At 49.3% G+C, this 57,671-nt stretch carries 50 protein-coding genes, 2 pseudogenes and 1 riboswitch (1 of these 53 running past the window's edge); of the genes and pseudogenes, 39 read left to right on the forward strand and 13 right to left on the reverse strand.

Going from position 1 to position 57,671, the window contains the following annotated elements:
• The first annotated feature begins 103 nt into the window (after positions 1-103).
• Complete coding sequence (locus OCV59_RS04560; protein WP_147593318.1) at positions 104-304, forward strand: hypothetical protein; 201 nt, start codon at positions 104-106, stop codon at positions 302-304.
• Between the two features lie 25 nt (positions 305-329).
• On the opposite strand, the gene OCV59_RS04565 is transcribed toward OCV59_RS04560, so the two are convergent.
• A complete protein-coding gene (locus tag OCV59_RS04565; RefSeq protein WP_262584114.1) occupies positions 330-1,670 on the reverse strand; it encodes a MerR family transcriptional regulator in 1,341 nt (446 codons plus the stop codon).
• Positions 1,671-1,909: 239 nt separating this feature from the next.
• Here OCV59_RS04565 and OCV59_RS04570 point away from each other — a divergent pair, with 239 nt between their 5' ends.
• The 9 genes from OCV59_RS04570 to OCV59_RS04610 all read left to right on the forward strand — a co-directional run bounded on the left by OCV59_RS04570 (position 1,910) and on the right by OCV59_RS04610 (position 14,416).
• Positions 1,910-3,535, forward strand: coding sequence for an amidohydrolase (locus tag OCV59_RS04570; RefSeq protein WP_262584115.1), 1,626 nt, complete (start codon positions 1,910-1,912; stop codon positions 3,533-3,535).
• 197 nt (positions 3,536-3,732) lie between these two features.
• Positions 3,733-5,373: an APC family permease gene (locus OCV59_RS04575; protein WP_147593321.1), complete on the forward strand. Its 1,641-nt coding sequence runs from the start codon at positions 3,733-3,735 to the stop codon at positions 5,371-5,373.
• A 534-nt stretch (positions 5,374-5,907) separates the two neighbouring features.
• Positions 5,908-7,536, forward strand: a complete 1,629-nt coding sequence (locus OCV59_RS04580; protein WP_147593322.1) for a hypothetical protein — start codon at positions 5,908-5,910, stop codon at positions 7,534-7,536.
• A 132-nt stretch (positions 7,537-7,668) separates the two neighbouring features.
• Positions 7,669-8,838 carry an InlB B-repeat-containing protein gene (locus tag OCV59_RS04585; RefSeq protein WP_147593323.1) on the forward strand — a complete coding sequence of 390 codons (1,170 nt, stop codon included), beginning with the start codon at positions 7,669-7,671 and terminating at the stop codon, positions 8,836-8,838.
• Positions 8,839-9,088: 250 nt separating this feature from the next.
• Positions 9,089-9,257, forward strand: a riboswitch (Lysine riboswitch).
• A 206-nt stretch (positions 9,258-9,463) separates the two neighbouring features.
• On the forward strand, positions 9,464-10,732 hold the full coding sequence (lysA, locus tag OCV59_RS04590) for a diaminopimelate decarboxylase (RefSeq protein WP_147593324.1): 1,269 nt from the start codon (positions 9,464-9,466) through the stop codon (positions 10,730-10,732).
• 64 nt (positions 10,733-10,796) lie between these two features.
• The gene (gene dapF / locus OCV59_RS04595; protein WP_147593325.1) at positions 10,797-11,636 is read left to right on the forward strand and encodes a diaminopimelate epimerase; all 840 of its coding nucleotides are present in this window, start codon (positions 10,797-10,799) and stop codon (positions 11,634-11,636) included.
• A gap of 177 nt (positions 11,637-11,813) precedes the next feature.
• Positions 11,814-12,533 carry a 4-hydroxy-tetrahydrodipicolinate reductase gene (gene dapB, locus OCV59_RS04600; protein ID WP_147593326.1) on the forward strand — a complete coding sequence of 240 codons (720 nt, stop codon included), beginning with the start codon at positions 11,814-11,816 and terminating at the stop codon, positions 12,531-12,533.
• Between the two features lie 78 nt (positions 12,534-12,611).
• Positions 12,612-13,304: a 2,3,4,5-tetrahydropyridine-2,6-dicarboxylate N-acetyltransferase gene (gene dapD / locus OCV59_RS04605; protein WP_147593327.1), complete on the forward strand. Its 693-nt coding sequence runs from the start codon at positions 12,612-12,614 to the stop codon at positions 13,302-13,304.
• 305 nt (positions 13,305-13,609) lie between these two features.
• Positions 13,610-14,416, forward strand: a complete 807-nt coding sequence (locus tag OCV59_RS04610; protein ID WP_147593328.1) for a PDDEXK family nuclease — start codon at positions 13,610-13,612, stop codon at positions 14,414-14,416.
• A 423-nt stretch (positions 14,417-14,839) separates the two neighbouring features.
• Here the strand turns inward: OCV59_RS04610 and OCV59_RS04615 are convergent, their stop codons facing one another.
• On the reverse strand, positions 14,840-15,910 hold the full coding sequence (locus tag OCV59_RS04615; RefSeq protein WP_147593329.1) for a branched-chain amino acid aminotransferase: 1,071 nt from the start codon (positions 15,908-15,910) through the stop codon (positions 14,840-14,842).
• 223 nt (positions 15,911-16,133) lie between these two features.
• Here OCV59_RS04615 and OCV59_RS04620 point away from each other — a divergent pair, with 223 nt between their 5' ends.
• From OCV59_RS04620 to OCV59_RS04645, 6 genes are all read left to right on the forward strand, one after another.
• A complete protein-coding gene (locus OCV59_RS04620; RefSeq protein ID WP_262584116.1) occupies positions 16,134-16,841 on the forward strand; it encodes a SanA/YdcF family protein in 708 nt (235 codons plus the stop codon).
• Positions 16,842-16,966: 125 nt separating this feature from the next.
• Entirely contained in the window at positions 16,967-18,265 is a 1,299-nt protein-coding gene (locus tag OCV59_RS04625; protein WP_147593330.1) for a DUF362 domain-containing protein, read from the forward strand.
• 389 nt (positions 18,266-18,654) lie between these two features.
• Positions 18,655-19,815, forward strand: a complete 1,161-nt coding sequence (locus OCV59_RS04630; protein ID WP_147593331.1) for an aminotransferase class V-fold PLP-dependent enzyme — start codon at positions 18,655-18,657, stop codon at positions 19,813-19,815.
• 38 nt (positions 19,816-19,853) lie between these two features.
• The gene (locus tag OCV59_RS04635; RefSeq protein WP_147593332.1) at positions 19,854-20,228 is read left to right on the forward strand and encodes a hypothetical protein; all 375 of its coding nucleotides are present in this window, start codon (positions 19,854-19,856) and stop codon (positions 20,226-20,228) included.
• A gap of 29 nt (positions 20,229-20,257) precedes the next feature.
• Entirely contained in the window at positions 20,258-23,380 is a 3,123-nt protein-coding gene (locus OCV59_RS04640; protein ID WP_147593333.1) for an FAD-dependent oxidoreductase, read from the forward strand.
• Positions 23,377-24,558 (forward strand): NAD(P)/FAD-dependent oxidoreductase, encoded by a 1,182-nt coding sequence (locus OCV59_RS04645; protein ID WP_147593334.1) that lies wholly within the window; start codon positions 23,377-23,379, stop codon positions 24,556-24,558. The genes OCV59_RS04640 and OCV59_RS04645 overlap by 4 nt, the downstream gene beginning before the upstream one ends.
• A 149-nt stretch (positions 24,559-24,707) precedes the next feature.
• On the opposite strand, the gene rlmH is transcribed toward OCV59_RS04645, so the two are convergent.
• Positions 24,708-25,187, reverse strand: coding sequence for a 23S rRNA (pseudouridine(1915)-N(3))-methyltransferase RlmH (gene rlmH, locus OCV59_RS04650; protein WP_147593335.1), 480 nt, complete (start codon positions 25,185-25,187; stop codon positions 24,708-24,710).
• 2 nt (positions 25,188-25,189) lie between these two features.
• Positions 25,190-25,984 carry an MBL fold metallo-hydrolase gene (locus OCV59_RS04655; RefSeq protein ID WP_147593336.1) on the reverse strand — a complete coding sequence of 265 codons (795 nt, stop codon included), beginning with the start codon at positions 25,982-25,984 and terminating at the stop codon, positions 25,190-25,192.
• 226 nt (positions 25,985-26,210) lie between these two features.
• On the opposite strand from OCV59_RS04655, the gene OCV59_RS04660 reads away from it, so the two are divergent.
• The 11 genes from OCV59_RS04660 (at position 26,211) to OCV59_RS04705 (ending at position 36,413) form a co-directional block, all read left to right on the forward strand.
• Positions 26,211-26,873 (forward strand): DUF1847 domain-containing protein, encoded by a 663-nt coding sequence (locus OCV59_RS04660; RefSeq protein ID WP_394802995.1) that lies wholly within the window; start codon positions 26,211-26,213, stop codon positions 26,871-26,873.
• A 319-nt stretch (positions 26,874-27,192) separates the two neighbouring features.
• Positions 27,193-27,546 carry a His-Xaa-Ser system protein HxsD gene (hxsD, locus tag OCV59_RS04665; RefSeq protein WP_147593338.1) on the forward strand — a complete coding sequence of 118 codons (354 nt, stop codon included), beginning with the start codon at positions 27,193-27,195 and terminating at the stop codon, positions 27,544-27,546.
• Positions 27,539-27,751: an HxsD-like protein gene (locus OCV59_RS12025; protein ID WP_394802996.1), complete on the forward strand. Its 213-nt coding sequence runs from the start codon at positions 27,539-27,541 to the stop codon at positions 27,749-27,751. The genes hxsD and OCV59_RS12025 overlap by 8 nt, the downstream gene beginning before the upstream one ends.
• A complete protein-coding gene (locus tag OCV59_RS04670) occupies positions 27,741-28,775 on the forward strand; it encodes a prepilin peptidase (protein ID WP_147593339.1) in 1,035 nt (344 codons plus the stop codon). Before OCV59_RS12025 ends, OCV59_RS04670 begins: the two co-directional genes overlap by 11 nt.
• Complete coding sequence (gene hxsC / locus OCV59_RS04675) at positions 28,760-29,860, forward strand: His-Xaa-Ser system radical SAM maturase HxsC (protein WP_147593340.1); 1,101 nt, start codon at positions 28,760-28,762, stop codon at positions 29,858-29,860. Before OCV59_RS04670 ends, hxsC begins: the two co-directional genes overlap by 16 nt.
• Positions 29,857-31,239 carry a His-Xaa-Ser system radical SAM maturase HxsB gene (hxsB, locus tag OCV59_RS04680; protein ID WP_147593341.1) on the forward strand — a complete coding sequence of 461 codons (1,383 nt, stop codon included), beginning with the start codon at positions 29,857-29,859 and terminating at the stop codon, positions 31,237-31,239. The genes hxsC and hxsB overlap by 4 nt, the downstream gene beginning before the upstream one ends.
• A complete protein-coding gene (locus OCV59_RS04685) occupies positions 31,236-32,096 on the forward strand; it encodes an MORN repeat-containing protein (RefSeq protein WP_262584117.1) in 861 nt (286 codons plus the stop codon). Before hxsB ends, OCV59_RS04685 begins: the two co-directional genes overlap by 4 nt.
• On the forward strand, positions 32,097-32,582 hold the full coding sequence (gene hxsA3 / locus OCV59_RS04690) for a His-Xaa-Ser repeat protein HxsA3 (RefSeq protein ID WP_147593343.1): 486 nt from the start codon (positions 32,097-32,099) through the stop codon (positions 32,580-32,582). It begins immediately after the preceding gene.
• A gap of 55 nt (positions 32,583-32,637) precedes the next feature.
• A complete protein-coding gene (locus tag OCV59_RS04695; RefSeq protein WP_147593344.1) occupies positions 32,638-33,192 on the forward strand; it encodes a ribonuclease H family protein in 555 nt (184 codons plus the stop codon).
• 130 nt (positions 33,193-33,322) lie between these two features.
• Positions 33,323-34,912 carry a purple acid phosphatase family protein gene (locus tag OCV59_RS04700; RefSeq protein ID WP_147593345.1) on the forward strand — a complete coding sequence of 530 codons (1,590 nt, stop codon included), beginning with the start codon at positions 33,323-33,325 and terminating at the stop codon, positions 34,910-34,912.
• A gap of 205 nt (positions 34,913-35,117) precedes the next feature.
• Positions 35,118-36,413 (forward strand): Na+/H+ antiporter NhaC family protein, encoded by a 1,296-nt coding sequence (locus OCV59_RS04705; protein ID WP_147593346.1) that lies wholly within the window; start codon positions 35,118-35,120, stop codon positions 36,411-36,413.
• Positions 36,414-36,556: 143 nt separating this feature from the next.
• On the opposite strand, the gene OCV59_RS04710 is transcribed toward OCV59_RS04705, so the two are convergent.
• From OCV59_RS04710 to OCV59_RS04725, 4 genes are all read right to left on the reverse strand, one after another.
• Positions 36,557-36,886 (reverse strand): ArsR/SmtB family transcription factor, encoded by a 330-nt coding sequence (locus tag OCV59_RS04710; protein WP_147593347.1) that lies wholly within the window; start codon positions 36,884-36,886, stop codon positions 36,557-36,559.
• A 256-nt stretch (positions 36,887-37,142) separates the two neighbouring features.
• Positions 37,143-37,697, reverse strand: a complete 555-nt coding sequence (locus OCV59_RS04715; protein WP_147593348.1) for a lipoprotein — start codon at positions 37,695-37,697, stop codon at positions 37,143-37,145.
• Positions 37,698-38,191: 494 nt separating this feature from the next.
• Positions 38,192-39,343 carry a glycoside hydrolase family 3 protein gene (locus OCV59_RS04720; RefSeq protein ID WP_147593349.1) on the reverse strand — a complete coding sequence of 384 codons (1,152 nt, stop codon included), beginning with the start codon at positions 39,341-39,343 and terminating at the stop codon, positions 38,192-38,194.
• Positions 39,344-39,528: 185 nt separating this feature from the next.
• Positions 39,529-40,125 carry a biotin transporter BioY gene (locus tag OCV59_RS04725; protein ID WP_262584118.1) on the reverse strand — a complete coding sequence of 199 codons (597 nt, stop codon included), beginning with the start codon at positions 40,123-40,125 and terminating at the stop codon, positions 39,529-39,531.
• A 388-nt stretch (positions 40,126-40,513) separates the two neighbouring features.
• Here OCV59_RS04725 and dapA point away from each other — a divergent pair, with 388 nt between their 5' ends.
• The 5 genes from dapA to OCV59_RS04750 all read left to right on the forward strand — a co-directional run bounded on the left by dapA (position 40,514) and on the right by OCV59_RS04750 (position 46,447).
• The gene (gene dapA, locus OCV59_RS04730) at positions 40,514-41,380 is read left to right on the forward strand and encodes a 4-hydroxy-tetrahydrodipicolinate synthase (protein ID WP_147593350.1); all 867 of its coding nucleotides are present in this window, start codon (positions 40,514-40,516) and stop codon (positions 41,378-41,380) included.
• 283 nt (positions 41,381-41,663) lie between these two features.
• Positions 41,664-42,161, forward strand: coding sequence for a MarR family winged helix-turn-helix transcriptional regulator (locus OCV59_RS04735; RefSeq protein WP_147593351.1), 498 nt, complete (start codon positions 41,664-41,666; stop codon positions 42,159-42,161).
• On the forward strand, positions 42,158-43,897 hold the full coding sequence (locus tag OCV59_RS04740; RefSeq protein WP_147593352.1) for an ABC transporter ATP-binding protein: 1,740 nt from the start codon (positions 42,158-42,160) through the stop codon (positions 43,895-43,897). The genes OCV59_RS04735 and OCV59_RS04740 overlap by 4 nt, the downstream gene beginning before the upstream one ends.
• The gene (locus OCV59_RS04745) at positions 43,897-45,726 is read left to right on the forward strand and encodes an ABC transporter ATP-binding protein (RefSeq protein WP_147593353.1); all 1,830 of its coding nucleotides are present in this window, start codon (positions 43,897-43,899) and stop codon (positions 45,724-45,726) included. Before OCV59_RS04740 ends, OCV59_RS04745 begins: the two co-directional genes overlap by 1 nt.
• Positions 45,727-45,823: 97 nt before the next feature.
• Positions 45,824-46,447: a DUF4825 domain-containing protein gene (locus OCV59_RS04750; RefSeq protein WP_147593354.1), complete on the forward strand. Its 624-nt coding sequence runs from the start codon at positions 45,824-45,826 to the stop codon at positions 46,445-46,447.
• A gap of 189 nt (positions 46,448-46,636) precedes the next feature.
• Here the strand turns inward: OCV59_RS04750 and OCV59_RS04755 are convergent, their stop codons facing one another.
• Positions 46,637-49,369, reverse strand: a complete 2,733-nt coding sequence (locus tag OCV59_RS04755) for an InlB B-repeat-containing protein (protein WP_147593355.1) — start codon at positions 49,367-49,369, stop codon at positions 46,637-46,639.
• A 235-nt stretch (positions 49,370-49,604) separates the two neighbouring features.
• Here OCV59_RS04755 and moaA point away from each other — a divergent pair, with 235 nt between their 5' ends.
• The 7 genes and pseudogenes from moaA (at position 49,605) to OCV59_RS04785 (ending at position 54,347) form a co-directional block, all read left to right on the forward strand.
• On the forward strand, positions 49,605-50,558 hold the full coding sequence (gene moaA / locus OCV59_RS04760; RefSeq protein WP_147593356.1) for a GTP 3',8-cyclase MoaA: 954 nt from the start codon (positions 49,605-49,607) through the stop codon (positions 50,556-50,558).
• 2 nt (positions 50,559-50,560) lie between these two features.
• A complete protein-coding gene (gene moaC / locus OCV59_RS04765) occupies positions 50,561-51,064 on the forward strand; it encodes a cyclic pyranopterin monophosphate synthase MoaC (RefSeq protein WP_147593357.1) in 504 nt (167 codons plus the stop codon).
• A 5-nt stretch (positions 51,065-51,069) separates the two neighbouring features.
• Positions 51,070-51,420, forward strand: a pseudogene (locus OCV59_RS04770) (MogA/MoaB family molybdenum cofactor biosynthesis protein); the annotation flags it as partial.
• A gap of 117 nt (positions 51,421-51,537) precedes the next feature.
• Entirely contained in the window at positions 51,538-51,978 is a 441-nt protein-coding gene (locus tag OCV59_RS04775) for an MOSC domain-containing protein (protein WP_147593446.1), read from the forward strand.
• A 59-nt stretch (positions 51,979-52,037) separates the two neighbouring features.
• Positions 52,038-53,192: pseudogene (locus OCV59_RS04780) on the forward strand (FprA family A-type flavoprotein); the annotation flags it as partial.
• Between the two features lie 102 nt (positions 53,193-53,294).
• Entirely contained in the window at positions 53,295-53,399 is a 105-nt protein-coding gene (locus OCV59_RS12030; protein WP_394802997.1) for a rubredoxin-like domain-containing protein, read from the forward strand.
• A gap of 57 nt (positions 53,400-53,456) precedes the next feature.
• Entirely contained in the window at positions 53,457-54,347 is an 891-nt protein-coding gene (locus OCV59_RS04785; RefSeq protein WP_147593359.1) for a deoxyribonuclease IV, read from the forward strand.
• Positions 54,348-54,494: 147 nt separating this feature from the next.
• On the opposite strand, the gene OCV59_RS04790 is transcribed toward OCV59_RS04785, so the two are convergent.
• From OCV59_RS04790 to OCV59_RS04805, 4 genes are all read right to left on the reverse strand, one after another.
• Positions 54,495-55,670 carry a cation diffusion facilitator family transporter gene (locus OCV59_RS04790; protein ID WP_147593360.1) on the reverse strand — a complete coding sequence of 392 codons (1,176 nt, stop codon included), beginning with the start codon at positions 55,668-55,670 and terminating at the stop codon, positions 54,495-54,497.
• A gap of 27 nt (positions 55,671-55,697) precedes the next feature.
• Positions 55,698-55,988 carry a TIGR03905 family TSCPD domain-containing protein gene (locus OCV59_RS04795; protein ID WP_147593361.1) on the reverse strand — a complete coding sequence of 97 codons (291 nt, stop codon included), beginning with the start codon at positions 55,986-55,988 and terminating at the stop codon, positions 55,698-55,700.
• Between the two features lie 76 nt (positions 55,989-56,064).
• Positions 56,065-57,408 carry a penicillin-binding transpeptidase domain-containing protein gene (locus tag OCV59_RS04800; RefSeq protein ID WP_147593362.1) on the reverse strand — a complete coding sequence of 448 codons (1,344 nt, stop codon included), beginning with the start codon at positions 57,406-57,408 and terminating at the stop codon, positions 56,065-56,067.
• Positions 57,405-57,671: the final stretch of an FtsW/RodA/SpoVE family cell cycle protein gene (locus OCV59_RS04805; RefSeq protein ID WP_262584119.1), read on the reverse strand. The gene runs 1,947 nt beyond the window's last position; only the last 267 of its 2,214 coding nucleotides appear in the window; its start codon lies off the right edge, out of view; its stop codon occupies positions 57,405-57,407. Before OCV59_RS04805 ends, OCV59_RS04800 begins: the two co-directional genes overlap by 4 nt.

Here is a 57,671-nt window from a genome sequence, read left to right on the forward strand (position 1 = left end):
AAAAAAAAACAACAGAGCATACCTTTTTGAGATATACTCTGTCTTGTTGTTTTAAGAAACGCCCGGTCCAATGTCGCTTAACTTAATGACATTGGGGGACATAGTGAGTTTTTTATTTGAAGAGCTTACGAGAGAAGAATGCGAGCAGATCCGTGAAGAGGATGGCTATTATCGCGGTGAAGCGGATACACAGCGTGCGATCGCGAGAAATATGATTTCGATGAAACTTGCTCCGGATGTGGTGGCAGCAGCAACCGGTCTTTCGATCGATGAACTGGAAAAAATACAGCAGGACGGTCAGTGAAGCTGACGTCCCGCTGCATTTCGGTCTATAATTTTTTCATTGCCTTCCCTGCATCGCGTGATGCGATGTAAACTATATTCGTGCGGATATCGCCGGGAACGTGGTATTCGAAGAATCGGCCGGGGTCGTAGCCCTCGCTGATTTTTTTTGACTTTTTCATCAGGAAGCCGTTGCTTCTGAGCGCGGCATTCAGGAATTCCAGTGTGAAAACGTCCGGAGCAGCATCAGGATACAGCTCATGGATACGGCGCAGAGAAACTGTTCCTTTCCTGTAATATTCCGTGGTGCCCGCGATGATCGCTTCATCAGCGACATAAGGCGAGATCATGTCAAAGTAATGCTTCTGTTCAAAAAATCCCAGATTGCAGGAACCCATATAATCTATGACAGCATCGATACATCCGGTCCTGAGCGGCAGCTTGCCGTCCTGGTTGATGATATACGCTATCTTCAGATCCGGCGCAGCGTTCGCGATATGCTGCCGCATCGTCTGTATAGTTCTTTCGCTCGGCGACGTGACGATAAAAATACTGTTGTATGCAAGGTTGTCGTGACAGTGGCTGTAGAGGTACTGCATCGACATTTCAGGGAAAAGTATCACCTTGCTGTTCAGATCGATGCTTTCAAGCTCCTTGTGGATCCAGAGACTGCTCCTGTGCAGGTTTGTCATGTATTCGTTGCTGTGCTCGTCTATCGCCATCAGGAGCAGGCCGTCCTCATTGATCGAGACATTCTCCTCGCCAAAATAGCTGTACAGGAATTTATCGTCATTGTCCAGATCTTTAAGCATATCCGTGAAGATTATACCGTTGCGCAGACCGGCCTGGTATCCGCAGCTGCATGTGAGTTTTCCCTCGGTTATCGAATCGCCGGTGATCTCGACGCCGGACAGGTGAAGCCGGCTCTGGCAGTGAGGGCAGCGCAGCAGATCGACGGCAGACAGCGGGAATCCCGGGAGCTGGCTGAAAGCGCTTTTGTCATCACTGCCTGCATTTTTCCCTGCCGCATAAATGCTGCTGGCTTCGATCTCTTTGATCTTTTTATTGATGTGCCGTATGTAGGTGTTGATCCGGTGCCGCTCGGCATAAAGATCAGCTTTCTTGATGCGCAGGTATTCCAGGAGCTTTTCGTAAAGCAGGTAGTCGTCTTTGTTGTAAAAGCGGAAAATGCTCAGGTACTTGTTCAGCTCGCTTAGCTTGAAGCCCGCGTTTTTCATCGTGGTGATGATCTCCATCTCACGGCAGTCGTCGTCCTCGAAGCAGTACTGGAAGCCGTCCTTTTCCGGGACGAGCAGCCCCAGGTTTATGTAGTGCCTCACTGTTGAGACCGACGTATCGAATTTTTTTGCGAATTCCCCTATTTTCATATCTGCCCCTTTCTTCATATTGAAAATGCACGTGTATTATAACACGAAACCTAAAGTGGCGGTTCATGTTTTGGTGTAAAAAACGAAAAAACTGTGTTGACTTTACCTTAAGGACACGTATTATACTTTGTGCAAAAGCTGAGAATTTTATAAATTCACACAATTCAAAAAGCGCAGTCCGCGGTCTGCAGACCACGCCGGATATCGCGCAGCCTTTACGATATAAAGGAGGAGAAACGATGAGTGCTGACAAGCTTTATGTAAATGGAGATATCTATACTGTGAACAAGGCTCAGGAATGGGTCGAAGCTGTTGCAGTAGAAGGGAAGAAGATCATTTTCGCAGGCGATAGAGCCGATGCCGAAAAGTATTGCGGCGACAGTACCGAGATATGCGATCTTGACGGGAAGATGATGCTGCCGGGATTCATAGACGGGCACTGCCATCCTGTGCTGGCGGCGCATGTGCTGTCAGGGATAGTGTTCGATATAGAGTGGACGCTCGAGGAATGTCTGGCTGAGATCAGGAGATACGTGGACGAGCATCCCGACAATAAGACATATTTCGGACTCGGATATGCTGAATGGATGTTTGACGAGCATGGTCCGAGGAAAGAACTGCTGGATGACATCTGCAGCGACAAGCCGATGTTCATGATGGGAAGCGGCGGGCACGAAGGATGGGGCAACAGCTGCTGCTTCAGAGAAGCCGGGATAACAAAGGACACACCGGATCCGCTGCCGGGACTTCACTATTTCTCCAGAGATGAAGAAGGTGAACCTGCGGGGCATATAGTGGAAGGCAGGAGTGAAGCGCTCATATTGTCAAAGATAAACTTTTTCCATGAGGAGACAGTCACGAACCTGATGCTGGAAAATTCTGCGGAATATGCTGCGATGGGCGTTACGGGCACGGCTGATATGGGGATGTACAGTTACCTTGAAGACCAGTATTACGCTGCGATAGATAAAGTCAGAGCAAGCGGGAAATATCTGCAGCGGTTCGCGGGATGCACGTGCCATGTGGAAGACCCGGGAGCTGTCGACGGCAGGATAGCGGCGCTGCTGAAAGCACGCGAGAAGTATGATGACGATCTGTTCCGTATGAATTTCCTCAAGATCATAAATGACGGGACTATGGAAAGCCGTACTGCTGCTCTCAGCGAGCCGTATCCTGAGGACGGTTCTGTGGTGGAGCCGCTGATGGATGAGGCGGTCGCTGCGGAGGCAGGGTTAAAGGCAGCGAAGGCCGGGCTTGATATCAATATGCATGCCATAGGCGATGTTGCCGTGAAGTCCGTGGTCGCAATGGCAAAAGCTGTGCGAGAGGCGGGATACGATGACTGCCGCATCACTTGCTCACATTCACAGTACATAGCGCCTGACGACATACCGCTGTTCGGCAGATATGATATCGTCGCGAATGCCACCGGAGTGTGGTTTTACGGAAACCCGCTGATGGACAAGGTGCTCGGACATATCAACAACGAGACTTTCCGAATGAGGAGCCTGATCGACGGCGGTGCTAAAATGGCGCTCGGCAGCGATTTTCCTGTCGACGAATACGGCAGAGAACCGCTGAAGAGCATAGAGATGTGTGCGACCAGAAGGATGTACGGGCAGCATGATGCGCCGGTGCTCGAGCCGGCCGACGAAGTGACGACAGTAAAAGAAGCCATCGAGGGCTTTACGATAAATAACGCATATCAGATGCATATGGATGATGTGACCGGATCTATCGAAGCCGGCAAGTACGCCGATTTTGTGATCCTGGAGGAAAACATACTTGAGATCCCGCTGGAAAGGATCCACGAGGTGAAGGTATGCGAGACTGTAATGGACGGAAAAACGACGTACAGGGCATGATGTCGCATCGCGATCCGGAAAATCACAGGAATAGTCCACGGTGGACTATTGAATCCGGTCAGGTGAGGGTGTACATTTTATTCATAATATTTCATAAGTTCACAAACCGTAAGGGGTGTGTATAAAAAGGTCGTCTTTTAGTTGTTTGGGGACGATCAGGAATTATTTACTATTTATTGCTGGAAAGGAGACTGACTATGTCAAAAGCAAACTATACGGGCGGTCAGATACTGACTGACGTAACGCCGGGCTTGAAAAAGACACATTTCACGCTGCCGGCGATGATCTTTTTCCTTTACTGCGCATGCGCAGGAGGTGCATTCGGAGTAGAGTCGATGATCTCTTCATCGGGTCCGGGACTCACTCTTATTTTACTCGTACTTATCCCTATCCTCTGGGCTCTTCCTATCGGACTTTACTGCTCGGAACTCACTAACCTGATACCTGTAGATGCGGGTCCGTATGTATGGACGAGAATGGCTTTCGGAGAATTCTGGGGATTCGCATTCGGTTTCTGGATGGCGCTGGCTATGTACCTGACAGGGGCAGCATACGTGGTGCTTGCCGTTGATTACATAGGAAACATAATCGCGCTGTCACCGGCAGTGGCATTTATGATCAAGGCTGCATTCATAATCATATTCACGATAGTGAACCTGAGAGGTCTTGAAGAAGTAAGTACACTCAGTACGATATTCTGTGTGATCATCCTGGTCGCATTCGCTGCAGTAGCTGTAGTAGGTCTGGCTCACTGGACCAACAATCCGTTCGATCCTGTGATGGTACAGGGCGAAAACGCATTCTCCAGCTGGGGTACAGGCATCGCGATCGGCGTATGGATGTACTGCGGATATGTAGTTATCGCATATATCGGCGGTGAGGTGGAGAATCCTCAGATCATCCCTAAGGGCATGAAGATCTGTATCGTTCTCATAACACTGAGTTATCTGCTGCCTACACTCGGCGGGATCGTATCCACAGGTCCGTGGGAAGAATGGGGCATCAATATCGACTATGCTACGGTACTTTCAAGGAATCTGGCGCCATGGGCAGGCGTTGCATTCATGATCTGTGCAGTTATCGCACAGTGCTCTATCTTCAATGCATCGATCACGTCAGCAACGAGATCGTTCATACCTATGGCTCAGGACAACCTTTGCCCTAAATTCCTGGCGAAGCTGTCACCTAAGAGAGGCGTGCCTGTGATCCCTATCCTGATCCTGGCAGTTGTGAATCTGATCCTGGTAAATATCAACTTCGAAGTGCTTGTAACTATACTTTCACCGGTACTCTTCGTACTGTACGTAGGACTGGCATTCGCATATGCAAAACTGAGAAAAGACTATCCTGTTGAGAAGAGAGGTCTGTATGCTGTAAAGGGCGGCAAGCTTGCGGTAGTATACATCTGTGGCGGTCCTTTACTTGTGGGAATCATCAGCTTTCTGGTAAACGGAACCAACTACTTCCTGCTCGGATTCGTCGCTATCCTGGCGGCAGTCATATTCTATCCTATATGTAAATGGATATACGGCGGACTTTACAAGAAGGATCCGGAAGCATATCCTATCAACCCTAAGACAAGGCTCGCCAAGGGCGACCTGGGGAGATTCGGTATATTCTTCCTGCTGTTCGGATTCGTGGCATTCGCAGGCTCATTCTTCCTGCAGTGGTATGAAGGCGGCTGGGGTCCTGCATATTATCTCGAAACGTATGGTTCGGGAATAATGAGCAACTTTGACCTGATGCTGAGCATCGCTCGCTGGGGCGGAGTGGTACTGCTTGTTCTCGGCGTGATATTCTACTTCATAGGAAAGAAAGTAGATCCGGCTGACAAATAGGGCGTCATAGTAACTATAGAAATCCCTAAAAAACATATATAGGAAACAGGCCTGCCGGTGCTGTGCTGATATTAGTCGGTACAGTACCATGCGGGTCTGTTTTGCTGTAAAAACAATACGAAAACCAGTCATATGAAAAGCAGAGAACTCGAATGAAAAGGTCTCTGGTTTACAGGTGCCATCTTTGGTAAAATCATTGAAAATCTCGCCCTTTCAGGAAAGGTGATTACCAAGAGTGACAAATCATCCGGGATTCTTTGGTAAATTTTTTCATAAAATATGGCATTTTATGCGTTTAAAATACCAAGAATCAGTACTCGATTTTTGGTTATTGGTATTCTTCATCAAAAAAAGAGACGAAAAACGGCTGTTTTTACCAATAACAGACATTCGGCAAATGAGTTTTGGTTTTTCTATAAGCAGACGGCAGGCGGGCATGATATACAAAACAAATTGCACTTACAGGGTGGGTGTGTTAAAATTTATTCAGAAAATTCGACACGATTTTATTTCGGAAGAGAGGAAGGAGTTAAGATGAAAAAGAGAGTAGTATATATGCTGTTATGCTTCATGCTGTGCATGGTGTCAATACCGGCTGCGGCATTTGCAGACAGTGAGACACCGGCAGTGCCGGCTACGTGGAGCGACTATGCTGCGACAGCATTTGCGGGCGGCAGCGGAACGGAGGCTGATCCATATCAGATCGAGACAGCAGAGCAGCTGGCAAAACTGGCAGCAGATATCAATACAGGAATTGTAGACCTGGATCACAGCAAAGAATATTTCAAGCTGACAAAAGATATCGACTTGTCGGCACACAGGTGGATACCGATCGGATCGGGATCGGCAAATAGATCTTTTCATGCATTTTCCGGATATTTTGACGGAAATGACAAAACGATTACAGGGCTTCGCGTAGACGAAAGCGACGATCATTTCAGCGCAGGTCTATTCGGAAACTTTAGTGGATATGAGATCAAAAATCTGAAAATCAAAGACGCATATGTCAAAACAGAGTCAGGCGATGAGACTGAAAATGCAGGCATACTTATCGGATCAGCAGCTCAAGGATATGGCATGACGACCAGTGTAAAGGATTGCTCCGTGAGCGGTATCGTGGAAAGTAACAGTGCGCGTACCGGCGGCTTTGCTGGAGATAACAGTTACGGTACTTATGAGAACTGTACAGCTGATGTAAAAGTAATAGGTGCAGGTTGTGCAGGAGGCTTTGTCGGTGAAGATTTTAAAGGAACATATAAAAACTGTACAGCTGAAGGCAATGTCAGCGGATCCTGGTCAGTCGGCGGCTTTGCAGGAGTTCTGTTCTCTGAGAGCAAAGCAGACCATTGTGCTGCCCAGGGAAAAGTCACTGCAAGCGACTGGAACGCTGGCGGCTTTGCAGGATATGTCGAAGAGGGTGTAACGATCAGCAACTGCGTTGCAGCCGGAGATGTTGAAAGCACAGTCGACGGATGGGAACCAAAAGTCGGCGGCTTTGCAGGAACGGTCGATGGGAATAGTAAAGCAAATACTGTTTCAAACAGCCATGCGGCAGGAAAAGTGACGAGTGCAAGTAAAGATTTCAAAGCAGGCGGCTTTGCAGGCGCTCTGATAGAGACTAATAACTTTGCTTCATGCTCTTTCGATGTGGAAAAGAATGCAGTTCTCAAGGCAAAAGGCGGCACTGAAGCGGCAGAGATCGAAGGTGTTGAAGCGGCTTCAACTCAGAAAGTTAAAGCAAACGTCTGCAGAGACTACTACGGAAAACATGAGCTGAAGGAAGTCCCGGGAAAAGCTGCAAACTGTCTTGAAGACGGTGTTGAAACATACTGGATGTGCGATAACTGTGGCAGCATGTACTCGGATAAGGAACAGATGACGATGATCACGGAACCGGTGGTTATCAAGGCGACCGGCCATAAGTTCGGCGAGTGGAAAGTGATTAAGGAAGCGACTGCCTCAGAGAAAGGCGAAAAGCAGCGCACTTGCCAGGTATGCCAGTTCGTAGAAAAAGCTGAGATACCGGCGACAGGCGCACCTGTAAATGACAAGTCAGCTGCAACAGGCGACAGCAGCATGCCGATCCTTTACGGGATCCTGGCGTTGGCAGCTCTCGCAGGAGCAGGCGCAGTCATTGTGACTAGAAAGAAAAGGATGAACTAGATCATAGAGCATGCACGGACGCCGGATCTGTGATCCTTTGGAACCATAGATACAGAGCTGTGATAGGCGAAGAGGTTCTGTCAGTCCGGTGTCGACTGATGTGCAGGCGCATATGAATGAAAGGGAGGTTTTATGAAGAAACGATTTACAGCAGTAGTGATGGGCCTGTTGCTTCTCATACTGCTGATACCTTCGACAGTATTTGCAGACAGCATACCTGCGATAGTGGGGGATCTCGATCTTACGAAAGGAAATCATGCGGACAAGACGCTGGCAAAAGACGGTTATGAATGGGATTTAGCCACGAATACTCTTACGATACAGGATCTGGCAGTTACAGGAGATATAATTCTTCCGAAACGAGACTGTACGATTAATGTAAAGGGAGAATGCAGTGCGCAGAATGTAACAAGGAATGACAGCGGAGCAAACCAGGCAACTTTGGCGAAAGGTGTACAGGGCGCTTCTTTTAAAGGGCATTTTGATGTTGCCGGCAATCTGACATTTACAGATCTGACGGTGATCGAGTCTGCGATCTCCAACGGCAATGTTGGAGCTGAAAATGCAGTGTTGAAGCTTGAAAACAGTAATGTCACACTGACGCATTTATCGTGGATGACAAATGGCGGTATCGATCTTGTTAACAGTAGTCTGACGGTTGCAGACAACGGTACATTTGGCCAGTTCTGGACAGAAAAGATAACGATGGATGATGATTCTGTCATTGAGTCCTTCAGCGCATTATCGAATTACGGCAATGTGGGAATGGAAGGATTTCACTCCGTTCAGGATTATATTGCAGTGCCTAAGGGCGGAAGTTTTGTAAACGTAGGTGACAGACCTGTAACAATTGCCGATAAAAGTGGAATGGCAGTGAGCCACTTCATCCTCAAAGCACCTGCCGAAAAGTGTCAGATCGACCTCAAGGCTTCGCCGGCTGAAGGCGGAACGGTGAGCGGTGCAGGCGAATATGACTGCGACGCTCGCGTTACCGTGAAGGCTGAAGCGAACAAGGGCTATCATTTCGTACGCTGGGAAGACTGGCAGGGAAATATCGTAAGCAAGGACGCAGCATACAGCTTCACTGTGAAAGAAACAACGACACTGACTGCAGTCTTTGCAAAGGACGGCGCGACACCTGCGCAGCCGGGTGGAACGGACCAGAACACAGACAAGGGCACAGCGCCTAAAACAGGCGACAATGCTCATCCGGTGATCTGGATCGCACTGCTTGCAGTGAGCGTACTGGGTATCGCAGCTGTGGCGGTATTTGGCAGAAAACACGCGTCACAGAAAAAATAAACGCAGGCAAAGTAAATACATGATATGAATATAAGCGGATCGCAAGCGCCGAGAACGATGCACCGGCGATGACACGATCGGATACAGCTTTGCAAAAGAACCGGCGGCACCGTGCGGATCGTAAAGATCGAGCAGGAGCCGCCGTTATTTATACGATGAAAACCCTGTTTGCCGACTTCATCATGCGACCCGCCAGAATCCCAATATATACTTGCATAATCTGTCGATATTTAGTATACTTACAACAACAATAGTTGATAGAGGTGCGGAAAAGAAGAAAGGATAAGTAGCCGGCGGGCAGAGACTTACCCGGAGGCGATTCCGCCGAATCGGAGCCGCAGGCGTGAGACTCCGGTGGGCATGCGGTCAACAGCCGTATGACTGTCTGACGGATGACCGGCAGTTGAGCTATCCTTATATGACCTTGATTTTATTTGATTAGTCAGTAAGGTGTAGCCTTGCTGATTTTTTTCTGGCATGCGGGCACAGGGGCACATCAGTATCAGCCGTTAGTCGGCCGTGAACAGGCTGTATCAGGCCGGAGCGGCCGGATGTACCTCACAGAACGCAGGAGACAGCAGCATAATATGCAAATCATAATATATAGCAGTAGAAAGGCAGAACAATGGAAGTTTTACAGATCGGAGGAGTGAGCTGCCGTGAGCTGGCAGACAGATTCGGCACACCACTTTACGCATACGATGAATCAAAGATAATACAGCAGGCAAAGGACGCCGTGGCAAATTTTGCATCGGACAGATTCGACACAGACGTCGTTTACGCATCGAAGGCGTTTTCGTCGAAGGCTCTGTTCAGACTGCTTGCCGCAGAGGGTACGGGATTCGACGTTGTCAGCGGCGGAGAGCTGTACGGCGCGCTGAAAGCCGGAGTGGACAAAGAAAAGATATATTTCCACGGAAATAACAAGAGCGACGAGGAGATCTGCATGGCTCTGGACGCAGGCATCGGCTACTTCGTAGTAGACAACATCATGGAATGTGACAGGCTCGTGAAGCTTTCAGAGGAAAAGCAGAGGCCTGTGAAGGCGTTGCTGCGGATAAATCCGGGCATCTCGGCTCACACTCATGAATATATCATGACGTCGAAGCCGGACTCCAAGTTCGGAATATATATCGAGAATCGCGAGCATATAGATTATGTGATAGACAAAATGGCAGCCGGCAGATATGCAAAGCTTGCGGGTTTCCACAGCCATATAGGTTCACAGATCGTCGAGGCAGAGTCATTTGAAAAGGCGCTCGGCACGATGATCGGCTTCCTCGCTGATGTAAAGGCTGCAAGAGGGCTTGACGGCCTGGAGCTGAGTATTGGCGGAGGATTCGGCATAAAATACGTTGATTCCGATCATCCGGTGCCTCTCGGGGAAATGTGCGCAAATCTCGTGCATTATGCGGAAAAGGCGCTCGATGAAAAAGGCGTGACGATCTCGAAGCTGATAACTGAGCCGGGCAGAGCGATGGTCGGCGAAGCGGGATACACGATCTACACCATCGGAGACATGAAGAAAAGCGGAGACAAGAACTACATCTTCGTCGACGGCGGCATGAGCGACAACATCAGGCATGCGCTTTACGATGCGGAATATACGGCAGTCCTGCCGGAGAAGCTTTCGCAGAAGCCGGAGAAAACATACTGCGTGGCGGGAAAGAACTGTGAATCCGGCGACATACTGATCGCACAGATCGATCTTCCGGAAGCAGAGCCGGGCGATCTGCTGACAGTTTACTCGACAGGTGCCTACGGATATTCCATGGCAAGCAACTACAACAGGCTCGGAAGACCGCCTGTAGTCTTTGCAAAAGACGGCGAAGCGAGACTGATTATCAGACGCGAGACGTACGAGGATCAGTTCAGGCTTGAAGTAGAAGACTAGGAACAGGCACAGTGCGGTTTTGCATAGACATGCACAGAACTGATGAGAAAAGGCAGGTAAAAATATGATCACATTTTCAAAATATCACGGCTGTGGCAACAATTTCGTGATAATAAAGGAAAGCGAACTGCAGGCGAAGGTCCAGCCTGGCGGTTATCCGGGGCTGGCGCAGAAAGTCTGCGACGTCAACACCGGGGTGGGCGCTGACGGTATGATAGTAGTAAGGACGGAGCCGGCACTGGAAATGGTGTTTTTCAACTGTGACGGCAGCAGGGCGCCGATGTGCGGCAACGGGATCAGATGCTTTGCGCATTTCTGCCGCGAGGAAGGGATCGCGTCGGGCAGCAGCTATCCGGTAAAGACGCTTGCGGGCGATATGATCGTTGACGTTACTTGCGATGAGCCGTTCAGAGTGAGGATAAACATGGGTAAACCGGTGTTTTCCAGAAAGGCTATCAATGCGGACATCGAGTGCGAGGATTACATGGACCTGGATCTTGCGCTGCAGGATGGAAGCGATATCAGCGTGAGCAGCTTTTTCATGGGGACGATACACACTGTTGTTTTTGTGGAAAATTTCGAAGATATCGATGTGCCGAAGGTCGGCGAGGAGATATGCAATCACCGGTTTTTCCGCGAGAAAACGAATGTGAATTTTGTAAAGGTAATAGACGATATGACCATGGAGGTGCAGACTTACGAGCGAGGCGTCGGAATGACTCTTGCGTGTGGCACGGGTGCCTGTGCGTCGGTCGTGGCAGCGGGGATCAAAGGCCTGTGCGGCAGCAGAGCAGATGTCATCCTCAAGCTGGGAACGCTGAATATCGAGGTGGCAGAAGACGGGAATGTATATATGGAAGGACCGTCGGAAAAGATACTTGACGGGCAGTTCTGTCTGCGCTAGGCGCGCGGAGCGAGCAGCGGTCCGGCATATGGCGGACCGGTCACGGACAGTAAACTGCAGCTTTGCAGATGGCAAACTTGCGGCTGACCGCAGGCTGCGATTTTGCAGATCGGCAGTCCGTGACGACATGAAAACGAAACGATACAGGTATAAAATATATATGAGGGAGTAACAAGTATGAGAACAGCAATTTTAGGCGGCGGCGCTATGGGAAAAGTGCTCGCCGGAATGGTAGAGGAGAAGGAAGGTTATGAGCTGGCAGGTGTGATCGAGCCGATGGAAGGGCAGAGACCGGAGGATCTTGGAGGATTCGACGTGATCATCGATTTCAGCAATCCGGCAAATCTGCAGATGCTCGCAGATTACTGCAGAGCCAGCGGCTGCCCAGCGGTCATCGCAACGACCGGATTCGAGGCGGAGCAGCTCAAAGAGATCGAAAAGCTGGCGGAAACAGTGCCGGTGGTATTTTCCGCAAACTATTCGCTCGGTATCAATGTGATGAAAAGAGTCATCGCAGAGATAACGCCGATCCTGGAGGATACATTCGATATAGAAATAATAGAAAAGCACCACAACAAGAAGCTTGATGCGCCGAGCGGCACTGCTAAGATGCTGCTTGAGGCCGCAGATGCGGACGGCAGCTATGAGCATGTTTTCGGCAGAGACGGCAACAGGAAGCGCGGCAGGGAGATCGGCGTGCACGCGATCAGAGGCGGCACTATCGCCGGTGAGCACACAGTGATATACGCAGGGACTGACGAGATACTCGAAGTAAAGCACACGGCGGGATCGAAGAAGATCTTCGCGGCAGGCGCACTCAAGGCGGCAGCGTTCGCGGCACAGGCGCAGCCGGGGCTTTACAGCATGGAAGATGTACTGTTCGGAACAGATAAATAGCATACAAGCCCATAGCAGCCGGCGGACCGTACGCCGAGGATTTGCATAACAGAAACACCAAGGAGGATCACACGAAAGATGGAAGCAAGAGAAATAATCGAATTTATAGGAAATGCGGAGAAAAAAACTCCGGTCAAGGTATATGTCAAGGAAAAAGCGCCTGTTGACTTTGAAGGCTGCCAGGTGTTCGGCAGCGGCGACAAGATCGTTTTCGGCGACTGGAGCCGGATCAGCGGCATCCTCGAAAAAAATGCGGACAGTATCGAGGATTACGTGATCGAGAACGACTGCAGGAATTCGGCGATACCGCTTCTCGACATGAAAAATATCAAAGCCAGGATAGAGCCGGGTGCGGTGATAAGAGACAAGGTCGACATCGGTGACAATGCGGTCATCATGATGGGCGCGATCATCAATATCGGAGCAGTGATCGGCGAAGGCAGCATGATCGATATGGGTGCGGTCCTCGGTGGAAGAGCGACGGTCGGGAAAAACTGTCATATCGGTGCGGGCACGGTGCTCGCGGGCGTTATCGAGCCGCCTAGTGCACAGCCGGTAATCGTTGAGGACGATGTCGTTATCGGTGCAAACGCTGTCGTGCTGGAAGGATGTCGCATCGGAAAGGGCGCGGTAGTCGCTGCCGGTGCAGTGGTCGTTGATGATGTGCCTGCCGGCGTCGTGGTCGCAGGAGTTCCTGCGAGAGTGATCAAAGACGCTTCGGATACTGCTGCGGAAAAGCTTGAGATAGTCGATCTGCTGAGGAAGCTGTAGATCCGCGGGCAATGCGGCCGGCTGCAGCTCTGTTGAAAGAGTTGCGGGCGAGAGTTCTGTAAGTGTGCAGAGGTCTGGCCTGCTGAGAGGATCGCAGGCTGTGCAGCCTCTCAGTCTTATTATGTAGATTTTAAGACCGGGTTCGGGAAATCCAGAAGATGGGTTTCCGGGCTCGGTTTTTAATGTAAAATATTGACATTTGCGATTGTAAATGGTAAAATATTACAAAATGTTGATGAGCATTTACGAAATCAGGCTGATAAATCGACAAACCGCAGAAGAGATAAAAGGGGTATATGGTTATAATGGAAGACAAAATAAAGCAGAATTTTGAACGCAGGCAATTTACGAAGCTGCGGGCTTTGCATGATATGGAAAATAACAGGCTGCTACAAATGAAGCATGAATACAGCAGACTGCCGGAGGGCGAGATACTGATCCCGTACAAGAATGCACATGCGACTTATTACATATATGAAAACGGTATCCAGAAATCTGTAAAGCGCAGTGAGCCGGTGGTGGATAAGCTGATGCGCAAACGCGTGCTGAAACGTGCGATCACCATGCAGGAAGCATGGTGCAGATCGCTGGAGGATGCGGAAAAAAGTTTTAGGCACAGGATGAAAAGCATGGAAAAAAGCGGCATGGGAAAGACTCTGATCAGGATACTTGAAATGCCTGAAAGCGATATGTTCGTTATGGAGCCGCGCGAGTATGAATGGAAAAACGAGAACCATCATCGGAACGGTTACAGACCGGAACTGCTGAAATACAAGACGTCGAAGGGCGTGATGGTCAGATCGAAGTCGGAGAAGATCATTGCTGACAAGCTCGAGCAGCACGGGATCCCGTACAGATATGAAGCGGAACTGATCATAAACGGAAATCGTTATTATCCGGATTTCATGATACTGCTGCCGGATGGAAGGATACTGATATGGGAACATTTCGGAATTATGGATGATATCGACTACGCGAGCAGAGCCTGGCGCAAGATCGAGAATTACAGGCGGGCGGGATATGTTCAGCACACCAATCTGATATGCACGTATGAAAGCGATATAGAGAACGATAAAGTCATCGATGAGATAATAAGGCGATTCATTTTGTGACTCGGTCGCGTTGATGGTAGTGATACGGACTTTTGTAAAAAACCAAAAATCATTTGTCGGATAGCTGTTGTTGGTAAAAACAGCAGTTATCCGGCGATTTTTTTGATGGCGAATACCAAAAATAAAAAATCGATGGCGGGTTCTTGGTATTTTTCATGCAAAAATGCCGGGATTTTCATGAAAAAGTTACCAAGAAATCATAGGCGAAAGCAGTTTCTTGGTAAACATGAGCTTTGAAAGAGGCAATATTGCAGCGATTTTGCCAAATATGATGATGCTATGGCCTGATCTTGGTAATCGTCTGTGGCTCCGGGATTCTGCAAGCGCGGTGATGCTTTCATGTGCGCCATGCCTGGCACACATAAAAAAGTCGGAACATCGGGAATATCCCCGGTGTTCCGGCTGCATATTTCTATATTATTTTTACTTGACTTCTACTGTCCATCCCATTTCATCAGGAAGCTTGCCTGTCTGGATACCGTAGATAGTATCGTAAAGCTCCTGTGCCATCGGGCCGATCTCACCGTTGTTGATGATCATGTCTTCGTCCTTGTAGCAGAGTTCGCCGACAGGTGAGATGACTGCAGCAGTTCCGGATGCGAACATCTCTTTGAAGTTGCCGTCTTTGTAAGCCTGAACGACTTCGTCGATAGCCATTTTTCTCTCTGATACCCTGATGCCCTTTTTCTTCAGGATCTGGATAACAGTGTCTCTGGTGATACCGGGCAGGATAGTGCCGTCCAGCGGAGCTGTGATGACTTCATCGCCGATAACGAAGAACGCATTCGAAGTTCCGACTTCTTCAACATATTTTCTGTGAACGCCGTCGAGCCATAAGATCTGCTCGAAGCCCTTTGCATGAGCTTCCTCCTGAGCTTTCAGACTGGCTGCATAGTTTCCGCCGCACTTGGCTTCGCCTGTACCGCCTTCAGTAGCTCTTACATAAGTGTCTTCAACGTAGAGTTTCGTAGGTGTCAGACCGCCTTCATAGTAAGGACCTACCGGGCTGAGGATGATGATGAATTTATAGTGCTTAGAACGGCGCACTCCCAGGAATGCCTCGTCAGCGATTATGAACGGTCTTATGTAAAGCGCAGTGCCTTCCTTCTGAGGGATCCAGTCAGCGTCGATCTTTACGAGAGCCTTGATCGCTTCAACGTAGAGATCTTCGTCGATCTGCGGGATGCAGAGACGTTCATTGGTCCTGTTAGTTCTCTTTGCGTTCATGTCAGGTCTGAAAAGCTGCACTTTTCCTTCCGGAGTCTTGTAAGCCTTGAGCCCCTCGAACATAGTCTGAGCATAGTGGAAAACGACAGCCGCAGGGTCGAGAGAAAGCGGGCCGTAAGGAACGATCCTTCCGTCATGCCAGCCTTTGCCGTCTTCGTAATCCATTATGAACATGTGATCGGTGAATTCAGTACCGAATCTCAGCGTATCAGGATCAGGTTTTGCTTTTGGATTAGGGTTTTTTGTGATCGAAAAATTATATTTCATGGCGCTCTCCTTTATATTATTTTTTTGTCAATTACTGTATAATATATTTTACAACATAGAATTGGCAAAGTCTATTATTACCACAATAAATATACCACTGGAATTGTTCATAATCAACAATAAAAAGTAAAAAATATTATTTTTGAAAACAAAAAAACCAAAAACAGCGCGAAATCGCATATTTTCTCCAAACATACATAAAAACACTATATAATAAACGGATATGAAAAAGAAAGATAAAAAACGGAGCATGCCGGTGAGGATGTTCTCCGCACTGATAAAAATAGCAGTAGCAGCTGCAGTCATAGTGATAGGTCTGAATTTTTACGTGATAAAAAGCACGGAGTCACAGATAAATGCAAACTACGAGATGCCGGAAGACACAGCCACCCGGGAGGAGGTGGAAGATCTCAGCAGCATATCCCCGGATTGCATACTCGTGCTCGGAGCATCGGTGACTTCGGACGGGGTCCCGAGCCCTATCCTTCAGGACAGGCTCGATACCGCGATAGATCTTTACAATAAGGGAGTCGCACCTAAGCTCCTGCTGTCGGGAGACAACGGGCAGATGGTATACAATGAAGTGAAGGCGATGCAGAACTATGCGCTGGAGGCGGGAGTCGACGAGAACGACATTTATCTCGACCACGCAGGATTTTCGACGTATGAATCGATTTACAGAGCGAAATATATCTTCAAGGTCGACAGCATGATCGTTGTGACGCAGACGTATCATCTGTACAGGTCGCTGTACGGGTGCAGGCGCATGGGGATAACGGCGATGGGCGCCGCAGCCGATCAGTACACTTATGCAGGTCAGGAAAAGCGCGAGATCAGGGAAGTGCTGGCGCGAGACAAGGATTTCGTGAAGTGGATATTCAAGCCGCAGCCGACATTCCTGGGCGATGCGGTGCCGATCTCGGCAGAGTAGCATTATTAGCGTTCCGGCGACCGGAGGCACGATGTGTGCCGGCATACATATGGCAGGGAAACACACACTGTGCGGGCAGCAGATGTGGCGCGGACGCGCAGTGTGAATATACGATGGAGAATAATATGGAAGATAAGAATAAAAAGCCGGCTCATGCTGCGAAACCGGCAGCATTTCCAGGCAGGGGCCGTGTGGCAATAGTAAAGTGCGGCACATACGACGGGCAGGAAGTGCAGATCGCAGTGCAGCGCGCAGTGGAGCTTCTCGGAGGTCTTGAGCGCGTACTTTCCGCAGGCGAGAAACCGCTTGTACACGACAGCCGGATCATCCTGAAGCCGAATCTGCTGGCGAAGACAGAGCCTGAAAAAGCCTGTACGACACACCCCGCGGTTTTCAAAGCGGTCGGTGCGCTTTTGCAGGAAAACGGATACAAAAATCTGAGATATGGGGATTCCCCGGGAAATCCGATGATCAGCGTAGAAAGAGTCGCACAGGAATGCGGGATCAAAGCAGCTGCTGACAGCCTCGGCATACCGCTCGGCGAGTTTGAAAGCGGCACGCAGGTCGCTTTCCCGCAGGGCAGAGCGGCAGACAGCTTCGTACTCTGCGATGAAGTGATAAAGGCGGACGGGATCATAAACATCTGCAAGATGAAGACGCACCAGCTCGAGCGAATAACAGGCGCCGTGAAAAATACGTTCGGATGCGTTTACGGCATCAACAAGGGGGCGTCGCATGCGAAGTTCGCGACGGCGGAGGTCTTCGCGAAAATGCTTGCGGATCTCAACGCTCTCGTGCGGCCGAAACTTCACATAATGGACGGCATCATGGCGATGGAGGGCAACGGACCGCAGTCCGGAACGCCGACGCCGATGGGACTCATACTCGCATCGACTGACCCGGTCGCACTCGACGCGGTATTCTGTCATCTCGTCGATCTGAAGCCTGAACTGGTGCCGACCAATGTCAGCGGCATGGAGCAGGGGATCGGCACGTGGACGGATCTTGAGATCATCGATGAAAGCGGCACGCTTACCGTTCAGGAGGCTTTTGAAAAATACGGCAGCAGTACTTTCAATGTGCAGCGAGGCGCAGAGTACCGCGGGATGCTGAGACCGGTAAGGTTCCTGGCGCCACTGCTGGAGAAGAAGCCGATCGTCAGAAAAAATATATGTATCGGATGCGGTATATGCGTGAATGCATGCCCGGTCGAAGGCAAGGCGATACACGTAGAGCCTGTCGAGCAGTCAGGCCCGGACTGTGGCGCGCGGAGTGCCGCAGGCAAACAGCGCAGAGGTGTGGCGGTCTACGACTACAGCAAGTGCATCAAGTGCTACTGCTGTCAGGAGATGTGTCCGGAGCAGGCCATCACGGTAAAGAAATCGCTGCTGGCGAGGATCGCAGACAGGAACTGGCGTATCTGAGGACCGGACTTTTCGTTATGCATGCAGGCGTTTCGGGCGATGGGCGCCGCAGCCGACCAGTGCACTTATGCAGGGCAGGAAAGGCGCCGGCTCAGGCGCCAGATCATGCAATCAGGCACGCGGTACACATGGCGCAGAAGATGGCGGATTCGGGTCACACGCAGCATCAGGTAACATTCGGACAGAAAACAGCATATTATACACAGGTCATGGAAACAGTTTTCGCAGACAGTATCCATGGTCTGTGTTTTTTCATGCGCCGGAAACGCCGGCCGCCGTCGTGTGCTGCGCGCTGTGTGCATCGAACGGCATTTCCGGCATACCATCACTGCCTGCCGGCAGAAACGCCGGCGGAACAGACACTGATGTTTTGAAGGAGAGGTAGGAGTATGATTTATCTTGATAATGGTGCGACATCGTATCCGAAGCCGCCTGAGGTCATAGAAGCGGTGACGGAAGTAATGTCGGATTACTGTGCCAATCCCGGCAGAGCGGGTCATTTTATGGCGGCGAGGACCGCACAGGAGATATACAGGAGCAGGCTTTTCCTGGCAAGGCTTTTCAATACAGGTTCGCCCGGACGGATCGTATTCACCGGCAGCTGCACGGAATCGCTGAACCTGGCGCTTAAAGGACTGCTGAACCCGGGCGATCACGTGGTGACCACATCGATGGAACACAACTCAGTGATGCGGCCGCTGCACAGCCTGGAGAAAAAAGGCGTCGAGGTCAGCATCGTGCGCGGTGACAGACAGGGGCGCATATCACCGGCCGCGATAAGACAGGCGATACGGCCCGATACGAAACTCATCGTCGTGACGGCAGCTTCGAACGTGACCGGGACAAAGGCGCCGCTCGAAGAGATCGGCCGCATCGCGCTGAGGAACGGCATCATTTTCATGGTCGATGCAGCCCAGGGCGCGGGGCATATGCAGATAGATGCAAAGGCGCAGCATATCGACATCCTGGCAGCCCCGGGACACAAGGGACTGCTCGGCCCACAGGGGACGGGACTGCTTTACATAAGAGAAGGGGTTAAACTGAGGCCGTTCAAGGAAGGAGGCACAGGCACGAGGTCAAAAGAGCTCGATCAGCCGTCCGACATGCCGGAGGGCTTTGAAGCCGGAACGCTGAACAGCCCGGGGATCATTGCGCTTGGCGCGGCGGCGAGAGTCATCACACGCATAGGCATAGATGTGATAGAAGAGCACGAGCGCAGACTTTGCGAAAAACTGGAACGAGGCTTGAGAAATATAGACGGCGTTACGCTGTACGGCCCTGAGGACACCCGTGAAAAGACTGCGGTGACTGCACTGAACATCGACGGACTGGACTGTGAAGACGCTGCCGAGATCCTGAGCAGCAGATACGGCATCGCGGTGAGGGCCGGGTTTCACTGCAGCGGCACGGCGCACGAAACGATCGGTACGGCAGACAGAGGGTGCGTGCGTATCACTCCGGGGATATACACCTCGGAAAAAGAGATCGCAGAGACTGTTGAGGCGATAGGAGAAATCGCAAAACAGTCACAACAGATGCGGCATTCATGATACATTCGTGATATAATGAAGCATCAGGAGGTATCGTTATGTCTGATGAAAAAGGATTGTATGAAGGCCGCAAAGGCCAGAGACGGCTCAAGTTGATAGAAAAGAATATACAGAGAACGAACGAGGAATTCAATCACAACTGTGAAGAAAGTCCGGAGATGATCTACCTTGACAGGCAGATCAAATGGGAGGGCATGGCCAGGCTGATATTCACGCTGGCGCAGAGAGATGTGAATTTCCGCTGGAACGGGCTCAGAGACTACGGGTACATAAGACTGTGCTGCAAGTGGATAGACGGCAACGGACTGACAACAGTCACGGCAGATGCGGCAGATGCTATGATGAGAGACATACTGCCGGCAGATATGTGTTCGGCGCTCGACGATGAACTGGCGGCGCTGGAGATCCTGTAACAGACAGGACAGAGTATCGGGAGGAAGAAATGAAATTCAATTTAACTGTAGATAAAAGAGCCGAAGCAGTGATAGACGGCAGGCTTTGCGTGAACTGCGGAAAGTGCGGGCAGGTCTGTCCTGCGGAGGCTGTAGATGAATACCGCCGTACGGTTTACTGCATGTTCCCGGACTGCAGGGATGAAAACGTCGCAGACGGAGGAGCGGGCGGAGCCGGGCGCGGTGCAGAGGATTTCTGTACGTTCGGCTATGCGCGTATCAGAGCGATGGAAAGCGGATGCACGGCATCATGTCCTCTGGGGATAGTGCCGCAGACAGTCGCTGCGCTGGTGCAGCGAGGAGATATTGACGGTGCGTACAGCTATATAGCTGAGAAAAATCCGCTTCTGCGGGTCTGTGCGGAGATCTGCGAAGAGGTCTGCAGCGGAAGCTGTATGCGCGGCAGAGTGATCGATGAGCCGCTGAATATCAGGGCGCTCGAGAGGTATGTGGCCGGCAGGGCCGGAAAAGCGAAGCGCAGGTACAGCAGGCGTTTCGATGAAAAAGTGGCAGTGGCAGGAAGCGGGCCGGCAGGGCTTGCCGCAGCGTCAAGGCTGGCGCAGGCTGGCTACGGCGTGACGATCTTTGAAAGAGACAGCAGAGCGGGCGGCTCGCTCCGCTGGGCCGTGCCGGATCTCAGGGCAGACCGGGCGCAGCTGGAGGAAGATATATCGGAGCTGATCGAGGCCGGGATAGAGATAAGGTATCACTGCAATGTGGGTGGTACAGAAGCAGGCTATCCGCTCGGCGAGATCATGCGTGAAGGTTTCAGTGCATGCGTGATCGCGACGGGTGCGTCAGAGGGTCTGATACCGGCGATCCCGGGTGCGGATGCAGGGATGGTATTCGATGGAGCGACATTCATGCACGGCATAAATGGAGAAGACGGCGGGCTCGTGCCGGGAGACAGTGTGATCGTAGAGGGCGGCAGTGAGCTGGCAGCTGATATCTGCAGGCTGCTCAGGAGAATGGGCAGAAATGTACTCTGCATTTTTGCAGCAGACCAGAGTGAACTGGAGATGTCCGCTGAGAGCCTTGATGCGATGCTCGATGAAGGCGTAGAGTTCAGAGACAAGACAGAGATCAGCCGGATAATGGCCGAGGACGGAAACGTGGAAGCTGTCGAAGCCATCAGGACGGGGTATGCTCCCGATGAAAGCGGCAGGTTTATGCTTTTAGGCATAAAAGGCAGCGAGGCCGTAATAACCTGCGACACGGTAGTGTTTGCAGACGATCAGCGCTGCGCGGCAGGAGATGTCTGCGGTGCTGAGACATATCCGGACGGACGTGTAAAGACAGATGCAGATTTTCGCACGAGCAGGCCGATGGTCTTTGCGTGCGGCGATGCTGCCGGGATGGGGCGTTCTCTCCCCGAAGCTATGGCGTCCGGTATTGCGGCGGCAGATGCAGTCGGCAGAGCACTGCACGGCACGTATATACCGGGAATAAAAGGCGGACTGTTCAATGCTCCGGATATCTCCGCGATATACAGTGAAAACGTACAGAAGATACACAGACAGACAGAGCAGGTGATAAGAGAACAGGGCGCAGAGGGTACCGGAAACAGCCTTTTCACAGAGGATGTTCTGGCGCTCGTTCGTGAGGCAGGCATAAAGGAGCAGATGCCGGCGTTTCTGCCGTATGATGATGAGGGAAGAACGAAACAGAAAGTCGCTGTCGTAGGCGGCGGTCTGTCGGGGATAACGGCGGCGATCGATCTCGCAGAGTCCGGGTACATGCCGACGATATTTGAAAAAGAGCCGGCGCTGGGCGGCAGCCTCAGATGGCTGGCTTCGGAAAAGCGTGTGGACAAGGCTCTGCTGGTCAGCGAACTGGAAAAGATAGAGAGGTCGGGCATATCGGTGATATGCAATGTGCAGGCAGGTGCGACGCCTGATATAAAGGCGCTGTTTGCTGCGGGCTACGAGTCGGTGCTGTTCGCGATAGGCGAGACACGCGGAAGGAAGCCCGATCTGGAAAATGCAGGCTGCAGGGGCGTGTTTGAAGCGGTTTCTCTTATGGGAAAACTCGTCGGACATGAAAAGGTGTGCGGTCTGGGACGTCAGGTGGTAGTGACCGGCGGAGACGAGCTTGCTTTTGATACGGCGAGGATGCTGAAAGCGGCTGGAGCTCAGGTGATCGTGCTGTCTCCTTGCAGCAGGGGAATGCTCAAAGCCGGAGCGGCGACTGTGGCTGCTGCGCTTGACGAGGGCATCGATCTGGTGACGGGTACTGAAGTGATCGCGGTGAAAGCGACCGACGGGCATCTGATCGGTGTAGTCTGCAGAGTGCCTGAAAGAAAAGTCGATATAGAGATATCGTGCGATACTCTCGTTTTCGGCGAGACAGGAGTGCCTGACACTCGTGCGATAAGGGCAAGAAACAGCAGTCTGGATATAGATGAAAACGGATATATACAGGTGAATGAAAAGCTGATAACCAGCATGTACGGGGTGTTTGCATCGGGCGGTCTCGATATGAGCCCGCAGGATGCAGGCCATGCCGGAGCAGAGGCAGTAAAGTGTTTCCTGGAGTCGCGTGAGTTCCCGAATGTTCCGGGGGCTCCGGATCCCGGTGCGGAAAAGGCAGAGCTGACCGGCGCGGCTGTAAAGCATGAGATGATCGAGGGCAGCAGGGATGCGCTCAAGGGTTTCGTGTCAGGCAGCTGTGTACTGGAGCCGTATCGTGCTGCAGCCGAGGCGTCGAGATGTCTTGGCTGCGGTTACCGTGTCGTGGAGCCTGAGAGATGCATGGGATGCGGAGTGTGTGTGACAGTATGTCCTTCCGGCGCGGTGACGATGAGGTCGATCGAGCCTGGGATGATACCTGCAGATGAACTGCGACCGGAGAACGGCATCCCGTACGAAGAACAGGAAGACTTTGCAAGTCCGTCAGCCCCGGAAGACCCGCAGGTGCAGCCTTTGCATGAGGATGCACAGAGCACAGAGACCAGCAGAGAGATGCGGACTCCGGAACGCTGTGGAGAAACCAGCCGGGAGGCAGCAGAGGCTGAGGAGCTTGTGCCGGAGACTGTTGGACCGATCCCGGAAGCCAGCGGCGAGGCAGGTGCTGGAGAGATTGCGGAAGGTGAAGAAAAGGAGGCAGACATATGATAATTGCAGAGCGTGATGTGATAATCGTCGGTGCAGGGCCGGCGGGGTCGATATGTGCAGCGTATCTTGCGAAAGCAGGTGTCGATGTGCTGCTTCTTGAAAAAGATATCTTCCCGAGAGACAAGGCGTGCGGTGATATGGAGTGCGAAGGCATCGTGTCGCATATGGGCGCGCTGGGCGCGGTGGAGGAACTGGATGCGCTGAGCACGTGCATCAGGAACCTTAAGCTCATCAGCAACCGCGGCAACGAGACACTGATCCCGTTCGAGTGCTACTGCGCACCGCGATACGAGCTTGACAGGATACTTTCCGAAACAGCTGTGAAGCATGGCGCAGAACTCAGGCAGAGCTGCACGGTGACAGGGCTCATCACGGAAAACGGTACGGTCACGGGCGTCAGAGCGAAATATAAGGGCGAAGATGTCACGCTGAAAAGCCGCATCGTGATGATCGCAGACGGCGCTTTTTCGAGCCTCGGAAAATCTCTGGGGATCGCGCATGAAAAGCCGTACAGCATGTGGATCGGGGAAAGAGCGTATTTCAAAAACGTCAATCTGGACAGGTCCCTTGCGAAGGATCAGTACAATGCTTACGGCGTGTTCGGGTTCTCTGAGCTGACAGGTCCGGGATATTTCTGGGTGATGCCGGTCGGCAGGGATGGCGTCAGAGATGGCATCTGCAATGTCGGGGTAATGGTCAATGATCTCGACGCATACAGGCAGGCCGATCTGCAGGAACGCTTTTACAAGTGGAGCGGCAGTATCCCGAAGATCGGGGAGATGTTCGAAAGGGCAGTCCGAATAAGTCCGTGGGAAGGCGGCAGGATGAACGATATCAGTCAGGGCGTGCAGAAAGCCGGCGACGGTTACATGGTGATAGGCGATGCGGCGGCACTGACGATGCCGCTCGTGCATGACGGCCTTTCAGCGGCGGCTGATTCTGCAAAGGCTGCAGCTCTCGCGGCGCTCGGGGCATTCATGGCCGGGGACGTATCGGGAGAGAATCTGATGAATGAATATATGCGCGCATATAAGATGAAGAGTGAAAGGGTCACCACGGAGCAGCTCAAGCTCAAGCGTCTGCTGATGGAATCGATGCACGATCCGTCGGTGATGGACAAGACGATCGAGCTGCTGGAGACGGATCCGATATACAGGAAGTCGCATCTGAAGCGGTAAGGCACGGTACGATCGTTGCAGCGCGGGGTGGCAGTGTGGCTCGATGGTGTGATGGTGCGGCAGCGGCCGCGGCTGCCGACAGTTGACGTGTGCAGCCCGCGGGAATACCGGATGCCGGCGCTTTACATAGAAACGACAAAAAATGAGACCTATTTATGGTAGGCCTCATTTTTTATGATCTTAAAACTTCTGTATATCTGCTCGAGAAGGATGACTCGCATCATCTGATGCGGGAATGTCATCGCGGAAAATGAAAGTTTGAAGTCTGCCCGTCTGCTGACTTCGTCCGACAGTCCCAGCGAACCGCCGATGACGAACACGATGCTGCTTTTGCCGCGCACCGTCATGTCCTCGATATGCTGCGCCAGCTGTGGAGAGGAAAGTGGTCTGCCTTTTATCTCCAGCGTGACGACATGGTCAGCAGGCTTGATTTTACTGAGGATATCGCGCCCTTCGGCGATCTTTACGGCCGCCTCGTCAGCCTTCGACGGATTGGCCCGCAGCAGGCTTTCCTTTACTTCTACGATCTGGAAACGGCAGTATTTCCCGAGCCGCTTCGAATATTCCCTGATGGCGTCCTGCCAGTATTTTTCCTTGAGTTTTCCGACTGCAAGAACTGTTATGTTCATCGTTACACCTCATATATATAGCTGAGCGCATCGCGCATCGCGATGCCCAGCTTGAGCTCGTTGCCCGGGATGATGTTTTTTTCCATAAGCGTGTTGCGCACTGTCAGCAGTGCGACCGCAGGGTCGTTGTTTTCATGGCTGAGATGCCCCAGCAGCACCTGTCTCGGTTTCGGATCGGCAGCTGCCAGCCTGCACAGGCATTCGCCGGCAGATATATTTGAAAGATGCCCGGTGTCGCCGAGTATGCGCTGTTTCAGATTATACGGGTACCGGCCGACGAGCAGGATCTCTTTTTCGTGGTTCGCTTCGAGCAGCAGCAGATCGGCACACGTGATCTCCTCGAATATCTCATTCGTGATGTGTCCGACATCCGTGACGATGCTGATCTGGCGGTTTTCATAATATATGGAAAAGCCGACCGGATCCGCCGCGTCGTGAGGGATCGCGAACGGCCGTATCATGAACCCTTCTATGTAAAAATCCTCGCCTGTATTGAAAATGCGCTGCTGCGACGGGGCGACAGGTTTTTTGATCCCTCCCCACGTGCCTTCGTTGGCGTAAACGGAAAGATTCGGTATCTTTTTGCTGAGCACGGACACGCTTTTCACGTGATCGATATGCTCGTGCGTGATGAGCAGCCCTTTGACCTGATCGAGTGACGTCTGCGTGCTCTCCAGACCTTCGAGTATTTTTTTTCCGGATATCCCCGCATCTATGAGTAAAGCTGTAGTTTCGTTTTTTACAAGATAACTGTTGCCGCTGCTTCCGCTGGCAAAAGAACAAAATTTGAGTGACATATATTCCCGGTCTCCTTTACTGTATTAAGATACCGCAAAGCGGCGCGAAAGTCAATTTGTACTATATGCTGTTGAACAATGTCAAGTAAAAACTCCGAAGCAGCTTAGTCACCAGGCTGACCGGCAACTTGACACTGTCCGCCGGATATCACGGGAGCACGGATTTGGCAAGTGCAGCGTGGTTTGGTATAATGACTGCGATAGTATAGTGACATTTGAAAGGAGCATTAGTATGGAGCAGGAAAAACTGAGCTGCATGTTTTGCCACAGGAAGGCATGCGAAACGGGAAAGCCGGAAGAATATCCGGGATTTTGTCTTACGACGAATGCGCCGGGGAAGCTGCTGGCGGAAACTCTGGAAATATACAGGACATCGGGGATCGACCGGGATATAGCGATAGCGGCGGCAGAAATAGAAGGCGAATTTTACGGCAGAGCCTGTCGTGCAGAAGAAATAATCCGCTTTGCGAAAAAAATAGGAGCGAAGAAGATAGGTATAGCATCATGCGTGGGACTTCTCAGCGAAGCGCAGACTTTCTGCAAAATACTCGAGGTGAACGGGCTGCAGTATTTCGGTGCGGCGTGCAAGATGGGGGCTGTAGACAAGACTGAAATAGGGCTGTGTGAGGAACAGAAGATACATGAAGGCGAGTACGAACCGATCTGCAATCCGATACTGCAGGCGAAGATGCTCAATGAAGAGGGTACGGATCTGAATGTGGTGGTCGGCCTGTGCGTCGGTCACGACAGCCTGTTTTACAAGTATTCGGAAGCCCCTGTAACGACATTCATAACCAAAGACCGCGTGATGGGTCACAATCCGGCCGCCGCAGTGTATCAGGCGAACACGTATTACAAACGACTTGTCAGCGAGAAGCTGGAAGACTGAAATTGGAACTAAGTTAAAGCTATTATGTGTAGATATGCATTTGTGGACTCGCTTTTATAGAGGATATTCTAGAGAATACCTATAATACTAGTTGATTTAGAATACCGGCTTAGCATTGATTTAAGTTAGTATGTTTTTAATAGACATATACTAACTTTATTTGTAAAAATACCAGCTATATAGTAGTAGAGATACTATGCACAAGTGTAGTTTATTATTTCTAAAAATTGCATAACTGTAATTAATATATTATAATAAATTAAACTGGTAGAGTTTATATAATTATACATTTAGCATAACTAAAAGAGTATTGTTTGTCATGAAAAAAATATTCAAATTTAAAAAATCTATATATTCAAAAGAGGCATTACTAAAAGCTGCATATGAATTCGTTCAATGCTTTTATGTTCATTTGGATGAAGATGAGGAAAGTTTTATAGTTACTGTTGAATCGAAACATCCGGATAATATAGTGACAGCTGATGAATTTAAAAATCAATTATTGATACAAGAAACGCGTAAATTAGTGGCTGAAAAAACTGGAAATTTGCGCGAAATAATATATGCTCGAGCTATGGCTTCTACAATTATTGCAGAACCACTTCCTGAAAAAGGAAGCAATGAGTATTGCGAGAAGGATATTTTAATTGATTGGTTTGAAAAATATGAGTAATAGATTAGCATTAAATAAAAACATATATGAATTGTCGTATATTATGAAAACAATTTCAGCATTTTCAAGCATATGTCGTGTGTCTGTGCAAGAAAATGATTCTGACTTTGTTTGTTCATTTTTTTGTGAATCAGAATATCTGGAACAAATACATAAAGAATTTGAAAATTATCTCATTGGATTGAGTGGAAAATATGGCTTCTAGGATAATTATTGAGGCATGCATAATAACAATATGTATTATATGTGGGTACTCAGACCTAAAATCAGGAATAATAGAAAACAAAGTATTATGGAAATTAGGATTAGTAGTTATATTAGTGAACCAATTAAGAAACTGTTTTTTTGTAGATGTTTTTAATTTAAGAAATTACTATTTTAACTGCATCATAGCTTGTATTATTGCTCTTATATTATATGCGTTGAAAATATGGGCGGGGGGAGATTGCAAATTATATATTGTTTTTGTATTTTCATTACCGTATGAATTTGTTGATTTTGAATTTTTAAGTGGATTTATATTAATACTGATCTTGCTTATAGCTATAAGTATAGGTTTTATTAGTATAGTTATAGCATCTATTTATGAGAGCGTTAAGAAAAAAGAATTCCCTAACTTACGAGATGTATTGAGTAATACAAAGAAACGATTTTATAGGTATTTAAATTATTTTTTTATACTGATATTACTTCAAAATATGATTCTATTCATACCAATAAGTCCAGTTTATAGGCAGTATATTTTTGTAATCAGTGCTCTAATTATATTGATAATAATCAATATAAAGTATTCACCGAATGTAAAAATGCTGATGTGTATAATAATGGCAGATTTGATATTAGGTATCATAAATGAAAATTCTTTAATAAGTTTACGCAGCGTTTTAGTTTGTTGTATTGTAATATTTGTTGCTTTGATACAAAATTATGTTAACTTCTATAGTTATAAAAGTGTTTCTATCGATGAAATCATGCCACTTATGATTTTATCAACTGAAACATCTATTATGCTTAAGGAATTATTTAAGGCTGATTTTATTTCTATATCTAAGGAAAGTTTAGGAGATAGATTAAATCAAACCCAAGTAAATAGAATAAAAGAAATTCCAGAAATATATGAAAGGATTTCTGAAATTGTTATTGTTAGAAAAATACCATTGGGATTTTTCATCTGTGTTGTAGTTGCATTTTGCATTATAGGAATAGAACTTCTATGGTTATTAAAATAAAAAATTGTAATGAACGAAATTATATAGCTTCATTTTATAAAACAGAAAAAGATGCTTTAATTCAAACAAATAATAAAAATAAAGTCTATTTAAGAAATAACGAATTGTATTTTTTACCACAGCATTCTTCTATTTCACTTAGTACAAATGAAGTGGAAGCGCTTTCTACGATAGGGAATCAAAGTGTCTTACAATTTTTTGGAGAAAATGTGATAGTTTGTTTTGATAGTTCTTCGAAAGATAATGCTTTGTTCATTACAAATAAATGTAATTCTAGTTGTATTATGTGTCCTACATCAAATCATGTTCGAAAAACATCAAAAGTAGAGAATATTAATGATTTATTAGAAATATGTAATCTGATCCCCAATTATGACCACCATATTACAATAACAGGAGGAGAGCCTTTCCTTATAAGAAAAGATATTTTTAAACTATTTGAATATCTTAAAGAAAACTTATATAATGTAGACTATTTGTTATTAACGAATGGTAGAAGCTTTGCTATTGAGGATTATTATAAAGCACTAGTTCGTACAGCACCTCCTAAATTATTGATAGGAATTCCAATTCATGGATATGATGCGCGTACGCATGACTATATAACACGAACACCGGGAAGCTTCACACAGACGTTTAATGGTATAAAAAACATATTATCAGAAGGTTGTGTAGTTGAATTAAGAATTGTTGTGAGCAAATTGAATATTGATTTTATTGATCAGATTGCAAGGCTTATTATAAAAGAATTTTCTGCTGTAGATAGTGTGAAATTTATAGGTTTGGAAATGCTTGGTGAAGCGCGGATTCATATAGATGATGTTTGGATTGATTATAAAGATTCTTTTATGTCTATAGAGTCAGCAGTGCAGATGATCGTCCATAATAATATTGATGTAGCTATTTATAACTACCCTTTGTGTTGCGTACCTTCTAAATATTGGGGCTTGTGCAAAAAAAGTATTACCGAAAATAAAATAAAGTATTTATCAGAATGTGAAAAATGTGAGAAAAAAGACGCTTGTGGAGGAATGTTTGCAGGGACATATAAATTGATGGAGGGAGTTATAAAAGCGATACAATGATAGGGCATTTTTATTTTAAACAAATAGATGATAGGATTCTTGTTACAAATGAACTTGGGAAATATGTATTTCTATCATTAAATGAGTTCAATGATTTAATTAATGATAAAATTGAATCAAACAGTAATATATATGCAACGTTGAAAGAAAATATGTTTTTATATGACAGTTCTACAGAAAAATATATCGAAGACATATCGTATCAGTTACGTGAAAGTAAAAGTTATTTGTTTTCGGCACCATCCTTACATATTTTTGTTGTAACGAATTACTGCAATGCAAAATGTATCTATTGTCAGGCTCAAAGCAGTCATTTAAAGTATCGAAAAGTTATGTCGAAAAAGGTTGCTACAAAGGCGGTGGAATTAGCATTGCAAACTCCACAAAAGACTGTAAGCTTTGAATTTCAAGGCGGAGAGCCGTTAAGCAACTTTGAAATTATAAAGTATATAGTTGAATATTCTCAGAAGATAAAAAGAGATAAAACTATTTATTATAGCATTGTTACCAATTTAACATTTCTTACTGATGACATGTTACATTTTTTTAGAAAGTATAATATGTCCATTTCGACATCATTAGATGGGTTTGAAGCGATTCATAATTATAATCGCCCGTTGTTATCAAGCGGTAATTCATTTAAAGTAGTCAGTGAGTCATTAATTAAGATAAGGAAAACTGGAATCAATTGTGGAGCTATTCAAACGACAACACGAGCAGGGCTGAATTACCCAGAAGAATTAATTGATGAATACTTACGTCAAGGTATAAATAATATTTTTATTCGCCCCTTGACGCCACTAGGAATTGCAGCTGAGAAATGGTCAGAGATAGGATATTTCGCAGAGGAATTCGTGGAATTTTACGAAAAATGTTTGAACTATATAATTGCAAAAAATAAAGCAGGGGTTAAAATCAAGGAAGGACATGCATCTATTTTCCTTTCAAAAATTTTACATGGATATGGCATTAATTATATGGAACTTAGATCTCCTTGTGGTGCTGGAATTGGACAGATAGCATATTATTACGATGGTGATATTTATACGTGTGACGAAGGTAGAATGCGAGGAGAGGCAGGGGATACAACTTTTTTACTGGGAAATGTCTTTAACAATACGTATAACGATTTAATGGAGTCGAATGTATGCAAAGTAGTTTGTAAATATAGCATTTTGGAAAGTCTTCCCAAATGTTGTGATTGCGTTTATTCTCCGTACTGCGGAGTGTGTCCTGTTATTAATTATGCACTTGAAAATGATATTATTTCACAAAAACCGCAAAACTATAAATGTAAATTATATGCAGGTATGTTAGATACTATTTTCAATTTGTTAAAAGATGAAGAAAATAAACGAATTATGGAGGAATGGGTATGAGGTTTCAAGAGAAGCTAGTTTCCAATAAAAAAGCAAAAAAAATAATAATGGTCGCCTTGCTTGGAATTCTTTGTTTAGTAGGCATCTCGTTATTTATAAAATATGATTTTGCTGAAAATGGCGGGCTTTATTTGGAGAGTTGGAAAAATGGCTCTATAAAAACCGAAAGTGGTATCTATTATGGCAATCCATTGAAATTAGTAGAGAATAATCATGAAGGGGAATTTGTTTTTGATTGTGGGGACTCGTATAAAGGAAATTGGAATAAAAAAACAATAGCAGGGGAAGGCGTATATATTTATGAGGGCATTGGTTCATATTCGGGCGAGTTTAAGAACGGCCTTCGCAATGGTTATGGGAAATTCGAATGGGATAATGGAGTTGTTTATAAAGGGCACTGGAAAAATGACAAAATGTCAGATAAAGGAACCCTTATAATAGAAAATGAATATGGCAAATATGAGTTCTCTATGCAAAATGGGCAACTTTCTAAAAGTGTAAAAATTAAATTTAATAATGATATTAGTTATAAGGGAAGTTTTTCCGATGATAGCTTATCTGGAGAATGTGAAATAGAGTATAGCAATGGGGACTGTTATAAAGGAACGATTGTAAATGGACAAAAGGATGGTAAAGGGGAATATACTTGGTATAATGGAGACATCTATAAAGGAAGTTGGAAAGCAGATAAAATGAATGGTGAGGGTGTTTATTACTATAAACAAGGTGGACAATTGCAAGGAACATATCAAGATAATTTTCCTCATGGAGAATGTACCTATACAAATGATTCTAAGGAAAAGTATATTACAGTATGGAGTGATGGAAAATGTGTAGAAGTAAAAGGAGTTGAATAAATGGATATTAAATTCCCAGAAATTAAAAAATCAATTACAGATTTAATTGCGGATGAAGAAGGGAGTATTCCTAGAACGCGTCTGGTGACTATTGGTTCAACAATCATGTTACTAGGTATGTTATTAAGTGCAGACGCTTATGCAGCGCATCGCTCGCATACGTCTCACACATCACATTCCTCAACCTCTTATCATAGGTCACATGTTTCTCATACTTCGGCACGTGATAATTCTGTTCATTCTTCACATGCATCGCATGAATCGCATGCGAATGTCCACTCATCACAGCCGGTACATACTAATAACAATACAGGTGCGACTCATCTTAATAATGCAGGTGGTAGCATTCCAGGGACAACTGAGATTCCGGTTCCGCAAATACCTGAAAATAATGATTTTTATAGTGAAATATCAGAAGTGGGTTCTGGGACTGTATCAAACTTAGATTTAGGGAAAACAAAAGCCCCTAAATTAGGTGAAAAGTAAATTGATATTTTACTATGAGTAAGGAATGATTAAGTGAGAGAAAGGGATCGGTGAAATGAGGAACGACAGGATCTTAAGGATATATACCGACGGCGGCTGCGCCGGCAACCAGAGCGACGAGAACCTCGGAGGCTGGGGTGCGATAATGGAGTTCGGCGGCGCACAGAAGGAGCTTTACGGCAGTGAGCGCAACACGACCAACAACAGGATGGAGATGACTGCGCTGCTGGAGGCGTTCAAAGCCATAAAAAAGGACGGGCAGATGATCCAGGTATTTTCGGACAGCAGCTATCTGATGGACTGTTTCCGCAAGGGCTGGTACAAAAGCTGGCAGAAAAACGGATGGAAGACGGCGGCGAAGAAGCCGGTGGAAAATCAGGATCTGTGGAAGCAGCTGATACCGTTCACGGAAAAGCACCGCATATCGTTTTACCGTGTAAAAGGGCATGTCAGCATGAACAGCAAGTCGGCAGATCTCGACAAGCTTTATGCAAAGTTCAGGGAGTGGAACGGCGCAGAGTTTTCATACGAGGACTTCATGTATGTGACAGAAAAAAACAACAGGGCCGATGAGCTTGCGAACATCGGTATCGATGAGATAAGACCGTAGGCGCAGGATCAGCAGCCGGCGCGTCATGCCGTATCGATGTGAAGCAGATCACCGGTGCGGCATAGATCGCAATTTTCCTTTGTTATAAAAAAACTGCAGATGTGTAGTATATATAACGGAGGATTTTTTTATGAAAAGATTTATGGGATTTTGCAAAAACGGCGGTGTGCGTCATGCAATGTGCACGGGAGCGGTAATAGCACTTTGCTTTTCGGTGCTTTGCGTGTCGGGCGAGAAAGCGTATTCGTGGAGCTTTCAGGAAAGCTGCACTTCATCTGACATTGCCGCTGGCGCGAGTTGTGAGCAGATCATATCGGCAGCAGCCGACAGCACACAGATCGTCGTTTCTCCGGATCCGCTGCCGGACGACGACCTGCAGATAGTGCTTTCCATGGGTGAGCTTCCCGAGAGTATATGTATCAGCTGGAAAGGCGAGGCTGACGGTCCCGGCTATATAAAGATCGCATGCAGCAGGAAAGGGCTGAAGACAGTGAAAGCTGTCAAAGCGTCATCGGAAAAAACACTGAAAGGCAGCTATTATCGTTACCGGGTCCGGTTTGACGGACTGGAGCCCGGTGAAAAATATCATTATGTGATCGGCAGCTTTGAGGGCGGTGACGGCAGTCAGAGCGGCAGCAGCGGCGGGCAGGGGCACTGGGTGAAAGCCGGCAGGGTAAGAAGCTTCAGGATGCCGAAGGTTTCGGAACCGACGCAGTTCCTTTATCTTGGCGATGTGCAGTTTGATGTGTCACCGGAGGAATACGAGCAGTGGGGCGAAATGACAGCATGGATCTTCAATGAAAATCCGGGACTGCAGTTCGCGGTGCTTGGAGGCGATATGGTGAATATCCCGGGCGAATATGAGCAGTGGAACGGATTTCTGAGAAACTGCAGTGTTTTCAGCAGGTTTCCGCTCATGACGGTGTCGGGCAATCATGAAGGCGTCAGTTCAAACAGGACATACAAGAAGATGTTTGCGGTTCCGGATAACGGGCCGCTCTCGGGGCACGCCGCCGGCTCCGGGGACGGCAGCGCTTATATCGATTCCAGCCGGTCTGACAGCGAGCGCAGTGCCCCTGCTCAGAATAATGCCGCTTTGGATGTGCGCAGCGCGGCTGTTTCTGTGAAGTCCGATCAGCAGCTCGCGGAGGAGGTGCGCGGCGACTTTTATTATTTCGATCAGGGGAGCTGCAGATTCATCATGACTGACAGCTCTTTTTTGACTGACGAGCGGAAAGAACGCCTGGGAACACGCAGCTGGCAGCTTTGCGAGAAAAAAATAGAGGACTGGATCGCACGGACTCTGGAAGAAAGTCCGAAACCATGGAACATAGTGGTCACACATCATCCGCCGTACGGCATGCACGATCGGGACACTGTTTCGCCTCAGCTGCGAGAGATGTGGGTGCCGGTGATGGAGGCGCACGGGGCGGACCTCGTGCTATGCGGGCATCAGCATATGTACATGCGCACGGAGGCGATCGGCGGGATCGTTTATGTGATGGGCAATTCCGGAAATATGAAAAGTGCGGTTTACGAAAAGATGGACACGCTGCCTGATTACTGTATGGTGCTGAGCGGTAACGGGCCGAATTATCAGATCATAGACGCGGGACGCAGAAAGCTGCAGCTGACTTCTTACGATGCGGACGGGCTTATCATCGACCGGTTCACGATCAGGAAAAGCCTTTGGGAGGTGATCGCGGGGATATTCCGGTGAAGGCGGAGCGTGTCAGTCTCAGCGATAAGGCATACGACAGATCATACAGTGCATAAAGTTCATAAGACACATGATATGACAGCACTTCACAAACGAGTGAATTTTTGGTATATTAATAAGACATGTTAAACACAGGATCTAAAAGAATTTATTAGGAGAAAGGAGCTTATGATGCTGTCCGTACGGGGCATCATACGGAAAACAAATGAAAAAAGAATCAAATGCGGCGGCACTGCTGCCGATAGTCGTGTTTTTGATATTCTACCTGGGGAGCGGTATATATTTTGAGTATATCCATCCGGTAGAAGGCGGAATGGGATTTTACATAATGTCGGCGGTAGTCGCATTCATGTTCGGCCTGGTGGTGGCTTTCATACAGAACAGGGATCTTGATTTTGATGAAAAAATAAAAATCTGTGCGACCAGCATAGGTGATGAGAACATCACAACGATGCTGTTCATCTTCCTGATGGCAGGTGCGTTCAGCGGCGTCGCACAGGGAGCAGGCGGTGCGACGAGTGCTGCAAATCTGCTGCTTTCGATCATCCCGGCGGATTTTGCGATCGTCGGACTGTTCGTGATCGCATGTATAGTCTCGATGGCGATGGGCACGTCGTGCGGAACGATTTCAGTTATCGTACCGGTGGCGATGAATGTTGCTCTGGGTGCCGACCTCAATCTCCCGCTTTGCGTGGGAGCAGTGATCGGCGGCTCGATGTTCGGCGACAATCTTTCCTTCATCTCGGATACTACGATCGCAGCTACAAAGACGCAGGGCTGCAAGATGAAGGACAAGTTCAGGGAAAATTTCCCGATAGCGTTTCCTGCGGCTATCATTACTATCATCATACTGATCGTTATTTCTATAAAGAACGGCGGTGCGGATGTCGGTCAGTTTGACTATAACATCTGGCAGGCTCTTCCGTATTTCGGCATACTGGTGATCGCACTCTGCGGCATTAACGTATTCATCGTTCTGGGAGCCGGTATCGTGTCGTACTTCATAGTAGGTATCGCTACAGGCGCCGCAACTGTTGCAGAGACATTCTCGTCGATGGGCGGCGGAGTTTCAGGAATGTATGAGACGATGATCGTCACCATACTCGTTGCTTCGATGAGCGGGCTTATCAAAGAAAACGGCGGATTCGAGTCGATCCTGCAGTTCATAAAACGCAATTTCAAGGGCAGCAGAGGCGGACAGGCAGGCGTTGCGCTGCTGACTTCGCTGATGGACGTGGCGACTGCGAACAATACAGTGGCGATCGTTGCTGCAGGCCCTATCGCAAAGGATATCAGCAAGGAATTCGATATCACACCGCAGAGAACGGCTTCGATCATGGATATCTTCAGCTGCGTATGGCAGGGGATCATCCCTTACGGAGCACAGCTGCTGATCGCATCAGGGCTTGCGGGGATCTCATCGCTGAGTATAATCCCGTTCCTGTTCTATCAGTTCCTGCTTTTCATAAGTGCGATACTGTTCATTATTTTCAAGAAATAGGCTGATACAAAATGATAAAAAGAAAGGCTGCTGCCCTGACCGGTCGAATGTGACCATCAGGGCGCAGCCTTTTTCATTCAGAAAATAAGTGCAAAACGCGAAGCGGCATGCCGGGACTCGGGCAGATACCGGCCGGGCAGCTGTCATGCTTCCATGTTTTCGAATTTTTTCGTAGCCACCAGATAATCGTTGAGCGTCCCCAGGTGGACATAGTAATAAGAGTAGCGGTCTTCCTTCCTGACCTCGACAAGTCCGGCATCCCTGAGTTTTTTCACATGCTGGGATATCGTAGCCTGCGAGTAGTCAAAATAATTGACGAGATCCTTGTTGCAGACGCGCTCTCTTTTTTTGTTTGATGTCATGATGTACCTGAATATTTTTATTCTTGCGGGATGTGCCAGTGCGTCGGAAATCTTTGCGATAAGCAGTATGTCACGCTCCTGCATTTCATCGAGTTCTTTTCTTAATCTCATATTTTAATGCTCCTGTCTGACGGATACCTGCGGGTCAGGGCCGTCCGATAATGCGAATACTACTAGTATACTTATATGCAAAAAATATGTCAACTTTTGTTTTTTTTGAGCGAAACTGTTTTTTTTACGAACTGACGCCGGGGCTGTATATCCCGCTGATCTGGGGAGACGGGTAAAGAAAAAGACCCAAAAGCGCTTGGTAAAGGCCCTTGGGTCTGACTTCACATGGCTGCAGTGATCTTGAAACAAGATCGACTTAGTAATTATACTGGATCGATTCCAGTGCTTTTGTCACCGCTTTGTTATCCTGCATGCTTTCGCCGATCACCTGGATAAGAACAGGGTAATTGTTGGTTACAGTGTAATAGTAGCGATCGTCCGTCTCATCAAGGAGAACGTATTCCTGATCGCCGATCTTGGTCCTGGTGTAAGTCTTGTAGCTGTTTTTGCTCTCAAAATCTGATTGAAGCATGTCTAGCGTATACTCCTGTCCCTTTACATAAGAAGGATAGCTGAGGCTTGTTTCTTCATCTTTGGAAATCCCGACGATAAGTACATATTCACCGACGCCATACCCTTCTCCTTCCTTTGCCATAAGGATCTCTTCATCATCGTCATCTGCTTCTGTGATATAATCAGGCATATCCAGAGCTTCTACAGAGATAGCGCCGCTTTTTGTTGTGACGCGTTCTACTTTCTTGTCTTTGCCGCTGTCTCCGTCTTTGTCGCCGCCATCGCTGCCGCCGCTGCCACAGGCTGCAAGTGAAAATGCAAATACCATTGCCAGCAAAACAATAAATACTTTTTTCATATTTCCTCTCCTTTCGGAATAAACTGAAAATTCCTTTTTATTATTATACAGCCTTTCGAGAGAGGGGTCTATTACTCAAACGAGTACCAATGGGGCTGTTTTGCTGCGTTGATGCCCGCTGCATGAGATATTCACGTTATGAAAAAGATCGCTCATCTCTGAGCGATCTCCTTTCAGTCATCACTTTTATTGCCACTCTGTTCAGGAGGTGTATTTCCTGATTTTTTGTGTCAGCAAGGAGATATCGTTTCGATATTCCCTGACTGAGAATAAGGAGGGGCTGCCGTGTTTTAGGGATTGAGAAGAAGAAGTGTTTTTTCGAAGCAGCCCTTTTACCTACTGTTTCAGCAATCATTCTTTTCTTTTGCTGTGCCTATATATTAGCAGTGGAATATGCTGTTTTTAGGGTGGAATTGTGAAGACTTGTTGAAAAAATATCATCGGCATCGTGAATATCACAGGTCTTACCGGAGGAGCCCCGCAGGGGAGACCGGCTACTCTGTTCGGATCAGTTCCAGGTCCATTTTCCATTTAAGGATCCTTCTGACAGAGTTGTCGAGCCGTTTTTCAGTGATCGTTCCGTTTCTTACCGCTTCGGTCACCGACTTGCACTGTTCTGCAAAATCCCCTGTGCAGAGCATGTCGTTTCCGGCGAGTATCGCGGCAACGGCGCAGTCTCTGTCAGGTGAAAACTCTGCGATCGCGCCCATCGAAAGATCGTCGGTTATTATCACGCCGTCGAAGTCAAGTTCATCACGAAGTATTTCATGTATCGCAGGTGAAAGTGATGCAGGCAGCTCCGGGTCGAAAGCAGAGACGATACTGTGCGATACGAGCACTGCAGGCGCTCCGGCCTTTACGCCGGCCTCAAAAGGCAGCATATCGACATTTCTGATCTGCTCGGCCGACCTGCTGTCGACAGCGATGCCGTTGTGTGTGTCCGCAGAGTTTCCATAACCGGGGAAATGCTTCAGACAGCATCCCTCATTATCATCGAGGCATGCGGCAACTGCAGCCTTTGCATATTCAGACGTCACTTCAGCATCCTGCCCCAGACTCCGCGGATACATGAAGTCGTTTGGATCGGTTGAAATGTCAAGCACGGGTGCGAGATTGAGATTTATGCCGAGCCCGGTCAGCAGTGCGTTTTTTTCATGGATATCAGAGATCACGGCCTTCATGCCGCCGGAAGCGTAAAGCTCACGCGGTGATTTGAAAGGCTCGCTCCTGAATGCCGGAGAGCTGCTGACCCTGTTGACAGTTCCTCCCTCCTCGTCGACCGCAACGAGCGGAGGGATATCGGAAGCCTCGTTCAGCTCGCGGATCGCAGATGTAACATCTTCCTTGTCAGAGCCGTCAAACGCCGTGCCGAACAGCAGCACGCAGCCGAGTTCATACCCGCCGGACGATGCAGACGAGGGGATATCGCTGTAAAAGCAGCCCATGAACAGCTGTCCGACTTTTTCTTCGACAGACATTCCGGCGAGCATTTTTTCGATCGCCTTATCCTTCCGGGTACTGTCGTCGTCAGAGGTCGCCGGGCTGCCGGTCGCATCCCGGCTGCCGTTAAAGGCTGTAAAAGGCAGTATGCATGCGGCGAGAACGACCGCAGCCGCGAGTATGATGACTAAAGTTTTCTTTTTCATATATTATCTTTCCTTGCCCCGGACCAGCGTGCGGTCTGACGTGATATGCGATCCGCACTTTGCAGCGGAGCACGATGAGAGCATGCCATGAGCATGCATCATGCAGGGCGCACAGAGATCGTGCGGCGAGGTTTTTCATGCATAGCCTGCAGCGTTTTGCAGAATCTCCGGGGTACGGATAAGCGTCAGTTGAGCAGTGGTCTCAGTTTTTTTACGAGAATCGCAGCAACGATTATTTTGAGGGCGTCTCCGGGTAAAAACGGGATGACGCACAAAAGCATCGCAGACCACAGGCCGGTGCCTGTGCTTATCATGAACCATGCTGTGCCGAATGCGTAGCAGATCAGAAGTCCGATGACCATCGCGAGCGCATAGAGAAGTGTTTCTTTGACCGCACGACCGCCTGAGGCTGTCTGCTCGCCCGCTGTGCTGCGTTTTACCAGCACGTCGGCGAGAACTCCGATGATGAATACTGCGACTATATATCCTATTATATATCCTCCGGTCGGTCCTGCCAATACCGAGATGCCGGCTCTGAATCCCGCGAACACCGGAACGCCTGCGGCTCCGAGCAGGACGTATACTGTCATGCTGATAGTGCCGTATTTTTTACCTAATATGCCGCCGGTGAGGAAAACCGCAAGTGTCCCGAGGTTTATCGGGACGGGCGTGAAGCCGAGCGGTATGGTGATGAACGAGCAGACCGCAGTTATCGCAGCAAATAGCCCGCACAGGATCATATAAGTCGTTTTTGAGTATCGTTTTGATGTTACTGATGTCATAATTTCCAGTTCCTTTCATATAAATGTAAACCCCTTAGCGAAGATTGTAAACCATGTCTGGGGAATTGTCAACACAAAACAACGATCGTCAACTGAACAAAAATAATCGATAACGATCGTCAGCTGCGCAGCGGCATGCATACTGATATGCTGCAGCACTTTACCGCGCCGCTTCGCTGCTTCGGCGCCGGCCAGCCTGATTTTCGTCCGCACCGCCGACAAATCGTTAACTTCTGCGATATACCATGCATATTATATGAGCAGAGGCAGTAAACATATAAGGTCGCAGATTTTCAGGAGGGGAGTCCTGCATGAAGCAGCCGGCATGCCATGAACGGCAGCTTTGCATGAAACCGGCCCCCAACTGACATATGATTAGGAGGTAGCAATGATAAGAGGATCGATCGCAGCTCTCGTAACACCTTTTGATGAAGAAGGGAAAGTCGATCATAAACGGCTGAGAGAGCTGATAGACTGGCACATAGAGCAGAAGACTGATGCGGTGCTGGTGCTTGGAACAACAGGAGAAACGCCCGCGCTCACAGATGAGGAGCAGGAAGAGATCGTAAAGACCGCAGTCGATGAGAGTGCAGGCAGGATACCCGTGATCGTCAGCAGCGGCAGCAACAATACAGAAGAGTCGCTCGCAAAAAGCATGATATATCAGGAGCTGGGCGCAGATGCACTTCTTGTTATCACGCCATACTACAATAAACCGAACCGCAGCGGTATGATGGAGCATTTCTGCACGATAGCCGATAACGTCGATATACCGGTCTACATCTATAATGTTCCGGCGAGGACCGGCATCTGCATAGACCCGGAGACCGTCGAGGCACTGTCGAAACACCGCAACATAGCCGGCATGAAAGAGGCGAGCGGCGATATGTCATATTTTGCGAAAATCTCAGCGCTCACAGGAGACGATTTTGCACTTTATTCAGGCAACGATGATATCACGGTGGCGCTGATGTCGATGGGAGCCGTCGGAGTCGTGTCCGTGTGGGCGAACCTCATGCCTGACAAGGTAAGGGAAATGACTCACGCTTTCCTCGACGGTGATACGGAAAAAGCCCGGAAGATGCAGCTCAGGTATCTCAACCTGATAAATGCGCTTTTCTGTGAGACGAATCCGGTGCCGATCAAGACCATCATGAATATGAAGGGAATGGACGTCGGCAGCTGCAGGCTCCCTCTGGGACCGGTAAGCAGTGCCAGCAGGAGGGTCCTGCGACGTCTGGCAGATGAGATGTAAAGACTGCAGGTCCATGTATGCCGGTGCTCATGAGCACGTCAGGAGCCTGCGTCTGCGGCGCATCTCCGTGCAGCTGCTGTCGAGCCGTACGGCTCGCATCACCCTACTGTGACGAAGATGTATAGTTTGTGAAGATTTTGTTAAAATACAAATAGTTGCATTGACAACCAAAATATATGCCGCTAAAATAGCAAAGGCAATATGGTTGCAGTGACAACTATTTGTTTTTTGCTGCTGCAGGAGCAGCTGGAAGATATGATGATATGACAAGAGGTGGCTGGTAATGATCAATGAAAAAGATACTGTGGCAGGAAGCCGCTGCATGTGCGGATGCGGAGAACCCGGTATGGAGCCGCTGCAGATGTATTTCTCGGTGATATACAGACACGGCAGAGTGATGCATGACAAGGCCATGAAGCAGTTCGGACTTACAGGACAGCAGATGGGATATCTCAAGAATATAAATGCAGCACCGGGGCTTTCACAGGAAGAACTTGCAAAGCAGATGCACATAGACAAGGGTGCAGTTGCAAAATCCCTGAAAGTACTCGTCAAAAAAGGGTACGTGATCAGAAAACGCAATCCGGACGACAAACGCGCATACTGTCTGTTTCCGACAGAAAAGGCAGAGGGGATAAAGCGCCGTGGAGAAAAGCACTTTAACGAATTTGAGCGCGAGATAACAAAAGGGCTGACCGAAGAGGAACGCGAGACTCTGGGAAGGCTGCTGGGAATAGTTACGGATAATATAGCAAAAATGCTGGAGAGGGGAGACTTATGAAAACGACACTAAAATACTACAGGCCGTATATCCTGCCGATAGTGCTGATAATCGCATTCCTGTTCGGACAGGCTATGTGCGAGCTGGCACTGCCGGGATATATGTCCGACATAATCAACAACGGTATAGTCAAGCAGGATATGGGCTATATCAGACATACGGGACTGATAATGATCGCAGTTGCGGCAGCAACGGTCGTCTGCGCGATCATGGGCAGTCTGCTGGCATCGAGAACAGCGGCGAGATCATCAAGAGATATAAGGCGTGCGCTTTTCAGAAAAGTGACGGCCTTCTCGGCAGCCGAGCTCAACGATTTTTCGACGGCTTCACTGATAACGAGGTCTACAAACGACGTACAGATGGTGCAGCAGGCGACAGTAATGATATTAAGACTTGCATGCTTTGCGCCGATCATGGGTATCGGAGCGGTGATAAAGGCGCTGAATACGAGCGTGTCGCTTTCGTGGACGATAGGGATAGCGCTGCTGGTGATACTGGGTATAATGATGGTGTCGTTTTTCCTGGTGCTGCCTAAGTTCCAGGTGCTGCAGACTAAGCTCGACAAGCTGAACCTGCTGATGAAAGAAAGACTGTCAGGGGTCCTGGTCATCAGAGCTTTCAACACTGAAAAAAGCGAAGAAAAGAGGTTCGATATCGCGAACAGGGATCTGACGAAGATCAATATGTTCACGAACAAGGCGATGTCGTTCATGATGCCGATGCTGATGTTCGTGATGAACGGCGTCAGTATACTTATCGTGTGGGCCGGCGCTCATCTTGTGAATGACGGCAGTCTGATGATCGGAGATATGCTGGCATATCTCCAGTACGCGATGCATGTCATAATGTCGTTTCTTTTCATAACGATGATGTTCATCATGATACCGAGAGCTATCGTTTCGGCAAAGCGAATAGGAGAAGTGCTCGATGTCGAGCCTTCGATCGAAGATCCGGAAATGCCTGAGACGGTCGAAGATCACAGGGGCGTCGTGGAATTCGATCATGTGTCATTTTCGTATCCTGATGCGGAAAAGGAAGTCCTTGAGGACATCAGCTTCACTGCCGGACCCGGCAGGACTACCGCGATAATCGGAGGTACGGGAAGCGGCAAATCCACGCTGATAAGTCTTATCCCGAGATTTTACGACGCTACAGAAGGAAGCGTGCGCGTCGACGGGAAGGATGTAAGGGATATCACACAGCATGAGCTGCGTGATCAGATCGGGTATGTTCCGCAGAAGGGACTGCTGTTTTCAGGCACGATAGCATCGAACCTGCAGTACGGTAAGGAAGACGCGACTGAAGCGGAGATGCTCGAGGCGGCGGAAACGGCGCAGGCGATGGATTTCATCAGGGAAAAGGAGCACGGACTGGACGAAGAAGTCGCTCAGGGCGGCACGAACGTGTCAGGAGGCCAGAAACAGCGCCTTTCCATAGCACGTGCACTCGTAAAAAAACCGAAGATATACATTTTTGACGACAGCTTCTCGGCGCTCGACTTCAAGACAGACAAGGCGCTGCGTGAAGCCCTGAAGGAAAAGGTAGGGGACAGTACTATAATAATAGTTGCGCAGAGGATAAACACGATAATAGATGCGGATCAGATCCTGGTGCTGGACGAAGGCCGTCTGGCAGGAAAAGGCACGCATGACGAGCTGATGCAGACATGCGATGTATACAGAGAGATCGCGCTGTCACAGCTCAGTGAGGAAGAACTTGAAAGGGGGCGTAAATAATGGCTGAGAGAAGAAAAGGCCCGGGCCGTCCGGGCGGTCCCGGTGGCAGGATGATGCCGGGGGAAAAGGCAAAAGATTTCGGCAAGACGATGAAGACCCTGATCGGGTACCTCAAACCTTACAAGTTCAGACTGGCGATAGTGTTCATATTCGCGATCGCCAGCACGGTATTCACGATAATCTCTCCGACGATACTCGGCGACGCGACCGACAAGGTGGTCGAAGGGCTGATGAGCGGCATGGGGATAGATTTCAGCGGACTCGCATCGATACTGTTCCTGCTGCTGGCGCTTTACGGCTGCAGCCTGCTGTTCGGAGTCGTGCAGGGCTGGATAATGGCCGACGTTTCGCAGAAGGTCATCTACAACCTCAGAGACAAGATGTCGACGAAGCTCGACAGACTGCCCCTCAGATATTTTGACAGCAGGACACATGGAGAGATCCAGAGCAGGATGATAAACGACATAGAAACCGTAAACCAGACACTTTCCGTCAGCCTGACACAGATGATCACGAGTTTCACCACGATCGTGGGAATACTGATCATGATGCTGAGAATAAGTGTAGTGATGACACTGATGGCACTCGTCGTACTGCCGCTTTCCATGGGAGTGATACGCCTTGTGGTCTCAAAATCGCAGGGCCACTTCAAGAACCAGCAGAAGTATCTCGGTTATGTAAACGGGCACGTCGAGGAAATGTATGCAGGTCACGACATCGTCAAGGCTTTCAACAGAGAAGAAGAGTCGCAGCAGGTATTCGAGGAGTACAACGACAAGCTCTGTGAATCCGCATGGAAATCGCAGTTCCTGTCCGGCATGATGATGCCGATCACGAACTTCATAGGAAACCTGGCATATGTTGCGGTGTGCCTCCTAGGCGGATATCTTGCGATAAACGGAAAGATCTCGATAGGCGACATCCAGGCGTTCATTCAGTATGTGAGAAGTTTCAACCAGCCTATCGCTCAGGTCGCAAACGTTGCGAATCAGCTGCAGTCTACGGCTGCGGCAGCTGAGAGGATCTTCGAGATAATAGACGAAGAGGAAGAGGTCGACATAGACACAGCGCCGGAAGAAGTCATAGATGTCGATCATGTAAAGGGGCAGGTCGCTTTCGAGCATGTACATTTCGGGTATACGCCGGAGGAAACTGTCATAAGCGACTTCTCGTTCACTGCACAGCCGGGACAGCGCGTTGCGATAGTCGGGCCTACGGGAGCCGGCAAGACTACTATCGTCAAGCTGCTCATGAGATTCTATGAGCTGGACGGCGGCAGGATAATGATCGACGGATGCGACATAACGAAGCTTTCCAGGGCGAACCTCAGAGAGATGTTCGGAATGGTGCTGCAGGATACATGGCTCAACAACGGTACGATACGCGACAATATAAGATACGGCAGACCTGATGCTACTGATGAAGAAGTCGAGGCGGCTGCAAAGGCTGCACATGTCGATCATTTCATAAAGACTCAGGGCAAGGGATATGACATGGAGGTCAACGAAGAAGCGACGAACATTTCTCAGGGGCAGAAACAGCTGCTGACGATAGCCAGAGCGTTCCTGGCAGACGCGCCGATACTGATCCTGGATGAAGCGACAAGCTCGGTAGATACCAGAACGGAATCGCTGATCCAGAAGGCGATGACGAGCCTGATGCAGGGAAGGACCAGCTTCATAATCGCCCACAGGCTTTCCACGATCAGAGATGCAGATCACATACTCGTGCTGGATCACGGCGATATAATAGAACAGGGAACACATGAGGAACTGCTCGCAGCAAACGGATTCTATACGAACCTTTACAACAGTCAGTTTGCAAAATAGTTGAACGATTGTCACACACTCGACATAAAAGCGTGGTATAACATTAAACATCAGAAACGTTACAGCAGAGATGTTTGAAAAGCGAGGGTGATGTGCAATGAATAGATTATTTGACAACAAGATAGCTTTAAGACTGGTTCTGGCGGCGCTGATACTGGTAGTCATGGGAGCGGCAGGAGTGCTTCTTTCCGTGAGCGGTCTGCACAGCGGCAGCGAGGCTGCAGCCGCAAAGAGCAGCAGTGCTACGAGCACGCAGAATATTAAGGCAGATGCTTCTGAAGAAAATGCAAAGCTTCTTTACAGCTGCAGAGTGGAAGATGTAAATGATACGGCTGCGGTGGCTGCACTGCTCGAAACGATGGGCATAGAAGATGTCGCAGGAAAGTATGCAGCGACTATAAGAGCTGACGGTGATACTCAGGCAATGACGATAGAGCTGCAGGAGCCCGTGCAGAAGGCCGGCAAGAAGTCGCTTGACAAGAATATGGAAAACTGCGCGCAGCAGATCATGGCGCTGATGCCGTCTGTAGGAAGAGTGGAGTGGACATATTCGCTGGCGTCGACGTCAAAGGAAGAGGATGAGACGGCCACGGTATCCCTTGATGAAGCAGCGGCAACGAAGCAGCTTTCAAAAGACGTAAAGAAATACGGCAAATCAGAGAAAGCGTTCAAAAAGCTTCTGATAAAGCAGGCGGACAATGCTCCCGCGAAGAGCAAGTAGCAGCAGACGTATAACCGGATATGCATACATCCGCATCGAACAATGATAGAAGGGGCTGCAGCATCAACGATTTACGATCATAAATCATTAATGCTGCAGCCCCTTTCAATGTTTGTGATTTCTCTATGAGCGTATGTTATTTCATCTTCCTGCGATAAAGCGTCGTTGTTCCCATCGCTGCCAGTGCAGTCAGCATGAGGGCTGCCCACAGGAGTGGAGTGGAAGCATCGCCGGTCTGGCTGATGCCGGTATTCTGATTCGAGTTGTTTCCGTTGCCGGCAGTTCCGCCGGAGCTGTTGGAAGTGTTATTTCCACCGGAGCCGCCGGAGCCTGTATTTCCATTGGAGCCGTTGTCCCCGGAGCCACCCGGTTTTCCTGATCGCCGCCCGGTTTCTCCTGATCAGTCGATCCTTCTCCCGGCGCATTTTTCTCCACCGGATACAAAGAAAGATCCGGCGATGTCAGGATGTCTCTCCAGTAAGTGTCGTGGTCGTAGTCGATCGCGCTTCCCGTTTCTCCATCGATCAGATTCCGATTAGTATTGCCCGAAAGCTTCACCTTATCACCAAGAGCCTTGCCGGCAGTTCCGGACTTGGAAACCGATGCACCGCCTTCCAGATAAGCATCTGCCACTGAAATCGTACCGTTTCCTGATACGGCATCGCCGCCTTCTCCGAAATGACCGTCTCCGCCGACAGCGATCAGCTTGCCTTCGCCTGTGATCGAGCCGCCGTTAAGACGGATCGCCGTGCCGCCGTTGGATGTAGTCGCATCCTTGCCGCCTCCGAAGACCGCAAGCACAGCATCTTTTTCAAGTGTCAAAGTGCCGTTGACCTGAAGTCCGACCTGGCCTGTGTAGCGCTTTCCTGTCGCGGGATCTGTCCCCGTCGGAGCCTCATCTCCTCTCAGGAACACTTTGCCTTTCAGCTTCACACTGCCGTTGATCACAACGACAGGATCCGTGTTGCGACGTGCTTCCGACCCGTTGGCGATATTGTTGGTGTTGGAATAGATCTTTGCATTCTCCAGCGTTGACCCGTCCTTTAAAACCAGCTTGCCGTTGATAGACGCACCGTTGAGGAATTCGCCGCCGCCGTAATCATTGTAGTTCATGGAGAACGTTCCGCCGTTTTCTACTTCAACAGCCCCCTGGATCACCGAATCCCGAAGGGTCAGCTTTGCACCATCCTGTACAACGATTTTCACGCTGCTTAATATGTCCATATTGACCAGTGTCAGATCGCATCCTTTTGGCAGGATCAGTGTTTGAGGCTGCAAAGTGCTCTCCGGCACAGCATAGCCCAGTTTGCCGTAAGTTCCGCTGGTGTGCGAGCCGTACCATGCTTTTACATCCGCAGGAACTACTACCGTCTGATCCCCGGAAGCCAGAGTGAAGTTTTTGATGGCCCATGGCTCCATATCGTACATATATTTTCCGTCTGCTGTTTTCGTGCAGTTGGCAAGCGTCAGCTGATCCTGCAGCGTTTCCTCCCCGCTGTAAATGCGGAACGGCAGAGCATTGCTCGTTGCTGTCCGGCCCAGCTCGTCGGTTATCGTTACGCTGATATCGTAGATGCCGGGCTTTGCAGGAGTGCCTGCTAATGTGACCGACCCGTCGTGGACGGAGTACACGCCAGCCATCCCTGAATCATTGCCATTTGCAGGAACTGTGCGGTTCTCGATATTGACCGATGAACCTTTAGAAACCACGCGGATATCGCTTTCGTTCAAAAGTTTCCAGTCGCTGTCCTGTGGAACCTGTCCTTTCTTTACCAGGGCAACTTCCACGCTGGCATTGCTGTTTTTATTCTGCGTAACATTGGTGGATGCGCCGCTGATGGCGTCATAGCCTTTCTGGTTCACCAGCGCCGATTCAAAAGTTCCTACCAGGCGAACGTGGAGCTGCTGGTCGTCGCCAGGAGTTGAGTCGGAAGAAACGGTGAGTTTGTTATCTTTGATGGAGACCTTAAAGGTCAGCGTTTTGTATCCGTTAGCCGTGATGGTGATCACATCTCCGCTTTTTAATGCGGCAGTCTGACTGTAACTTTTCTGTGCAAATTCAAGGGCACTGTCTTTGATGCGATATTTTCCGCCAGCGGACGGTGTGAAGCTGAAAGCCTCCCAGGCAGTATCATTGACAGAGACCTGCTTGACAGATTTTAAATAGCTGGGATCCTTAAAGCTGAACTGCCATAAACTGTTGAAAGAGTCTTCCTTGATTGAGATATCACCGATCGAGATCTCTTTTTCTGCATCGGCAGCCTTTTTTTCAAATACAGCATTTATCGTCACGTCGGAAGCCGGCATCTGAAACTTGGAATCCTTGATGGAAATATTTTTTCCGCTGCTGTCCGTAGCTGTGAGCGACTTCAGCATGTAGCCGGTATCCGGTACTGCCGTGATCGTGACGGTATCACCTTTTTTTGCGGATGTCTGGTCGACAGTCACGGTGCCGTGTGTTGTGGCTGCCGTCGTGATTTTATATGTCTGTGCAGTTTCGCCGGTTGAAATCGCAGCTGTATGATTTGATTTGTCCAGCGTCAGCATCAGATCACTGTAGCCGTCTGCAGAGATGACGCAGGTAGCTGTAGTATCACTGAAGCCTTCACCGATACGGATCTGCTTGTCAGTCGGCAGTAAACGGTAGCTGGAACCGGTGTCCTCAAAATCCCAAAAACCGCCTGCTTTTTTATATGGGGTGCCGGCGACCTGAACGGAAGAAATCGCCTGAAACCAGTCTTCGTCACTCGTGTTGAATGTGATCGCAAATCCTTTGCTGATGCCTGCTGTTGTGCAGCTGTCGATCTTGTCCGGCGGTGATTTTTCCGCTGCGGCAGCAGGAACTGTCCCCATTGCGGCTCCTGTGATCAGCATCATGGCTGACAACAGAAATGCCATAAATTTGTGTTTGAATTTTTTCAATATTAATCTCCTCTCTGTTAAATGGTCCCGCAAAAGTTAATGAGAGCTAACTGGGTTAGCTTTAAATAACATCAGCATAACATGTCCGAGAGTTAGCGTCAACTAATATCTAAAATATGTTCATCTTTGTTCTCTTCTGTTAATTTAGCGGAAAACAATCTCAACAACAAAACATTTGCTGACTATCACTTGCTTTTCTGCTATAATGATGGTGAAATGGAGACAACATATTTTTATGATAGATAATTATGGCAGAGTGATAGATTATATGCGGATATCTGTCACGGAACTTTGCAATCTCAGATGCAGATACTGTATGCCTGAGGACGGGATCGTCAAGCGAGCGCATGATGAAATGATGACGGCGGAAGAGACGATCGACGCGGTAAAGGCGGCAGTTTCGCTCGGGATCAAAAAAATCAGGATAACAGGCGGCGAACCTCTCGTAAAGAGGGGGATCGTCAGGCTTTGCAGTGCGATCTCAGCGATAGAAGGCGTCGAGGAACTCTGCATCACCACTAACGGCACGCTGCTTCCGAAGTTCGGGAGGGAGCTGCGCGAGGCGGGGGTCAGCAGGGTCAACATAAGTCTCGACACGCTGGATCCGGACAGGTACAGAGAGATAACCAGGGTGGGAGAGCTCAGTGAGGCTCTGGCCGGGATCGATGCGGCATTCGAAGCCGGGTTCGACAATATAAAGATAAACAACGTGCTGATGGGCGGTTTTAATGATGATGAGATCGAAGATTTCGTAAAGCTCACCGTCGACAGACCGATAGAGGTCAGATTCATAGAGCTGATGCCTATAGGCGGCGGCATGGATTTTGACAGGAGCGGATTTATCAGCTGTCAGCAGGTGCTTTCAAAGGTGCCGGAGCTTGAGCCGCTCGAGCACAGCGAAGGAGTGGCAGTGCTTTACAGGCTGCCCGGTGCAAAGGGCAGGGTAGGACTGATACGACCGATAAGCTGCGAGTTCTGCGGGGACTGCAACAAGATAAGACTTACTTCCGACGGCATGCTGAAGCCATGTCTGCACTCAGATGCAGAGCTTTGCATAAAAGGGCTGCAGCTGGATGAGATGACGGAAGTGATGAAAAGAGCAGTGCTGCAGAAACCTGAGATGAGAGATGCGCTCGATGCGGACAATCCGAGCCACGCGGGCCGGAATATGAACAGTATAGGAGGTTGACGATGGCGGCGGATTTTACACATTTCAATGAAGAAGGCAGAGCCAGGATGGTCGACGTGGGCAGCAAGTCGGAAACAGAGCGTGCTGCTGTGGCGGCAGGAAGAGTCCTGGTGAACGAGGAGACTTTCAGGCTGATAGAGTGCGGCGGCATGAAAAAGGGCGATGTGCTCGGCACGGCGCAGATAGCCGGGATAATGGCGGCAAAGAAAACGTCGGATATCGTTCCGATGTGTCATCCGCTGATGCTGACAGGCATAGACATAAAGTTCAGCCTGAACAGGGAAAAGCTCGCTGTGGAAATAAGAGCAGAAGTCAGATGCAAAGGCGTCACGGGCGTCGAGATGGAGGCGCTGACGGCGGTCTCGGCAGCGGCGCTGACGGTTTACGATATGTGCAAGGCAGTCCAGAAGGACATGGTGATAGACAGGATATGTCTGCTTTCCAAAAAAGGCGGAAAGAGCGGAGATATCAAACAGGAGGAATTATGGAATACAGAGCAGCGGTGATAACCATGAGCGACAAGGGATCTCAGGGTCTTAGAGAAGATACTGCAGGAGATGCGGTCGTTAAGATACTCGAGGAGAACGGATGGAAGACAGTGTACAGGACGATGATCCCGGACGATATGGAACAGATAAAGAGCGAGCTGATAAAATGCGCTGACGAGCTGGCGGTGACGCTGGTGGCAACGACCGGAGGCACGGGATTCTCCATGAGAGACGTCACGCCGGAAGCGACACTTGCGGTCGTGGACAGAGAGGTGCGCGGCATACCTGAGGCGATGAGAGCCGAGAGCATGAAGATCACACCGATGGGGATGCTTTCGAGAGCAGCGGCAGGTCTGAGAAAACAGACGCTGATAATAAACCTGCCGGGAAGCCGCAAGGCGGCGTCGGAGTGTCTTGAAGCGGTGATAAAGCCGATAAAGCACGGCGTTGAAGTCCTGCTCGGAGAGTCACAGGACTGCGCGACATTACATCTGCCGCACGGCGTCGTAAAAGCCGTGTGCATCAGTGAAAAGAAGGGCGAGCAGAAGCACGACATAGGCGAAGCTTTCCTGAGAGCAGACCACGGTATAGAAGGCGATGCCCATGCCGGCAACTGGCACAGACAGGTGAGCCTGCTGGCTGCAGAGAGCGTGGCGAAGGTGCAGAAAGCCCTGGATTTCCAGCTCAAGAGCGGCGATTTTGCAGAGAACATACTGACGGAAGGGATCGAGCTGTTCACACTGCCTGTAGGCACTAAGATGCGGATCGGCGAAGCGGAAGGCGAGGTCACTCAGATAGGCAAGGAATGTCACCACGGGTGCGCGATAAGAGAGCTCGCGGGCGACTGCGTGATGCCGAGAGAAGGCATCTTTGTAAAGATAACGAAAAGCGGCCGTGTGAAAACAGGCGACAGGATACAGGTGATGCAGTAAAAGGCAGGACTGACTGTGCACTGCATTTACAGCTAATAAACAGCAAGGGGGAAAACAACATGATAAACAAAGTAACAGAAACAGTTTTTTATGTAGGTGCGAACGACCACGACGTGGATCTGTTCGAGGGCCAGTATGTCGTGCCCGACGGGATGGCGTACAATTCATATGTTATAAAGGATGAAAAAACGGCAGTCATCGATACGATAGACAAGAGCAAGACAGCCGAATGGCTGGCAAACGTAGAGGAGGCTCTCGGCGGAGCAGCACCTGACTATCTGGTGGTGCAGCACATGGAGCCTGACCATTCGGCGTCGATCCAGGCATTTGCGGAGAAGTATCCGGAGACAGTGATCGTGGGCAACAAGAAGACCTTCAACATGATCGGGCAGTTTTTCCCGACGCTTGAGATAAAGAACAGACTCGATGTGAAGGACGGCGACAGCCTGAAGCTCGGAGCTCATGAGCTGATCTTCGTATTCGCACCGATGGTGCACTGGCCTGAGGTAATGATGACTTACGAGCCGAACGATAAGATACTCTTCTCAGCAGACGGATTCGGAAAGTTCGGGGCGCTGGATGCCGAGGATGACGACTGGGCATGCGAGGCAAGACGTTACTATATCGGTATCGTAGGAAAATACGGCGCACAGGTGCAGAACGTGCTGAAGAAGGCAGCAGCTCTCGATATCGCTGTGATCTGTCCGCTGCACGGACCTGTACTCACGGAAAATCTCGGATACTACATCGATCTGTACGACACATGGTCAAGCTACAGACCTGAGACTGAAGGCGTATGCATCTGCTACACTTCGGTATACGGCAATACAAAGGCTGCAGCTGAGCTGCTGGCAGAGGAGCTCAAGGCGCAGGGCGAGGAGACTGTCGTAGTGAACGATCTGGCAAGATGCGACATGGCTGAGGCTGTAGAAGATGCGTTCAGATATGACAGGCTGGTACTGGCGACTACTACTTACAATTCAGATATATTCCCGTTCATGAAGGAGTTCATCAACCACCTGACAGAGAGGAACTATCAGAACAGGACAGTTGCTTTCATAGAGAACGGATCGTGGGCGCCTATGGCGATCAAGACTATGAGCAAGGCCTTCGAGAATTCGAAGGATCTGACTATAGCAGAGAACAATGTTACTATCCTGTCGGCACTGAACGACAAGAGCCGCGCTCAGATAAAGGCACTGGTAGCAGAACTCGCTGCGCAGAAGGCTGACGCGGAAGCTGAGATCGCATCAGGCGGAGCAGCAGATGATGATGCAGGAAATGCCGGCGGAAAGAAAAAAGGTTTTGTCTGCACTATCTGCGGATACATTTACGAGGGAGATACTCTTCCGGAAGATTTTGTATGCCCGCTCTGCGGACAGGGACCTGAGGTTTTCGAGCCGATCGAGATCGAAGAGTAAGCTCGGGTCTGCAGGCATACAGACATATGATGAGCATTCAAAGGTGAAAATATGACCATGAACGATAAAAAGGAGCCGGCACTCGATGCAGATGCCGGCTTTGCATTAGAAAACGAAAAACTGCATATAGGCTGCCACCTATCTTCTGTCAAAGGCTTCGTGCACATGGCGGAGGAAGCCGTGAAGATCGGTGCAGACACGTTTCAGTTCTTTACGCGAAATCCCAGAGGCGGGCGTGCAAAGGACATAGATCCCGAGGACGTGCGAAGGTTCCGCGAGATCATCGCAGAGCGCGGCTTTGCAAAACTGGTGGCGCATGCCCCGTACACTCTGAACCCGTGCTCCGCGACGGAGAAGGTCAGGAATTTCGCGCATATGGCGATGGAAGATGATCTGAAACGCATGGAGTACATCCCGGGGAACTATTATAATTTTCATCCCGGCAGTCACGTCGGACAGGGCGTGGAAAAGGGCACGGAGCTGATCGTGCAGCTTCTGAATGAAGTGATGAAGCCGGATCAGAGCACGGTGGTGCTGCTGGAAACGATGGCAGGCAAGGGCACCGAGATCGGCGGCAGATTCGAAGAGCTGGCAGCGATAATCGACGGTGTCGAGCTCAAGGACAAGATAGGCGTATGTCTCGACACGTGTCACGTGAGCGATGCGGGCTACGATATAGCCGGGGATCCGGACGGCGTGCTCAGGGAGTTCGATGAGATCATCGGCCTGGAAAGGCTGCACGCACTCCATATAAATGACAGCATGAATCCTGTTGGGGCGCACAAGGATCGCCATGCCAGGATCGGCGAAGGCTGCATCGGTTATGAGGCGCTGCAGCGGTTCGTGAATCACCCGCTGCTGAAAGGGCTGCCGTGCATACTGGAGACGCCGAACGAGCTGGATGGATATGCAAAAGAAATAAGCCTGCTGAGAGCAGGCTACAGATAGCGTTTTGGATTTTGGATCCTTGAGCAGGATCTTGTGATCCGTATAACTTGTTATTTGTATAGGGCATTCGACTTCAGCTGGCAGCGAGAAATGGCCTGGTCGGAATGCCGGATCGGTTTCCGGTGCCGGCATGCTTTTGCGGGCGGATCAGCTGAGTTCGGTATACGCTTTATCGAACGTTATCACAACATAATATTTTTCGTCCACGGCTCTGACAGCCTGTGATGCGATCCTGCGAAGCTGAGCTTCCGGGTATCGGCAGTCAGGTGCGAGCACGACGTCGAAGATTATATTCGTGTGCGTCGGACCGGGAACGATCCTGAAATCATGGATGCTTTCTACGCCCTCGAGCGGCGAGAAGGCATCTTCTATTATGCTGCGCATCTTGTTTATCAGCGGGTCGTTGACCTTGACCGGGTCCATGTGGACGACGAATTCGATGTGGAGCGATTCCTTTACGAGACGCTCGATGTTGTCGATCATGTCGTGGCTTTTCATCAGGTCGCCGTCAGCATCCACCTCGATGTGTATCGATGCGAATATCTTGCCGGGTCCGTAGTTGTGGACCATCAGGTCATGCATACCGAGTACTCCCGGCTCGCGTTTTACAGTTTCAGTGATAGCCCTGACGAGCGATTCATCGGGTGCCTCGCCGAGCAGAGGGCTGGACGTTTCCTTTACGAGCTGTATCCCTGACCATACGATGAAGAGCGCGACCAGGCAGCCCATCCAGCCGTCGGTCTGAAGACCGGTGAATTTGCCGATCAGAACGCTTGCCAGCACCGCGCTTGTCGCGATGACGTCGTTGCGGCTGTCAGCACCTGTGGCCATCAGAGTGACGGAATCGATCCTTTTGCCGATATTGACATTGAACATGGCCTGCCACAGCTTTATCAGTATGGCAGCGACGAGTATCGCCACAGTAAGATAGCTGAATTCAACGGGATCCGGATGGATTATCTTGTCCACGGATGTTTTCAGCAGCTGCAGGCCGAGCACGATTATCAGCACCGAGACGAACAGCCCCGTCAGATATTCTATGCGGGCATGCCCGTACGGGTGGTCCTTGTCTTCCGGTATGGAAGCCAGCCTGAATCCGACCAGCGTCATCACTGACGACGATGCATCAGCGAGGTTGTTGATACCGTCGGCTATTATCGCGATACTGGCGGAGAAAACTCCTGCGAGTATCTTGATCATGCAAAGGAGCAGGTTGGATACGATGCCGACTACACCGGCAAATTTGCCGTATCGCTCACGGACCTTGGGGTCAGAGGTGTTCCTGTAGTCCTTTACAAAAAGTTTTATAAAAAAATTTCCCATTATGTCGATCTCCTGACTGGTCTCTGCTTAAGCGCCAGCCTGACTGTCGCGTTCTGCGGCTTTTTTCTTTTCGATTTCCTGAGCTTTTGCAAGAGCCTGTACGAGCTGATCTGAGCACGATGTTTTTTTCAGCCCACATGTTATGCCCTGGAGTTTCTCGCGGACCTGATCGACGGTCATTCCCTCGGTCAGTGCGGCCAGGGCCTTGAGATTGCCGTTGCATCCGCCCATGAACTGGACGTTTTTAACGATGTCTCCGTCGAGCTCGAATTCGAGTCTGCGTGCACATACGCCTTTAGGCGAAAAATCGTATTTCATTATTGTGAGTCCTCCTGTGTATTGCTTTCAGTACAGTATAGCAAATCTGCAGCAAAAGGGAAAGCATGAGTATGCGCTATCTGTTTACTACAGCCTGCATCACGGTATTTGCAACAGCACCTGCTACATCAGCACCGTATCCGCTGTTTTCGACCAGTACGATAAAAGCGTAAGGATTGCTGTCGTCGTTGAGGAATCCGGCGAACCATGCGTGTGGCTCTTTATAGTCGCCGACTTCTGCTGTACCCGACTTGGCGCAGAGGCTGAGGCCTGGGAAGTTCTCGGATCCGTAGTGACTTACCACGTTGTTAGCCATCATTTCTGTGAGTGACGCAGCCGTCGTCGAGTCTATCATATTCGTCGTTTTCGTCGTGATCTTGTCTATCTGTTTTCCCATGAATGTCGTCGGTTTGACGATGTTAGGGTGGGTCGCTTCGCCGCCGTTGGCGATAGCTCCCATGTAGACCATCATGGAGCACGGGTTGATCATGTCTTCCCACTGGCCTATACCGGTCCATGCCAGATTCATCCCGCTGTCAGGGAAGTCGAATGTACCTTCGGTGGTCTTGATACCGTCTATATCGTACGAGGTCATGAGACCTGCTTTTTCCGTATATTTTTCGAGAAGGTCGGGTCCCAGCTTTTCGGCCAGCTGGCCGAAGTAGCAGTTGCACGATACTTCCAGCGCCTTTTCCAGATCGACGGTGCCGTGTGCGGAAACGTCAGTGACCGCATATTCTCCACCATAGCTGACGGAGCCGGTGCAGTTGATCTCCCAGGTGTATGCATCGTCAAGATTCTCGATCGCAGCAGCTGCGGTGACGAGCTTGAATATCGATCCCGGAACGAATGTCGCGGATGTGAATCGGTTGATATATACGCCGTCCTCAGGTTCGGAAGGCGGGTCGACCGGATCGTATGTAGGCGAGCTGACCATGCAGAGTATCTCGCCGGTCTTGTAGTTGTATACTCCGACAGTTCCGCTTCTTCCGGCGAGCGCTTCATATGCGGTGGCGCAGATGTTCGCGTCGAGTGTCAGCGATACGTCTTTTCCGGCATTGTTCAGGGAGTAGACTCCGTTTATCAGGTTGTAACCGATGAGCTCGTCTGTAAAAGCGCGGTTCGCACCGGTCGAAATGTTGTTGTCTTTGTCTCCGGTTATGTGCATCAGTGCAGTCCTTACGGATGCATCGTCATTGAATATCATGCCATCAGGTGTGTTCTGCATGAGGAGCGTGCCGTTAGTATCATAGAGTTTTCCCTTGGAAAGGTCGCCTTCGTTGTACACGTCGCGGTTGCCTTCATATGAAGCCCAGTCGTCGCCGTGCGCGACGTATCTGTATGAAAAAATCCCGACTCCGGTGAGGAGCACGAATGCCAGAAGCAGGCACATTATAGCGCGTTTTTCTATTTTTTTCATTTGTCATCGTCTCCAAATAGATCTTCCAGTGTCAGCGGTCTTGAGTCTGTATCACGTCCGGTGTTTCCGGAGTTTCTGTTAAAGTAAGGTGCGTACGGGTCTGTATACGGATCGTTCCGATCCTGCCTGCCCGATCCGGCGGGTCTTGCAGGGGATACGGGTCTTGAGGCCCCCGCAGGTCTCGAAGAGGCGGATCTCGACGTCCCGGCGGGTGCCGAAGAACGAGGCTGTCGCGCCTGATCATGCGAAGCGGCCGGTCCTGC

Origin of the sequence: Brotomerdimonas butyrica (genome assembly GCF_025567305.1) — a bacterium.
Lineage (GTDB): Bacteria > Bacillota > Clostridia > Peptostreptococcales > Anaerovoracaceae > Lentihominibacter > Lentihominibacter butyricus.

Excerpts from the sequence above, each read along its gene's own strand:
- OCV59_RS04565 (WP_262584114.1), bottom strand. The coding sequence starts at position 1,670 with ATGAAAATAGGGGAATTCGCAAAAAAATTCGATACGTCGGTCTCAACA.
- OCV59_RS04570 (WP_262584115.1), top strand. The coding sequence starts at position 1,910 with ATGAGTGCTGACAAGCTTTATGTAAATGGAGATATCTATACTGTGAAC.
- OCV59_RS04575 (WP_147593321.1), top strand. The coding sequence starts at position 3,733 with ATGTCAAAAGCAAACTATACGGGCGGTCAGATACTGACTGACGTAACG.
- OCV59_RS04580 (WP_147593322.1), top strand. The coding sequence starts at position 5,908 with ATGAAAAAGAGAGTAGTATATATGCTGTTATGCTTCATGCTGTGCATG.
- OCV59_RS04585 (WP_147593323.1), top strand. The coding sequence starts at position 7,669 with ATGAAGAAACGATTTACAGCAGTAGTGATGGGCCTGTTGCTTCTCATA.
- lysA (WP_147593324.1), top strand. The coding sequence starts at position 9,464 with ATGGAAGTTTTACAGATCGGAGGAGTGAGCTGCCGTGAGCTGGCAGAC.
- dapF (WP_147593325.1), top strand. The coding sequence starts at position 10,797 with ATGATCACATTTTCAAAATATCACGGCTGTGGCAACAATTTCGTGATA.
- dapB (WP_147593326.1), top strand. The coding sequence starts at position 11,814 with ATGAGAACAGCAATTTTAGGCGGCGGCGCTATGGGAAAAGTGCTCGCC.
- dapD (WP_147593327.1), top strand. The coding sequence starts at position 12,612 with ATGGAAGCAAGAGAAATAATCGAATTTATAGGAAATGCGGAGAAAAAA.
- OCV59_RS04610 (WP_147593328.1), top strand. The coding sequence starts at position 13,610 with ATGGAAGACAAAATAAAGCAGAATTTTGAACGCAGGCAATTTACGAAG.
- OCV59_RS04615 (WP_147593329.1), bottom strand. The coding sequence starts at position 15,910 with ATGAAATATAATTTTTCGATCACAAAAAACCCTAATCCAAAAGCAAAA.
- OCV59_RS04620 (WP_262584116.1), top strand. The coding sequence starts at position 16,134 with ATGAAAAAGAAAGATAAAAAACGGAGCATGCCGGTGAGGATGTTCTCC.
- OCV59_RS04625 (WP_147593330.1), top strand. The coding sequence starts at position 16,967 with ATGGAAGATAAGAATAAAAAGCCGGCTCATGCTGCGAAACCGGCAGCA.
- OCV59_RS04630 (WP_147593331.1), top strand. The coding sequence starts at position 18,655 with ATGATTTATCTTGATAATGGTGCGACATCGTATCCGAAGCCGCCTGAG.
- OCV59_RS04635 (WP_147593332.1), top strand. The coding sequence starts at position 19,854 with ATGTCTGATGAAAAAGGATTGTATGAAGGCCGCAAAGGCCAGAGACGG.
- OCV59_RS04640 (WP_147593333.1), top strand. The coding sequence starts at position 20,258 with ATGAAATTCAATTTAACTGTAGATAAAAGAGCCGAAGCAGTGATAGAC.
- OCV59_RS04645 (WP_147593334.1), top strand. The coding sequence starts at position 23,377 with ATGATAATTGCAGAGCGTGATGTGATAATCGTCGGTGCAGGGCCGGCG.
- rlmH (WP_147593335.1), bottom strand. The coding sequence starts at position 25,187 with ATGAACATAACAGTTCTTGCAGTCGGAAAACTCAAGGAAAAATACTGG.
- OCV59_RS04655 (WP_147593336.1), bottom strand. The coding sequence starts at position 25,984 with ATGTCACTCAAATTTTGTTCTTTTGCCAGCGGAAGCAGCGGCAACAGT.
- hxsD (WP_147593338.1), top strand. The coding sequence starts at position 27,193 with ATGAAAAAAATATTCAAATTTAAAAAATCTATATATTCAAAAGAGGCA.
- OCV59_RS12025 (WP_394802996.1), top strand. The coding sequence starts at position 27,539 with ATGAGTAATAGATTAGCATTAAATAAAAACATATATGAATTGTCGTAT.
- OCV59_RS04670 (WP_147593339.1), top strand. The coding sequence starts at position 27,741 with ATGGCTTCTAGGATAATTATTGAGGCATGCATAATAACAATATGTATT.
- hxsC (WP_147593340.1), top strand. The coding sequence starts at position 28,760 with ATGGTTATTAAAATAAAAAATTGTAATGAACGAAATTATATAGCTTCA.
- hxsB (WP_147593341.1), top strand. The coding sequence starts at position 29,857 with ATGATAGGGCATTTTTATTTTAAACAAATAGATGATAGGATTCTTGTT.
- OCV59_RS04685 (WP_262584117.1), top strand. The coding sequence starts at position 31,236 with ATGAGGTTTCAAGAGAAGCTAGTTTCCAATAAAAAAGCAAAAAAAATA.
- hxsA3 (WP_147593343.1), top strand. The coding sequence starts at position 32,097 with ATGGATATTAAATTCCCAGAAATTAAAAAATCAATTACAGATTTAATT.
- OCV59_RS04695 (WP_147593344.1), top strand. The coding sequence starts at position 32,638 with ATGAGGAACGACAGGATCTTAAGGATATATACCGACGGCGGCTGCGCC.
- OCV59_RS04700 (WP_147593345.1), top strand. The coding sequence starts at position 33,323 with ATGAAAAGATTTATGGGATTTTGCAAAAACGGCGGTGTGCGTCATGCA.
- OCV59_RS04705 (WP_147593346.1), top strand. The coding sequence starts at position 35,118 with ATGAAAAAAGAATCAAATGCGGCGGCACTGCTGCCGATAGTCGTGTTT.
- OCV59_RS04710 (WP_147593347.1), bottom strand. The coding sequence starts at position 36,886 with ATGAGATTAAGAAAAGAACTCGATGAAATGCAGGAGCGTGACATACTG.
- OCV59_RS04715 (WP_147593348.1), bottom strand. The coding sequence starts at position 37,697 with ATGAAAAAAGTATTTATTGTTTTGCTGGCAATGGTATTTGCATTTTCA.
- OCV59_RS04720 (WP_147593349.1), bottom strand. The coding sequence starts at position 39,343 with ATGAAAAAGAAAACTTTAGTCATCATACTCGCGGCTGCGGTCGTTCTC.
- OCV59_RS04725 (WP_262584118.1), bottom strand. The coding sequence starts at position 40,125 with ATGACATCAGTAACATCAAAACGATACTCAAAAACGACTTATATGATC.
- dapA (WP_147593350.1), top strand. The coding sequence starts at position 40,514 with ATGATAAGAGGATCGATCGCAGCTCTCGTAACACCTTTTGATGAAGAA.
- OCV59_RS04735 (WP_147593351.1), top strand. The coding sequence starts at position 41,664 with ATGATCAATGAAAAAGATACTGTGGCAGGAAGCCGCTGCATGTGCGGA.
- OCV59_RS04740 (WP_147593352.1), top strand. The coding sequence starts at position 42,158 with ATGAAAACGACACTAAAATACTACAGGCCGTATATCCTGCCGATAGTG.
- OCV59_RS04745 (WP_147593353.1), top strand. The coding sequence starts at position 43,897 with ATGGCTGAGAGAAGAAAAGGCCCGGGCCGTCCGGGCGGTCCCGGTGGC.
- OCV59_RS04750 (WP_147593354.1), top strand. The coding sequence starts at position 45,824 with ATGAATAGATTATTTGACAACAAGATAGCTTTAAGACTGGTTCTGGCG.
- moaA (WP_147593356.1), top strand. The coding sequence starts at position 49,605 with ATGATAGATAATTATGGCAGAGTGATAGATTATATGCGGATATCTGTC.
- moaC (WP_147593357.1), top strand. The coding sequence starts at position 50,561 with ATGGCGGCGGATTTTACACATTTCAATGAAGAAGGCAGAGCCAGGATG.
- OCV59_RS04785 (WP_147593359.1), top strand. The coding sequence starts at position 53,457 with ATGAACGATAAAAAGGAGCCGGCACTCGATGCAGATGCCGGCTTTGCA.
- OCV59_RS04790 (WP_147593360.1), bottom strand. The coding sequence starts at position 55,670 with ATGGGAAATTTTTTTATAAAACTTTTTGTAAAGGACTACAGGAACACC.
- OCV59_RS04795 (WP_147593361.1), bottom strand. The coding sequence starts at position 55,988 with ATGAAATACGATTTTTCGCCTAAAGGCGTATGTGCACGCAGACTCGAA.
- OCV59_RS04800 (WP_147593362.1), bottom strand. The coding sequence starts at position 57,408 with ATGAAAAAAATAGAAAAACGCGCTATAATGTGCCTGCTTCTGGCATTC.